Annotated in this window: 55 protein-coding genes (2 of these 55 running past the window's edge); 42 read left to right on the forward strand and 13 right to left on the reverse strand. The window is 40.4% G+C overall.

Annotated features, from left to right (window positions below):
• From K7887_RS05385 to K7887_RS05395, 3 genes are all read left to right on the forward strand, one after another.
• Positions 1–1,835 carry the 3' portion of a cyanophycinase gene (locus K7887_RS05385; protein WP_223492528.1) on the forward strand. It extends 547 nt beyond the left edge of the window, so the window shows 1,835 of its 2,382 coding nt (coding positions 548–2,382); its start codon lies beyond the left edge, outside the window; its stop codon occupies positions 1,833–1,835.
• A 27-nt stretch (positions 1,836–1,862) separates the two neighbouring features.
• A complete protein-coding gene (gene iadA / locus K7887_RS05390) occupies positions 1,863–3,032 on the forward strand; it encodes a beta-aspartyl-peptidase (protein WP_223492529.1) in 1,170 nt (389 codons plus the stop codon).
• A gap of 72 nt (positions 3,033–3,104) precedes the next feature.
• Positions 3,105–5,168 (forward strand): sigma-54 interaction domain-containing protein, encoded by a 2,064-nt coding sequence (locus tag K7887_RS05395; RefSeq protein ID WP_223492530.1) that lies wholly within the window; start codon positions 3,105–3,107, stop codon positions 5,166–5,168.
• A gap of 207 nt (positions 5,169–5,375) precedes the next feature.
• Here the strand turns inward: K7887_RS05395 and K7887_RS05400 are convergent, their stop codons facing one another.
• On the reverse strand, positions 5,376–5,558 hold the full coding sequence (locus K7887_RS05400) for a hypothetical protein (protein WP_010198405.1): 183 nt from the start codon (positions 5,556–5,558) through the stop codon (positions 5,376–5,378).
• A 355-nt stretch (positions 5,559–5,913) separates the two neighbouring features.
• Between K7887_RS05400 and K7887_RS05405 the strand changes: the two genes are divergently transcribed.
• The 6 genes from K7887_RS05405 to K7887_RS05430 all read left to right on the forward strand — a co-directional run bounded on the left by K7887_RS05405 (position 5,914) and on the right by K7887_RS05430 (position 11,795).
• Positions 5,914–7,335: an alanine/glycine:cation symporter family protein gene (locus K7887_RS05405; RefSeq protein WP_223492531.1), complete on the forward strand. Its 1,422-nt coding sequence runs from the start codon at positions 5,914–5,916 to the stop codon at positions 7,333–7,335.
• Between the two features lie 553 nt (positions 7,336–7,888).
• On the forward strand, positions 7,889–8,686 hold the full coding sequence (locus tag K7887_RS05410; protein ID WP_223492532.1) for an AraC family transcriptional regulator: 798 nt from the start codon (positions 7,889–7,891) through the stop codon (positions 8,684–8,686).
• Between the two features lie 74 nt (positions 8,687–8,760).
• Positions 8,761–9,165 carry a DUF1761 domain-containing protein gene (locus tag K7887_RS05415; RefSeq protein WP_223493584.1) on the forward strand — a complete coding sequence of 135 codons (405 nt, stop codon included), beginning with the start codon at positions 8,761–8,763 and terminating at the stop codon, positions 9,163–9,165.
• Between the two features lie 26 nt (positions 9,166–9,191).
• Complete coding sequence (locus K7887_RS05420) at positions 9,192–9,701, forward strand: DinB family protein (RefSeq protein WP_223492533.1); 510 nt, start codon at positions 9,192–9,194, stop codon at positions 9,699–9,701.
• A gap of 144 nt (positions 9,702–9,845) precedes the next feature.
• Positions 9,846–10,697 (forward strand): VOC family protein, encoded by an 852-nt coding sequence (locus tag K7887_RS05425; RefSeq protein WP_223492534.1) that lies wholly within the window; start codon positions 9,846–9,848, stop codon positions 10,695–10,697.
• A gap of 96 nt (positions 10,698–10,793) precedes the next feature.
• A complete protein-coding gene (locus K7887_RS05430) occupies positions 10,794–11,795 on the forward strand; it encodes a DUF3231 family protein (RefSeq protein ID WP_223492535.1) in 1,002 nt (333 codons plus the stop codon).
• A 12-nt stretch (positions 11,796–11,807) separates the two neighbouring features.
• Here K7887_RS05430 and K7887_RS05435 read toward each other — a convergent pair whose 3' ends face one another.
• On the reverse strand, positions 11,808–12,701 hold the full coding sequence (locus K7887_RS05435; RefSeq protein ID WP_223492536.1) for a GNAT family N-acetyltransferase: 894 nt from the start codon (positions 12,699–12,701) through the stop codon (positions 11,808–11,810).
• Between the two features lie 81 nt (positions 12,702–12,782).
• Positions 12,783–12,962: a hypothetical protein gene (locus tag K7887_RS05440; RefSeq protein WP_010198417.1), complete on the reverse strand. Its 180-nt coding sequence runs from the start codon at positions 12,960–12,962 to the stop codon at positions 12,783–12,785.
• Positions 12,963–13,119: 157 nt separating this feature from the next.
• Here K7887_RS05440 and K7887_RS05445 point away from each other — a divergent pair, with 157 nt between their 5' ends.
• Together K7887_RS05445 and K7887_RS05450 are read left to right on the forward strand one after the other, a co-directional pair.
• Positions 13,120–13,812: a DUF1538 domain-containing protein gene (locus K7887_RS05445; RefSeq protein WP_223492537.1), complete on the forward strand. Its 693-nt coding sequence runs from the start codon at positions 13,120–13,122 to the stop codon at positions 13,810–13,812.
• Positions 13,809–14,537 carry a DUF1538 domain-containing protein gene (locus K7887_RS05450; protein WP_223492538.1) on the forward strand — a complete coding sequence of 243 codons (729 nt, stop codon included), beginning with the start codon at positions 13,809–13,811 and terminating at the stop codon, positions 14,535–14,537. The genes K7887_RS05445 and K7887_RS05450 overlap by 4 nt, the downstream gene beginning before the upstream one ends.
• Positions 14,538–14,601: 64 nt before the next feature.
• Here the strand turns inward: K7887_RS05450 and K7887_RS05455 are convergent, their stop codons facing one another.
• Positions 14,602–15,570: a ring-cleaving dioxygenase gene (locus tag K7887_RS05455; RefSeq protein ID WP_223492539.1), complete on the reverse strand. Its 969-nt coding sequence runs from the start codon at positions 15,568–15,570 to the stop codon at positions 14,602–14,604.
• Positions 15,571–15,772: 202 nt separating this feature from the next.
• On the opposite strand from K7887_RS05455, the gene K7887_RS05460 reads away from it, so the two are divergent.
• The 3 genes from K7887_RS05460 (at position 15,773) to proC (ending at position 19,100) form a co-directional block, all read left to right on the forward strand.
• On the forward strand, positions 15,773–17,038 hold the full coding sequence (locus K7887_RS05460; RefSeq protein WP_223492540.1) for a hemolysin family protein: 1,266 nt from the start codon (positions 15,773–15,775) through the stop codon (positions 17,036–17,038).
• Between the two features lie 161 nt (positions 17,039–17,199).
• Positions 17,200–18,201, forward strand: a complete 1,002-nt coding sequence (locus tag K7887_RS05465) for a sodium:calcium antiporter (protein ID WP_223492541.1) — start codon at positions 17,200–17,202, stop codon at positions 18,199–18,201.
• Positions 18,202–18,284: 83 nt separating this feature from the next.
• Entirely contained in the window at positions 18,285–19,100 is an 816-nt protein-coding gene (gene proC / locus K7887_RS05470) for a pyrroline-5-carboxylate reductase (RefSeq protein WP_223492542.1), read from the forward strand.
• A gap of 454 nt (positions 19,101–19,554) precedes the next feature.
• Here the strand turns inward: proC and msrA are convergent, their stop codons facing one another.
• The gene (msrA, locus tag K7887_RS05475) at positions 19,555–20,682 is read right to left on the reverse strand and encodes a peptide-methionine (S)-S-oxide reductase MsrA (protein ID WP_223492543.1); all 1,128 of its coding nucleotides are present in this window, start codon (positions 20,680–20,682) and stop codon (positions 19,555–19,557) included.
• A 168-nt stretch (positions 20,683–20,850) separates the two neighbouring features.
• Here msrA and K7887_RS05480 point away from each other — a divergent pair, with 168 nt between their 5' ends.
• The 3 genes from K7887_RS05480 to K7887_RS05490 all read left to right on the forward strand — a co-directional run bounded on the left by K7887_RS05480 (position 20,851) and on the right by K7887_RS05490 (position 22,809).
• Positions 20,851–21,915, forward strand: a complete 1,065-nt coding sequence (locus K7887_RS05480) for an SDR family oxidoreductase (protein ID WP_223492544.1) — start codon at positions 20,851–20,853, stop codon at positions 21,913–21,915.
• Positions 21,916–22,031: 116 nt separating this feature from the next.
• Positions 22,032–22,433, forward strand: coding sequence for a FluC/FEX family fluoride channel (locus K7887_RS05485; RefSeq protein WP_223492545.1), 402 nt, complete (start codon positions 22,032–22,034; stop codon positions 22,431–22,433).
• A gap of 10 nt (positions 22,434–22,443) precedes the next feature.
• Complete coding sequence (locus K7887_RS05490) at positions 22,444–22,809, forward strand: CrcB family protein (RefSeq protein WP_223492546.1); 366 nt, start codon at positions 22,444–22,446, stop codon at positions 22,807–22,809.
• Positions 22,810–22,848: 39 nt separating this feature from the next.
• Here the strand turns inward: K7887_RS05490 and K7887_RS05495 are convergent, their stop codons facing one another.
• Positions 22,849–24,126 carry a histidine kinase dimerization/phospho-acceptor domain-containing protein gene (locus tag K7887_RS05495; protein ID WP_223492547.1) on the reverse strand — a complete coding sequence of 426 codons (1,278 nt, stop codon included), beginning with the start codon at positions 24,124–24,126 and terminating at the stop codon, positions 22,849–22,851.
• A gap of 113 nt (positions 24,127–24,239) precedes the next feature.
• Here K7887_RS05495 and K7887_RS05500 point away from each other — a divergent pair, with 113 nt between their 5' ends.
• Positions 24,240–24,518 (forward strand): hypothetical protein, encoded by a 279-nt coding sequence (locus tag K7887_RS05500; RefSeq protein ID WP_223492548.1) that lies wholly within the window; start codon positions 24,240–24,242, stop codon positions 24,516–24,518.
• A 26-nt stretch (positions 24,519–24,544) separates the two neighbouring features.
• Here K7887_RS05500 and K7887_RS05505 read toward each other — a convergent pair whose 3' ends face one another.
• Entirely contained in the window at positions 24,545–25,063 is a 519-nt protein-coding gene (locus tag K7887_RS05505; RefSeq protein ID WP_223492549.1) for a MerR family transcriptional regulator, read from the reverse strand.
• Between the two features lie 296 nt (positions 25,064–25,359).
• On the opposite strand from K7887_RS05505, the gene K7887_RS05510 reads away from it, so the two are divergent.
• The 3 genes from K7887_RS05510 (at position 25,360) to wrbA (ending at position 27,603) form a co-directional block, all read left to right on the forward strand.
• The gene (locus tag K7887_RS05510) at positions 25,360–26,658 is read left to right on the forward strand and encodes a helix-turn-helix domain-containing protein (RefSeq protein ID WP_223492550.1); all 1,299 of its coding nucleotides are present in this window, start codon (positions 25,360–25,362) and stop codon (positions 26,656–26,658) included.
• A 16-nt stretch (positions 26,659–26,674) separates the two neighbouring features.
• The gene (locus K7887_RS05515; protein ID WP_223492551.1) at positions 26,675–26,821 is read left to right on the forward strand and encodes a hypothetical protein; all 147 of its coding nucleotides are present in this window, start codon (positions 26,675–26,677) and stop codon (positions 26,819–26,821) included.
• A 167-nt stretch (positions 26,822–26,988) separates the two neighbouring features.
• On the forward strand, positions 26,989–27,603 hold the full coding sequence (wrbA, locus tag K7887_RS05520; RefSeq protein ID WP_223492552.1) for an NAD(P)H:quinone oxidoreductase: 615 nt from the start codon (positions 26,989–26,991) through the stop codon (positions 27,601–27,603).
• Between the two features lie 446 nt (positions 27,604–28,049).
• On the opposite strand, the gene K7887_RS05525 is transcribed toward wrbA, so the two are convergent.
• The gene (locus K7887_RS05525) at positions 28,050–28,382 is read right to left on the reverse strand and encodes a hypothetical protein (RefSeq protein ID WP_223492553.1); all 333 of its coding nucleotides are present in this window, start codon (positions 28,380–28,382) and stop codon (positions 28,050–28,052) included.
• Between the two features lie 132 nt (positions 28,383–28,514).
• On the opposite strand from K7887_RS05525, the gene K7887_RS05530 reads away from it, so the two are divergent.
• Positions 28,515–29,342 carry an aldo/keto reductase gene (locus K7887_RS05530; protein WP_223492554.1) on the forward strand — a complete coding sequence of 276 codons (828 nt, stop codon included), beginning with the start codon at positions 28,515–28,517 and terminating at the stop codon, positions 29,340–29,342.
• 503 nt (positions 29,343–29,845) lie between these two features.
• Here the strand turns inward: K7887_RS05530 and K7887_RS05535 are convergent.
• Positions 29,846–30,649, reverse strand: coding sequence for a FixH family protein (locus K7887_RS05535; RefSeq protein ID WP_223492555.1), 804 nt, complete (start codon positions 30,647–30,649; stop codon positions 29,846–29,848).
• 147 nt (positions 30,650–30,796) lie between these two features.
• Between K7887_RS05535 and K7887_RS05540 the strand changes: the two genes are divergently transcribed.
• Positions 30,797–31,222 (forward strand): GNAT family N-acetyltransferase, encoded by a 426-nt coding sequence (locus K7887_RS05540; protein WP_317849237.1) that lies wholly within the window; start codon positions 30,797–30,799, stop codon positions 31,220–31,222.
• Positions 31,223–31,224: 2 nt separating this feature from the next.
• Here the strand turns inward: K7887_RS05540 and K7887_RS05545 are convergent, their stop codons facing one another.
• On the reverse strand, positions 31,225–32,121 hold the full coding sequence (locus K7887_RS05545) for an RluA family pseudouridine synthase (protein WP_223492557.1): 897 nt from the start codon (positions 32,119–32,121) through the stop codon (positions 31,225–31,227).
• A 123-nt stretch (positions 32,122–32,244) separates the two neighbouring features.
• Between K7887_RS05545 and K7887_RS05550 the strand changes: the two genes are divergently transcribed.
• Positions 32,245–32,658 carry a DUF5365 family protein gene (locus tag K7887_RS05550; protein ID WP_223492558.1) on the forward strand — a complete coding sequence of 138 codons (414 nt, stop codon included), beginning with the start codon at positions 32,245–32,247 and terminating at the stop codon, positions 32,656–32,658.
• Positions 32,659–32,843: 185 nt separating this feature from the next.
• On the opposite strand, the gene K7887_RS05555 is transcribed toward K7887_RS05550, so the two are convergent.
• Complete coding sequence (locus K7887_RS05555; RefSeq protein WP_223492559.1) at positions 32,844–33,326, reverse strand: thioredoxin family protein; 483 nt, start codon at positions 33,324–33,326, stop codon at positions 32,844–32,846.
• A 2-nt stretch (positions 33,327–33,328) separates the two neighbouring features.
• Positions 33,329–33,763: a disulfide oxidoreductase gene (locus K7887_RS05560; RefSeq protein WP_223492560.1), complete on the reverse strand. Its 435-nt coding sequence runs from the start codon at positions 33,761–33,763 to the stop codon at positions 33,329–33,331.
• A gap of 228 nt (positions 33,764–33,991) precedes the next feature.
• Between K7887_RS05560 and K7887_RS05565 the strand changes: the two genes are divergently transcribed.
• A complete protein-coding gene (locus K7887_RS05565; RefSeq protein WP_223492561.1) occupies positions 33,992–35,668 on the forward strand; it encodes a glycoside hydrolase family 13 protein in 1,677 nt (558 codons plus the stop codon).
• 168 nt (positions 35,669–35,836) lie between these two features.
• Complete coding sequence (locus K7887_RS05570; protein WP_223493585.1) at positions 35,837–37,378, forward strand: bifunctional GNAT family N-acetyltransferase/carbon-nitrogen hydrolase family protein; 1,542 nt, start codon at positions 35,837–35,839, stop codon at positions 37,376–37,378.
• A 45-nt stretch (positions 37,379–37,423) separates the two neighbouring features.
• Here K7887_RS05570 and K7887_RS05575 read toward each other — a convergent pair whose 3' ends face one another.
• Positions 37,424–37,843 (reverse strand): DUF4395 domain-containing protein, encoded by a 420-nt coding sequence (locus K7887_RS05575; RefSeq protein ID WP_223492562.1) that lies wholly within the window; start codon positions 37,841–37,843, stop codon positions 37,424–37,426.
• A 244-nt stretch (positions 37,844–38,087) separates the two neighbouring features.
• Between K7887_RS05575 and K7887_RS05580 the strand changes: the two genes are divergently transcribed.
• The 16 genes from K7887_RS05580 to K7887_RS05655 all read left to right on the forward strand — a co-directional run.
• Positions 38,088–38,768, forward strand: a complete 681-nt coding sequence (locus K7887_RS05580) for a transaldolase family protein (protein WP_223492563.1) — start codon at positions 38,088–38,090, stop codon at positions 38,766–38,768.
• Positions 38,769–38,841: 73 nt separating this feature from the next.
• Complete coding sequence (locus K7887_RS05585; RefSeq protein WP_223492564.1) at positions 38,842–39,531, forward strand: DUF4867 family protein; 690 nt, start codon at positions 38,842–38,844, stop codon at positions 39,529–39,531.
• 26 nt (positions 39,532–39,557) lie between these two features.
• Positions 39,558–41,336, forward strand: coding sequence for a solute:sodium symporter family transporter (locus K7887_RS05590; RefSeq protein WP_223492565.1), 1,779 nt, complete (start codon positions 39,558–39,560; stop codon positions 41,334–41,336).
• 12 nt (positions 41,337–41,348) lie between these two features.
• A complete protein-coding gene (locus K7887_RS05595; protein ID WP_223492566.1) occupies positions 41,349–43,388 on the forward strand; it encodes an alpha-glucosidase in 2,040 nt (679 codons plus the stop codon).
• 127 nt (positions 43,389–43,515) lie between these two features.
• Positions 43,516–44,859 (forward strand): sulfoquinovose isomerase, encoded by a 1,344-nt coding sequence (sftI, locus tag K7887_RS05600; RefSeq protein WP_223493586.1) that lies wholly within the window; start codon positions 43,516–43,518, stop codon positions 44,857–44,859.
• A gap of 44 nt (positions 44,860–44,903) precedes the next feature.
• Positions 44,904–45,626 carry a GntR family transcriptional regulator gene (locus K7887_RS05605; RefSeq protein ID WP_223492567.1) on the forward strand — a complete coding sequence of 241 codons (723 nt, stop codon included), beginning with the start codon at positions 44,904–44,906 and terminating at the stop codon, positions 45,624–45,626.
• 16 nt (positions 45,627–45,642) lie between these two features.
• Positions 45,643–47,073: an aldehyde dehydrogenase family protein gene (locus K7887_RS05610; RefSeq protein ID WP_223492568.1), complete on the forward strand. Its 1,431-nt coding sequence runs from the start codon at positions 45,643–45,645 to the stop codon at positions 47,071–47,073.
• Positions 47,074–47,377: 304 nt separating this feature from the next.
• The gene (locus tag K7887_RS05615; protein WP_223492569.1) at positions 47,378–48,280 is read left to right on the forward strand and encodes an AEC family transporter; all 903 of its coding nucleotides are present in this window, start codon (positions 47,378–47,380) and stop codon (positions 48,278–48,280) included.
• 676 nt (positions 48,281–48,956) lie between these two features.
• Positions 48,957–50,204, forward strand: coding sequence for an ABC transporter substrate-binding protein (locus tag K7887_RS05620; protein ID WP_223492570.1), 1,248 nt, complete (start codon positions 48,957–48,959; stop codon positions 50,202–50,204).
• 60 nt (positions 50,205–50,264) lie between these two features.
• Positions 50,265–51,140, forward strand: coding sequence for a carbohydrate ABC transporter permease (locus K7887_RS05625; RefSeq protein WP_223492571.1), 876 nt, complete (start codon positions 50,265–50,267; stop codon positions 51,138–51,140).
• A gap of 15 nt (positions 51,141–51,155) precedes the next feature.
• Positions 51,156–51,965 carry a carbohydrate ABC transporter permease gene (locus K7887_RS05630; protein WP_223492572.1) on the forward strand — a complete coding sequence of 270 codons (810 nt, stop codon included), beginning with the start codon at positions 51,156–51,158 and terminating at the stop codon, positions 51,963–51,965.
• Between the two features lie 93 nt (positions 51,966–52,058).
• Positions 52,059–52,784: a GntR family transcriptional regulator gene (locus K7887_RS05635; protein ID WP_223492573.1), complete on the forward strand. Its 726-nt coding sequence runs from the start codon at positions 52,059–52,061 to the stop codon at positions 52,782–52,784.
• A 552-nt stretch (positions 52,785–53,336) separates the two neighbouring features.
• The gene (locus K7887_RS05640; RefSeq protein ID WP_223492574.1) at positions 53,337–53,894 is read left to right on the forward strand and encodes a glycerol-3-phosphate responsive antiterminator; all 558 of its coding nucleotides are present in this window, start codon (positions 53,337–53,339) and stop codon (positions 53,892–53,894) included.
• Positions 53,895–53,917: 23 nt separating this feature from the next.
• Positions 53,918–55,408: a glycerol kinase GlpK gene (gene glpK / locus K7887_RS05645; RefSeq protein WP_223492575.1), complete on the forward strand. Its 1,491-nt coding sequence runs from the start codon at positions 53,918–53,920 to the stop codon at positions 55,406–55,408.
• Between the two features lie 148 nt (positions 55,409–55,556).
• Positions 55,557–57,263, forward strand: a complete 1,707-nt coding sequence (locus K7887_RS05650; RefSeq protein WP_223492576.1) for a glycerol-3-phosphate dehydrogenase/oxidase — start codon at positions 55,557–55,559, stop codon at positions 57,261–57,263.
• A gap of 178 nt (positions 57,264–57,441) precedes the next feature.
• Positions 57,442–57,671, forward strand: the 5' end (the start) of a protein-coding gene (locus K7887_RS05655; protein ID WP_223492577.1) for a phospho-sugar mutase. 1,534 nt of this gene lie beyond the right edge of the window; 230 of the gene's 1,764 nt are visible here — the first part of the coding sequence; the start codon lies at positions 57,442–57,444; its stop codon lies beyond the right edge, outside the window.

Genomic DNA, 57,671 nt, shown 5'->3' on the forward strand with positions numbered 1-57,671 from the left:
CAGGATTGACAACAGAACAAATAGAACAGCATCTGACCTCCCAGGAAGAGGGAGAGAATAAGGATAAACTCTATAAAATTTCCAATCTGAGCTACGCGGATGGAGTGGGAAATACCTTTCGATCAGGGCAGATAGATGTGATCACTGGAAAGCCTTTAAATGTAGGCGATTATCATGCATATGCAGCAACACTTGGAGAGAATGGAGTCTTGGGGATGACAGAGGCAGACCGAACCATCAGCATTAATCCTTACCCTACCAATCTAGAGTTGCTTGGCAGTGGGAAGGATATTGAGAATTATTCAGTGACTTTTGAACAAGCAGATGACGAAAAAGTCACTCACTATTTCTTGTTTTACTCTTCCAAAGGACTGACAAAACTCGTGGAGCCTCTTATTAGTGGTGGGGATTTAGAGTTCCTAGAAGAGTTGCAACGCGAAAATAGAGGGAAATTACTATCACTAAATGAGATTGGAAATGAACCGGTGTCCTTTGCTCCTAATCAAAAAACGATTGAGGGGAACGCATTAGGGAATGAACTGTATTATGCTTATGTAACAGCAGTCAGTGAAGAAAAAGTACTTGGATCCAGTAAATCTCTTAAAATGATCAATACCAACACGATGCCTGTACCTTTGGAAACTATTGGGGACGGTGTCGGAACCTTGCTACCGGCTGGAGGTGCCACCGGGGATACGGATGAATATTTCAATGCAATTCGAGAAGCGGCGGGTGTCGAGCGCCCGAGAATCGCTATTTTTAATAGTTCCAGAGATTCTGTAGACGTAGCGTACGACTATTATCACCTTGATGACGGACCTTATCTGGCTCTTGAAACAGAGTTTAGGGACAGAGGCTTTGAACCGGTTTATATACCGCTTGCAATAGACACCTTCGACTTTGTCGCTTATGACGAGTATTTCGTTAATCTTGTGAAAAGCAGTCATGCGGTAATGCTTCAGGGTGGGGATCAAATGAAGCATGCAAGGTCATTGCTTGAAGATGATGGAACACTGACTCCTCTATTGGAAGCGGTCCAATATGTCCACGATAATGGCGGAGTGGTAGCTGGTACAAGTGCAGGTGCACATGTAATGAGTAACCCGATGTTTGGCGTGGGGAGGAGTTTTGAAGCGTTAGTCATCAATGATACGGAAGTGAAAACCGTCGCTGATGTACCACTGACAGGCTTTCTTGATCCAACCCTTAAAGACAATAATTTTCAGATTCCAGGACTTGGCCTTGTTGAAAACATCCTAACCGATACGCACTTTGATATGCGTGGAAGGCTTGGCCGCTTGCTTGTCGCTATGCGAGATACAGGTCATGAAGTAGGAGTGGGCTTGGATGAGGGGACTGCTCTTGAAATAAAAGGAGATATAGGGGAAGTAGTAGGAGAAAACGGTGTGTGGATTCTCGATGCGAGTGGCGCAACCTTCAATGAAAAAGGTGCAGCTCCAGGGTTTGAAGTAGATGATGTTATGGTGCATTACTTGACGGAAGGAGATACCTTCAATCTAGTCACAAAAGAAGTCATCCCTGCTGCAAATAAACAAGAAGTGGATCGAAGTGAAGACCCACTTTACGAAAGCTCTAATCTATTCGGCGGAGAATATGAATCTACCAAATCCCTGCTTTCTTTTGCTAAGAGTTCAGAAACGGAACAGGTGACCACTGTAAAAGGTAATGCATCTGACCCGGTTTTTGCGATACAATGGGCAAAGGATGATGTTTCAAAATACTACCAAAGTGATGAGGATTATATTCCGGATTCTTTAGCATCTTATAAAAAAGGGACGGTCACAAATATTAGATTATCACTTTGGGTGGAATAGGATGAAAAACTGAAGGAGACTTCTTACATGATTAAGTTATTGAAAAACGGGACCGTATACAGTCCTGAATATTTAGGAAAAAAAGACATACTGATTGTCGATAAAAGAATTGCGGCAATAGAGGATAGCATACATTTTGAAGACTCGGCGCATATAGAAGTGCTCGATGTAACAGGTCAACTTATCGTGCCAGGATTCATTGATAATCATGTCCACATCATGGGCGGCGGAGGAGAAGGAAGCTATCGGACCCGCACCCCTGAGCTTGTGTTATCAGATGCCGTAAAAGGTGGAATCACGACCCTGGTTGGTGTCATTGGAACAGACGGCACTACTCGTACAATGACAAGTCTTGTAGCAAAAGCTAAAGCGTTAAAAGAAGAAGGCATCAGTTGTTATGTTCACACAGGTTCCTACCAGGTTCCAGTAAAAACACTAACGGGAATGATTGAAGATGACTTAATATTAATAGAAGAAATTATCGGGGTCGGGGAGATAGCGATTGCCGACCACCGCTCTTCCCAACCAAATTATGAAGAGATTGCCAAAATCGCTGCTGCTGCACGGGTCGGTGGGATGCTTTCTGGAAAAGCAGGAATTGTGAACATACATTTAGGCGACAGTGTTAGCAAACTATCGATTTTAGAAGAAGTCATCGAAAAAACAGATATTCCAATCCGTCAATTTTTACCGACACATATCAATCGAAACAGGGAGTTGTTTGCGGCTGGAATAGAACATGCAAAAAAAGGCGGCTATGTGGACTTTACCACTTCAAGTATTGCCAAGTTTCTTGAACAGGGCGAAACGAAATGCAGTGTTGGCTTAAAGGAAATGCTCGATCAAGGGGTACCAATCGAACAGATTACATTCTCTTCAGACGGCCAGGCAAGCTTGCCGGAGTTTGATGAAAATGGGGAGTTCATCGGTTTGCAATTAGGAAGGGTCACGTCCTTATTCAAAGAAGTGAAAGATGCCATCTTGGAAGAAGGGGTACTGCCCGCGGATGCATTGAAGGTGATTACAGAAAACCCTGCTAAAGTATTGCGCTTAGCTTCCAAAGGAACGCTTGAAGCAGGAAAGGACGCTGATCTAGTTATACTGAATGCCACGTCCTATGAAATTGATTCTGTCATCGCGCTTGGTCAAAAAATGATGTGGAATAAAAAACTGCTTGTAAAAGGAACATTCGAGTAAGTTATAATAGTAGAAAAACACTGTTGCTGAAAAGGACAGTGTTTTTCTATAGATGGAGGTGTGAGTTCGGAAATGAAAACAAAGGAACTGACGCTGTTGGCCGGGTCTGAGGAAACGAGAAAAACGCTTGATAACCAATTGAACGAAATTATCGGTGATTTTATCCGAATTCGCAGTTATTCCGTTGATGCTCATAAAGTAACAAAAGTACACAATCAACTGATCATTCTATCCTCCCATTTAATAGAGGACGAAGCCAAAGATTACATCGGGGACAATTGTACTGTATTAGTAGCGAGGCGTATTGTTAACTTTCTTAATATTGACAAAATATACAGTGTCGCAAGAGGCGAGAAAGTCCTTTATGTGAATGATTTTCCTGAAACGGTCCAGGAAGCGATCTCCTCCTTCGAAATTTTGGGAATTAATCATCTTCAATTAATTCCGTATTTTCCAGGAAAAAAGGAAGAAGAACAAATTAAGATAGCGATCACGCCAGGCGAACTGGACCTTGTCCCTCCTTATGTAGAAGAAGTTATCAATATAGGTCCGAGGCTCATCGATATAACTACCATCATTACGATATTAAATAGATTAGGTCTTCTAGAGGAAAAGCAGGATCAGGTATCTAGTAAGTACATAAGTACGATTACAAGATTGAGCAAAAGACTAGGAGACGCTAACCAGGAAGCAAATAAAATCAGTGATCACCTGAAAAAGGTGGTAAACGGGGTGAATGATGGAATTTTGGCCATTAATCAGTTGGGCAGAATTACAGTCTTTAATGAAATAATGGAGCGTTTCCTGCGAATTCCAATGAAAAAAGCAATCGACCGACATGTTCGCGATGTAGTTTCTGATCGTGATTTGTATGATTTCATTATGAACAAACGAGAGGAAGAAGCGGACGGATATTTTACCATCAGTTCTATGAACTTTATGGTCCACCGTTTCATGATAGATCCTCAAGGGACTGTAGTCGTCACTTTTAAAGATGCAAGTGAAACAATCGAAATGGAAAAACAACTGAAAAGAGAATTAGTGAAAAAAGGGTTCTACGGAAAGTATCATTTTGAAGATATAGTAGGCAGCCATCCAGAATTATTGAGTACGAAGGAAATTGCCCGCAAGCTTGCCAAAACAGAACTTACTATCCTCATACAAGGGGAGAGCGGTACAGGGAAGGAATTGTTTGCCAGCTCCATCCACAATGCTTCTCCTCGTAGCAATGGACCATTTCTGGCTGTCAATTTCAGTGCCCTTCCAGAAGATCTTGTGGAAAGCGAACTTTTTGGATATGAAGAAGGTGCATTTTCTGGAGCGAAAAAAGGCGGAAGAAAGGGTCTTTTTGAACAGGCAAATGGCGGCACCATTTTTTTAGATGAAATAGGAGATATCAGCTTGAAGGTCCAAGCAAGATTGCTTCGTGTTCTTCAGGAAAAAGAGCTGCTCCGCATAGGCGGAAACAAAATCATTCCTATAGATGTTCGAGTCGTAGCGGCCACAAACAAGGATTTGCTTTCCTTAATGGAAGAGGGGAAATTCAGGGAAGACTTATACCATCGTCTAAAAGTCTTGTTCTTACAGCTTCCTGCTCTACGGAAACGAAAGGAAGACATTGCGCACCTCATTCATCACTTCATTCAACAAAGCGATCAACCATCAATTAATTTGGAAGTTGAAGTATTGGAGAGACTAAAAGAATATGACTGGTACGGAAATATCCGTGAACTAAAGAATACCCTCGATTATATGCTCGCGGTGTGTGAAGAGAATACGATCAAGGTAGAAGATATACCGAATGAAGGTTTTTTCCAGCAGGCAAGAAAGAGCATGAAGGAAGTAGCCACTACTGTGGAGTCTGCTGAACTTCCACACATTCAACAAGATTTGAATGAAGAATTGAGCAACATTGTAGAAATCATCTATCAGTTGCAAAGGACTGGAGAAACGGTGAGCCGGGTGAAAATATCGGAAGCAACAAGAAGTGGTGGGAGATTTTTAACTGAACAGCAAGTACGGTCTAGACTTGAAACATTAGAAAAGATGGGGTTGATTGAGAAAAAGAGGGGGAGACAAGGGACGAAGCTGACTGTATTCGGGGAAAAAACCTTCCATATGAAAAAGAGACAGTAAGTGGAATCATTTATCCACTTACTGCCTTTTTATTCAAGATAAGAAAGCATATAAAACGGTTGATCTCCGTTCCAGGCGCTTCGCTTGCCTGCGGGCGGTCCGTGAGCCTCCTCACTTCGTTGCGGGGTCTCACCTGTCCCTTCCTCCCGCGGGCGTCTACGCGCCTTCCACTCCAATCAACTGAGGGTTCATAGTACTCAATCTGCTTTAGACGCCCATCTTTCTTCTGGTGTTGCTTGGTTTTTTCGTTTGCTGGCTTTTCATTTTTTGTGTTCCTTGTGCTCCGTTGAAGTTGCCTTTACCGCCTGCTGCCTGCTTCTTTTTGTTTTCCAATTGCTTTTTCATCGCTTCTTGCAGACTGATCTTCTTTGGTTCATTGCTTTCTGTCATATAGCTTCCTCCTAATGGTCCATATTAGTAAATTTAGTATAAACCATTTCTGCATAGAAAGGTAATAAGAATTTACTGGGTTTCTATAGAAAGAATTATATTTTGAAAATAGAGAATGTATTTAATTCAATAATTATTGTTGAAACTATCTTAGTATAGTGATAAAGTTATAAAAGTATTATATAACACTTGTGGATTTAACTAACTGGTCTGTAATAACAACAGTATCAGTAATAAAAGTATTTAATAGGAAAACTTTAAAGCTTTTCTATTAAATATTTTTATTGGAAACAAATATTGGAAGCGTTACCAATATTACGAGTGTATCGACTACTACAGAAAAGGTGTGAACAGCATGATAGACACAATTATTGAATGGAGTAATGAAATTCTTTGGTCATATGTTTTAATTGCACTATTGGTTGGCCTTGGAATCTATTTTTCTTTGAAATCAAAATTTGTTCAGTTTACACAGTTGGGTGAGATGCTTCGGTTATTAAAAGAGAGCCCAACTTCAAATGAAGCCAAAAAGAGAGTTTCATCTTTTGGAGCATTCTGTATCAGTGCGGCAACTAGAATAGGAACAGGTAACCTTGCTGGTGTGGCGATTGCCATCTCGCTTGGGGGACCTGGTGCAGTATTTTGGATGTGGGTGGTTGCCCTATTTGGTGCATCCCTAAGCTTTATTGAGAGTACACTTGCACAGGTTTATAAAGTTAAGGACAAGAGCGGCTTTAAAGGTGGTCCTGCCTATTATATGCAAAAGGCAATGGGAGCACGTTGGATGGGAGTTCTATTCGCTGTCTTGATCACTTTTTGCTTCGGGTTGGCATTTACATCTGTCCAAGCGAACACTATTACCGTTGCATTTAACGAAGCCTTTGGAGTGAATCGATTAGTGCTCGGATTAGTTCTAACAGCAATTGTAGCGATGGTTATCTTTGGAGGAGTAAAAAGAATTGCCAAGGTATCACAAGTCGTTGTACCGGTTATGGCTGTTTCTTATTTATTGCTGGCGCTATATGTCATCGCAATTAACATTGGAGAAATTCCAGGACTGATTGGTGTCATCGTTTCAAGTGCCTTTGGACTGAACGAAGCGGTAGCCGGTGGGATCGGTGCTGCCATCATGAATGGTGTAAAACGCGGCCTGTTCTCCAATGAAGCAGGTATGGGTAGTGCTCCGGTTGCAGCGGCAACTGCTGACGTAAGTCATCCTGCCAAACAAGGTTTCATCCAAACCCTTGGGGTATTTGTTGATACTATCTTAATTTGTAGTGCAACAGCCTTCATCATTCTGCTTGCAGGGATTCCTGGCGGGGAAGAGATGGAAGGTATTCAATTGACTCAAGTGGCACTAGCTGAACATGTTGGACCTTGGGCAAGTATTTTTATCGCTATCGCCATTTTGTTATTCTGCTTTAGTTCGATTATTGGAAACTATTATTATGGAGAATCCAATATTGAATTTATCAAAGAAAGCAAAACAGCCATCATGATTTTCCGCTTTGCGGTCCTTGGAATGACGGTCTTTGGTTCTGTTGCAAGCTTGAGCATGGTTTGGAACATGGCGGATTTATTCATGGCATTGATGGCTATCACCAACCTTGTAGCATTGGCGTTTATCGGGAAAATTGCTCTTGCTGTTTTGAAGGATTATTTGAAGCAGCGTAAAGAAGGCAAAGATCCTGTATTCTATGCGAGTAATATTAAGGGGTTAGAGAATACAGAGTGCTGGGAAGATGAGCCCGGAAATGTTGAAGAAAAAGGTGCGTAAAAGGAATATGTTACATGTAGCTGCGGGATCTAGGTGATCCTGTGGCTTTTTTCTTGTTTAGGAAATTATTAATTGTGGAAAAGTCTTCATGCTAATTCTTCATCGCCGTGATGAAGACCTCTGCGACGAGGAAAAGGAGAAGAGAAGTCCTCATCGCCGTGATGAAGACCTCCGTGACAAGGAAAAAGGAGGAAGGAGGTCCTCATCGCCGGTATGAAGACCTCAGTGACAAGGAAAAAGGAGGAGGGAGGTCCTCATGGTCAGTATGAAGACCTCAGTGACGAGGAAAAAGGAGTAGAGAAGTCCTCATCCCTGTTATGAAGACCTCAGTGACGAGGAAAAAGGAGAAGAGAAGTCCTCATCCCTGTTATGAAGACCTCATTGACAAGGAAAAAGGAGTAGAGAAGTCGTCATCCCCATGATGAAGACCTCAGTGACAAGGAAATAAAACAAGAGAAGCCTTCATCTATACGAACAAGCGACCTTAAAACTCATGATATACTTATATTAATTTAAAGTTATCAGATTTATTTCAATAAGAAGGTGAACGTAAATGCTCTATCAATCTAGGAAACCTAACCCTGTTTTAGCTCCATGGGTGGAGTCTTATTGGCAGGTTCAATTGGATGCAGGACCAACTCCTAAGAGTGAAACCATTCTCCCCAATGGAAAAATAGAAATGATATTTGCCTTAGATGGAAACTACACCGTGGTAAACCGCCAAACCAATAAAGTCCACCAGGCATGGTTATCTGGTATACAGCATGAACCTTTACATATTTCATATAAGGGAAAGTCGAACCTATTCGGGATAAGGTTTCATACATACGGTCTTTTTCCTTTTTTACGCATTCCTGTTAACGAGACGGTAAACGTGGTGGAGCCATTAATAGATGTTACAGGAAAATTGTATGAACAGCTGTATGAAAGTATCTCTCAAGCCAACTCTACGGGAGAGGTATTCTCTATTCTAGACCTGTTTTTAGTAAGGAATTTGGATAATGATAAAGTAAAACAGTTTAAACTGATGAGTGAGATAACGCGACAGCTTAATGTCCTGCCAGAACAACCGATCTCTCAACTTGCGGACAGGATGGGTATTTCGCAACGCCATTTGGGGAGGATCTGCCATGATCATATGGGAGTCACTCCTAAATTGCTGGCAAGGATATTCCGATTTGAAAAGTCGTTCAGCTATCTCTATTCACAAAAAGATGAGGAGGATTTCAAGGCGCTAATTGACCTGGGATTCTATGATCAATCACATTTTATTAAAGAATTTAAAAGGTTTTCGGGAATGACTCCAGAAGAATATAAGAAGAGAGCAGTAGAGTCTAACAATTTTTTATAGAATGTCCGTTTTTTACAATCCTTAAATACTCCATTCTTCTATCATAAGTGGGTAGGGAGGTGAGTGATGTGGAGATGCAAAGTATTTTGGAGGGCATCAACTACTGGGCTGTGCTGATTTCGGCTCTATCAGCTTTTCTTATTGGCGGGCTTTGGTATTCCGTTCTTTTCGGAAAGGCTTGGATGGAGATACATAAGTTTACAGAAGACGAATTAAAAAAGTCAGCAGGTAGAGTGTTTGGCGGTGCGTTTGTTTTGGCAATTATCATTTCTTTTTCATTAGCCATGTTTATCGGCCCAGAAAGCACCGGTAGTTTTGGATTGTTTGCTGGTTTTATGGCAGGTGCTTTTTACGTTTCGGCAGCTTTGGGTATCACGTATCTTTTTGAGCGCAAACCGTTGAAACTGTTTTTAATTGATGCAGGATATCATATCGTAACTTTTACATTGATGGGATGGATTCTTGGAACATGGTCATGAATAATTATTGAAATGGGGATGAAAAGATGGAAGAAGTGTTATTTAAGCAAATGCAGTTTGTCCGAAAGAGAACCATTGCGGCTCTTGATGCCACTACGGAAAAACTTGCAGATGAGATGCCGGGAAATGTGAAAAACTCAATCAGATGGAATTTGGGACATATTTTCGTTTCACAAGATACTTTGCTCTATCCATTCATTGGAGAGGAACACAATGCACCAAAGGATTATGTTGACATGTTTGCAATAGGGTCAAGCCCTCATCAATGGAAGGTAGAGCCTCCTACCTTGAAAGAAATTAGGAACTATTTAGTGGAACAGCCTATTCGTATTCAAAGAGACTTTGCAGGAAAGCTGGAAGAAAGAATACAAAAGCCATTCAAATTGGGAGATTATGAGCTTACAACACTTGGTGAGCTGCTGAGCTTTGCCATATGGCATGAGGGGTTGCATCAAGGTACAATTAATACAATCAAGCGGGCAGTCGGGACAAAGGACCTTTGGAGTAAAGTGACAGAAGAAAATCAGCTTGTATAAAAGAATGTTAAAATTGGTGTGGCTAATATAGTCACACCTTATTCTAATTTTTTCTCAGTAATGGTATCAATCTAGAAATAAGTGTGATAAAATATCTTTAATTCAAGATATTTTAATTTAAAGTAATTAAGGAGGCACCTATATATGAACCACTTCCATCGAAGTCCTACCACTTATGTGCAGGATGTCATGATAAAGGTAGAAAATCTTCAACGTTCCATTGAGTTTTATACAACAATAATTGGTTTTCAACTATTAAAGCAAACAGAATCCCAAGCGGTATTCTCGGCAACTGGCCAGTCGCCATTGTTGACTATAGTTCAACCAAAGGATATTAAACCGAAACAGCAACGCACGACCGGTCTTTATCATTTTGCTCTTCTCTTGCCATCACGAGCAGATCTTGGTAGCATCATGCATCATTTTATCGCCAAGGGTGTCCGTCTCCAAGGGGCTTCAGATCACCTTGTAAGTGAGGCATTGTATTTGGCGGATCCAGATGGAAACGGGATTGAAATTTATAGGGACCGTCCGGCTGAGGAATGGAATTGGAATGGATCAGAAGTGGAGATGGCATCGATAGCACTTGATGTGGAAGGCTTGTTAAAAGAGGGTCAAGATACCAAATGGGATGGTCTACCTCATGAAACAGTCATGGGACATATACACCTTCACGTTTCTGAACTAAAAGATACCGAGCAGTTTTATACAGAAGGGCTCGGGTTTGAAGTTGTCACTCGCTATGGGGCCCAAGTTTTGTTCATTTCAACGGAACGTTATCATCATCATATCGGGCTGAATACATGGAATGGAGTTGGAGCACCTGCACCTGAAGGGAATTCCGTAGGTCTTGTATGGTTCTCATTGGTGTATTCAAGTGAAGAAAAGAAGCTGGCTGCAGTTGATAGGCTAAAGTCATTAGGCTATAAAGTTGAGGTATCTGATAGCGAATATTTAGCAAAGGATCCTTCAGGCAATAAGATAAAACTCGTTTAAACAGACTTCTAAAAGAGTCTGTTTTTTTCTATGTCGTATAAATTTTGGAAGCAGAACACATCTTATGATTAACTACGCGTATAATGGGAGTTTTCTATGAAGGAACATAACATACAGCTGACAACGCCGGAGATTGCGGCATTATGGACAACATACATACAGAACAGTGCAACGATTTGCTTTTATAAGCACTTTCTTCAACAGTTGGAAGACTCGGAGATTGAGCGGATTGTTAAGGAGTCATTGTACTTAGAAGAAAGATACAATGAAGAAATTGAAAAGATTTTTTTGAAGGAAGGCTTTCCGGTGCCAGATGGATTTTCCGATAAAGATGTCAATCTGGAAGCTCCTCCCTTATATACAGATCTCTTTGCACTAAGTTTTGCCTATAGGGTCGGGCAGATGACAGTACCCTATTATGCTTCGGTTTTGACAAAGATAGCAAGAGGCGATGTGGTTGCCTTTTTCAGCGAATGTTTAAAAACTTCAACCAAACATTACAGGAATGCACTTGATTTGATGCTTGCGAAAGGGATATATGACAGACCACCCAAAGTCCCCTATCCGAAAAATGTTACATACATTAAAGAGCAGCAGACAATCCTTGGTTCTTGGTTTGGTGACAAAAGGCCCCTGAATGTGATGGAACTTGGAGAAATATTTTATGTGATTGAGCGTAACTATATTGGGATGGTCATGTTATTGGGACTAATTCAAGTCATGAGGGACCGGGAGATCAAGGAATATTTAAAAGAAGGGAAGAAACTTGCGCAAAAACAGGTGGAAGTCTTCAATAAAGTTCTGAAAGATGAGGATCATTTAGGAAATGTTCCTGTTAGTCTTGAGGTAACAGATTCTACCGTGTCTCCGTTCTCTGATAGGTTGATCTTGTTTTTGATCACGACCACAAGTTCAGCTGGATTATACTTGCTTGCATATGCCATGTCCACTGCGATGAGGAAAGACCTTGCCATGCACTATTCCACCATTATGTTGGATGTAGCCAAATATGGGGAGGACGGACTGGAGATGCTGATAAGACGCGGCTGGATGGAACAGCCTCCGCAATCAGTGGACCGAGAAAAGCTGCAAGAATAAAGAGGCTGAAGGTCATACTGGGACCTTCAGCTCCTTCTGGAAAAAATATAGCTCATCAGCAAGCTTAAAACCAGCCTTCTGATATAGCCGTATTGCTTGGTTATTGGTTGAATTTACACATAGCCTGAGTTCGTCGATTTCTTTGAATGAAAAGATCCAAGAAACCGCCCCTTTTAAAAGTTCTGTACCGATGCTTTGTCCCCGAAAACGCACATCCACTGCAAAAAACTCGATGCTGGCTTCCGAAAATTCAGGTTCTACTTCTACATAAATGTACCCTGCAAATTTGTTTTCTCTCATATAATAAAATACTTTCCGGTGTTCATTAATCCGGTTTATAATTTGTTCTCCATTATAGTATGTATCAGGAAAGGCCAGGTTGTGCAGGCGGATCATCTCACTGTTGGATTGCTCTGTGAGGAAGGGTAGCTTAGATGCTTGTGAGGCAGAAAAGTCGTTTCGTCTCATAATCAAAATAGCTTGTTCGCTTTGTTTTGAGAAGTTGAAATTAGCTGCGGTTATGACTGCTGTTTCATTCTCCTTGTTAGGGAACATGCAAAGTTTTTCCACCTCTGAAGGGAGAAGTTGCAGCATTTCCTTGACTAAACATATTGCTTGATCTTGGTGATTAGCTTCTATAAACGGCCCCCATACTTCTGCAGACTTTTGCTCAAAATCAGCATCAAATCCAGCTACCCCAACCAATGTATCTTCCTTATAGGCTAAAACGAAGGCTTTTTCAAACGGTACATCTGTAAGTTCATTTTGCAAGTAGCTTAAGATTTCCTGTTGTTGTTTGCCACAATATCCGATATGACTACTTGGCTGACCATTGAGTTTTGCGATAAAAGTTGCCACTTCTTCCATTAAATCACTGGAAGGACAAGAGATTACAGGTTCTTTCATTCCACCACTCCCAATTAAAAAATCCCAGAGTGTGCACTCCTCTGGGACTTGTTTGATTATTTAAAATTATAACACAAAAAATTAACGATTTATGAGGTTTCGTACCCCTCTATAGATTAAGGCAAGTGAGAATACTAGAACAGTCACGACGCCAAGAATAGTAGTAATCGGCTCAAGAGCAGCAAACGTTCCAGTCATTGGTACTCTAAGAAGCGCAAAACCTGCTAGCATGGCAGCGAAAAACAGAATAATTCTTTCCATATAACACCCTCCTTTCCCTTTGCTAACACTATATGTGTATAGGCTTAAACTTGTCAGCGCTTTCAATAATTTTTCTTCTCATTGAACATTGTTCAGTTATGTAATAGGAATAATAGGGTAAAAAGATAAAAAGAGACAGATGAGTGGGAGTGAGGAAATGGAGGATATTAAAGATTCAGTCAAGGAATCTTTTCTGGCAATTTTACCAGTATCAGCGGTAATCATTTTACTTCAGATTTTTTTAATAGGACTTCCTCTTGAGAAGTTCCTTTTATTCTTAATAGGACTATTAATGGTGACCTTTGGATTGATGTTCTTCCTCATGGGTGTGAACATAGGACTTTTACCTGTTGGGGACATGATTGGAAAGGCCCTTCCAAAACCAAAAAAGAAGTGGTTAATCATCGTTGTCGGGCTATTGTTGGGTACCGCCGTCACTGTGGCAGAACCTGATGTAAGGGTGCTGGCAACGCAGGTGGATGAAGTATCGGAGGGGAAAATCACCTCGACTGTATTGATTCTTTCCGTAGCTCTTGGAGTTGGGATATTCGTGGCGCTGGCGATGGTAAGAACTATCTATAAGATTAAACTGCCTTACCTTATAATGCCTGCGTATTTGCTTGTTTTTCTTCTAGCATTCTTTACTCCTGAGACATTTGTTCCGATTTCATTTGATGCTGGAGGTGTGACGACAGGTCCGCTTACTGTCCCGTTTATCCTTGCTTTGGGAGTCGGTGTTGCGTCTGTGATGAGAAAGGATGAATCATCGAGTGAAGGCTTTGGATTGGTTGCACTGGCGTCCATTGGACCAATACTTGCAGTACTGCTATTGGGGGTGATTTATCAATGATTCACGATATTTTTAAGGGATTTGGAGGACTGCTTCTTGAGGTAACCTTCGCGTTAGTGCCGTTATTAGTCTTTTTCCTCGTTTTTCAATTCATTTTCTTGAAACTCAACTGGGATAAACTCAAGAAAATATTGCTTGGTTTCGGATTTTCCTACATAGGACTGGTCTTATTCCTTCAAGGCGTGCACATCGGTTTTATGCCAGTTGGAGAAAAAATGGGGGAGAGTCTTGGCGAAATGACTCATTCGTGGATATTAATACCGATTGGCTTTGTTCTTGGCTTTGTCGCTACGATAGCAGAGCCTGCTGTAAGAGTACTGAATAAAGAGGTCTCCGATGTCACGGAAGGATATATCTCCAAGAAGGCGATGCTTCTGACACTGTCTGTTGGAGTAGGGGTAGCGATAGCTTTGTCCATGCTCCGTATTCAGTTCAATTTTTCCATCTGGTATTACCTCATACCAGGCTACCTTATCGCATTTATCCTTCTGTTTTTTACCAAAAAAATATTCGTCAGTATTGCCTTTGATTCCGGAGGAGTTGCTACAGGACCTATGACGGTTACCTTTATTCTTTCCATGGCGGTAGGGGTTGCATCTGTAACAGAGGGAAGTGATCCCCTGACTGATGGCTTTGGAATGATTGCACTTGTAGCACTTGCTCCCATCATTTCAGTTCTTGTGTTAGGTATTATTTATAAAAAAGAAGTGGAAGAGAACGGATAGAAGAGGCATGTGGATAAATAAATGGAGCTGAAATCGACTAGTTGATTTCAGCTCCATTTTCTATTTAGTTTATTTCAAGTGGTCGTAAACTTGCTTCGATTTCTTCTCTTTTTGGTTCTAAAAAAGGTGGGAGAGCAAGCTTTTCTCCCATTGTTTCTAGCGGCTCGTCTGCACTGAATCCAGGAGTATCAGTGGATAGTTCAAAAAGAATACCATTAGGCTCTCTGAAGTAGAGTGCCTTAAAATAATATCTTTCTACTTCTCCTGAGTTCGGGAGGCGGGTTTCTCTCACTCGTTGTACCCACTTTTGAAACTCTTCTTGGTTTGGAACCCGGAATGCTACATGATGTACGCCGCCTCGACCTATTTTTTCAGCTGGAAGATCTAGCCTTGTTTCAATATGCACTTCTGCTCCCGCACCGCCTTCTCCAGTTGAGTATACTTCGATGGCAGGGAATTCCCCTTTAAGGGAAGGATAGGACCCTTTAAATTGAAACCCAAGCACATTGGTTAAGATGCTTGTGGTCGGCAGGGCAGATTTAACTGTCAACGTTACAGGTCCAAGTCCAATAATGGCATGCTCCTTTGGGATGTCATTCTTTTCCCAAGGAACCCCAGCTAAAACACCTCTTTCTCCGTTGTCAGCCACTAATAATAACTTTGTTCCATCGTAATCTTCAAATGCCAAAGTGTCTCTGTCTGCCCGCTTTTTTATTTCTTCTTGTTTTATGTTAAATGTCCGGAATCTCTGCTGCCAAAAACGTAGTGACTCGGTGGTGGCCACACGTAAAGAAGTAGAAGAAATGCTTGAAACTCCTTCATGGGTCCTGCCTAAGCCGGGAATATCGAAAAAGGTAATCTCGGTTCCTGGATTTCCTTCTGCGTCACCATAAAATAAATGATAGGAGGAGGTATTATCTTGATTTACGGTCTTTTTAACAAGTCGCATCCCAAGAACCTCTGTGAAAAATTGATAATTTTTTTCTGCTTTAGCTGTTAATATAGAAACGTGGTGTAAACCTAATAATTCCATAGGTATCACTCCTACTAAGAATTTAACTCAAATTAAAATATCTCGAATTCAAGATAATTATATCATGCCTTTTTAACTTCCGCAATACCAATAAATTATTAGAAAAATACAAAATTTTTATGTGATTTTCTGCTTTTTTATTGCTAAATTCTCCATTTCAAAATATATTTATAATATATATATGTAGGAGAGTGATGAGAACTTGGATAGTATACCCTATGACTCGATAATTTTATTAGGGGCATTGTTAATATTATCAGGATATTTTTCGGCATCTGAAACGGCTATTACGAGCGTCAACAAAGTGCGGCTTCGTAATCAGGCAGACAACAATGCAAGAGCAAAACGCTCATTAAACATGGCAGAAAACTTTGATCAAAGTGTTTCTACAATCCTAATAGGTAATAATATTGTCAACATTGCAATGGCAGCAATAGCAACTAATATTGCCACTCAGTTATATGGGAGCAATGGCAGCACACTTGCGATCACGACAGCAATTATTACGATAGTAGTCCTTGTTTTTGGGGAGATTTTGCCGAAATCTTTAGCTAAACAATATGCAGAAAAATATTTACTTTTAATATCTGCTTCTTTAATGACAGTCATGAAACTCTTTTATCCGATTACATGGTTGTTCGTCCAGCTGAAAGTAGGGATCAAAAAACTCCTTGGAGCAGATAAGGAGGAACCTACCGTTACAGAAGAAGATGTAATTGCGATGGTTGAGATCGGAGAAGAAGAAGGGACTTTTCTCACACAAGAACGAGAATTGCTGCATAATGCCATAGCGTTTGATGATATCGTCGTGAAAGATATCCTTACGCCAAGGCCAGATGTAGTGGCCATCTCAGAGGATACGTCTATTGAAGAAATTAAAGACATTTTTATAAAAGAACAATATTCACGCTTACCTTTATATGAAGGATCCATCGACAACATTACTGGAGTTATTTCACATAGAGATTTCTTTGCCCAATATGTTCAGAATCCTAACTTTTCATTAAAAGAAATTGCACGCAGTCCGTTTTTTGTCATCGGATCTGCCAAAATATCTAATCTCCTTAAAGAGCTGCAGACTTCACAAAATCATTTGGCCATTGTGCTTGATGAATACGGTGGAACCGCGGGTATTATCTCGATTGAAGATATTATTGAAGAGATTGTCGGGGAAATATGGGATGAGCATGATGAAAACGAAAACTTGGTGGAAGTACTCGATGAATTGAAGTTTCGTATGGATGGGCGTCTCCCTGTAGAAGAATTTACGGAGTTGCTACAACTTGAAGTAGCCGAATCCACCGCTAACACGCTAGGTGGCTGGATTTCAGATATGCTTGGCTATCTTCCGAAAAAGGGAGAAAGAGTGGAATGCGAAAGCTTCGTCATTCACATAGAAGAAGTGAAAAAGCATCGAATTCAAAAAGTAGTTGTGGAAAAAAATGTTGATTTCGTTTTTTCTGCATAACGTATTAAAGTCCTGGCATATTGCCAGGGCTTTTTATGTTTTTAAATCCTATCAAAAAGGGAATACCCAAATGGAAACAATACCATTATCTGTCGCTTTAAAACCAACACTTTTGAGGGAAATTAAGGCATGCTCAATATTAAGGAAAGAGGAATGTAAACTTGGTCTATTTATTATTTATCATCAGTGTAATTGTAACGGTTGGGGTTGCTGTTAAGCTTTCTCAATATGCGGATATCATCAGCAAAAAATCAATGAAAGGTGGAGCATTCCTGGGAGCTGCACTGCTTGGAGGAGCTACATCCCTGCCGGAAATCACGACAAGTTATACCGCAGCCATTATCAACAACCCAGATCTTATCCTAGGTAACATTCTCGGAAGCAACCTTTTTAATATGCTGACTTTGGCTTTCATTAATATCTACTTTATCAAGAAGAGAATCTTCCAACATAAAACGAAGGAGCATGTTTTTACAGCGCTAGTAGGTTTGATTCTTTCCATTTATCTTTTGGTAGGTCTTCATATAAAATCAGGATTTCAAGTGTTCGGGATTGGATTGGATTCGATTCTGTTGTTAGCTGGATATGTGCTTGGAATGATCTTTCTTTCTAAACTAGAGGTCCCGGAAGTCCAAGAAGCTCCACTAAATACGACCAAGGCAAAAAAGGAAATCGATTACTCATCCATCTCGATGAAACGGACTGTCTCATTCTTTATACTTAGCTGCTTTCTTATCATGGTGTTTGGTACAATCTTAACTGTGACTGGAGACAGGATCGGGGAACTCACAGGTTTGGGTTCAAGCTTTGTTGGGATGTTTATGATAGCCATCACAACCTCGTTGCCAGAAGTGGTAAGTTGTATCGTTGCAGTCCGTCTTGGGAATCCAGGGCTAGCGATTGGAAGTGTGTTGGGAAGTAACCTTTTCAACTTATTTGTACTTGGCAGTTCAGATATTTTTTACAGAGGTGGGCTGTTACTCTCATCGGTAGAGTTGTTCCATTATATATCCACGATTACCCTGATTATCATGAACCTGATCGTCTTATATACCATGCTGCATCGAACGAAAGTGAAGCAAGCACCGAGCTATCTCATCATATCGTTAGCAATCATTGCGCTATATGTGGCAAACAGCATCTATTTGTTTGTTAGTCCTTAACCTAAGCTATCCATGAATATGGGTAGCTTTCTGTGTATGGTTTTTATATAATTCAAAGCAGAACGTTTAGGAAGTGATACATAATGTTAAAAAAGAAAATTGGTTTTATCGGTAGTGGAAAGATGGCTGAGGCCATAATTGGTGGACTTGTAAAATCAGAGCTAGTACCTGCAAACCAGATATTCGCCAGTGCAAAAACAAATGAAACGGTAGAGAAAATTGCAAATAAGTACGCGATTGAAACTACTATCCAAAACAGGGAAGTAGCTGCTAGAGCAGACATGCTGATCTTGGCTGTAAAACCAGATCTGCATAAAGAGGTAATTGAAGAAATTGTGGACGTTGTTAAAAGCGATACGGTCGTGATTACCATTGCGGCTGGTATAACGTTGGAGTTTCTTGAGTCGGCTTTCGGGAAAAAATTAAAAGCAGTGCGTGTGATGCCGAACACACCATCTTTAGTAGGGGAAGGCATGAGTGCGATTTGTGCAAATGAGGCAGTGAATGGTGAGGAACTACAAGATGTGATCCGTCTTTTTGAAAGCTTTGGTAAAGCGGAGGTGCTGCCTGAAAAGCTGATGGATGCTGTACCTGCTGTTAGTGGTTCTTCTCCAGCCTATGTGTATATGTTCATTGAGGCTTTAGCTGATGGAGCGGTGCAACAAGGGATTTCTCGTGATCAGGCATATACAATGGCAGCCCAGGCTGTTCTAGGGGCAGCGAAGATGGTGCTGGAAACGGGTAAGCATCCGGGGGAATTAAAGGATAATGTGTGTACACCTGGTGGTGCTACGATTGAGGCTGTAACGACATTGGAAAAGCATGGATTCCGGTCTGCAGTGGTGTCTGCAATGGAAGCATGTACGGAGAAGTCTAAAAAACTGAAAGATAGCAAATGAGAAAAACTGTTTATAACATAAAACAATAGTTAGTTGTAGAACGCCGCTGTTCCTTTCCGCAAATGGCTGCGCTTTCCACGGGGCGACCTTGAGCCTCCTCGGCAAGCCTGCGGGGTCTCAACATTGCCGCTACTCCCCCGTAGGAGTCTTCGCCATTTGCTCCAATCCACAGCTAGGAATTACGTGAAAGAAATGTTAGTGCTTTTACAGTTAACTAAGTTAAATGCCTCTTCACAAACTTTTAGGTGAACACAGTAACCTTGTTGATTGGAGTGGAAGGCGCGCAGAGGACAGCGGGAGGAAGGGACAGGTGAGACCCCGGAGGCGCAAGCCGAGGAGGCTCACGGACCGCCCTCAGGCAAGCGAAGCGCCTGGAACGGAAATCAACAGTATACTATACTTTCTTATCTCTAAAAACAACCCCACTCAAAACAAGGTGTAGTGGGGTTGTTGCTTATTCAAATAACTCGAGAAACTCTCCATAACCTTCTGCTTCGAGTTGTTCTTTTGGAACAAAGCGGAGGGCGGCGGAGTTCATGCAATATCTTAGGCCTGTTGGTTCAGGGCCGTCATCAAAAACATGCCCCAGGTGTGCGTTGCCTAATTTGCTGCGAATTTCAGTCCGTACTGAGAAAAAACTTCGGTCTTCAAGCTCCACTATATTTTCTGGAACTAAAGGCTTTGTGAAACTTGGCCATCCAGTGCCAGAATCATATTTATCGGTAGAGCTGAACAACGCCTCCCCAGAAATTAAATCCACATAAATGCCTTCTCCTTCAAAATCCCAATACTCATTATTAAACGGTTCTTCTGTGCCATCTTCCTGTGTGACATAATATTGTTCAGCAGTTAAAACGGAACGTAATTCATCTTTGGATAAATGGAGAAGGGTTGTGCCATCATCCTCTACTTGTGGAGTTATATTGCGGTCATCTCCCCAAGCCTTATCGAGAAAATCGTCACGTCCTGAGTTGTCTCGGTAAAAGTCGTAGCGGACCGGATTTTTAAGATAATAGTCCTGATGATAGTCTTCTGCAATATAGAAGGTTTCTGCTGCCTTAATTTCTGTCACGATTGGCTGATCAAAACGCCCAGACGCATCAAGCTCTTCTTTTGATTTTTCGGCGAGTTGCTTTTGATCTTCGCTATGATAGAAGATTCCCGATTGATAAGGTGTTCCTCTATCGACAAATTGTCCTTTGTCATCAGTTGGATCGACTTGTCTCCAGAAAACGTCCAATAAGGTTTCATAATTTATGACATCGGGATTATAACTAACAATGACAGCCTCCACATGACCTGTCTCTCCAGTTGTTACCTCATTGTAGGCTGGGTTTTCCACGTTTCCACCGGTATAGCCTGAAACAACCTCGTACACACCAGGAAGCTTTTCAAATGGCGGTTCCATACACCAGAAGCAGCCGCCTGCGAATGTGGCATAGGCAATATTTTCATTTTCCTCAAACTCATAAGGCATACTGCCGACTGATTTTTGTGTTACAGTTGCATACATTTTGGGTATAAAAAAGTAGGCGGCAAGGCAAGCGATTACAAGAAGTAAACCCCAGAATTTTTTACTCATCACAGACTCCTTTAATTTGTCGTTATTCCAATTATAACGTAAGCCTTTCACAGACCTCTACAAATGATATGCTTCTTCAAATTTTTCCATGTTTTGATTTCGTGTACAATCTATATTACTATTATAATAGATTTGATTGAAAATCATCTTCAACAATGGAGGACTTCAATGAATATATTCTTAACTGGTGCTACTGGATTTTTAGGGGGAAGGCTGATTCGCAACCTCTTGGAAGGAGAGCATACAGTCTATATATTAGCTAGAAACACCAAAAAAGCGATCGCATTAAAGGAAGACTTGCCACTTTCCCTGCAAGATAGGGTTACCATCCTAAACGGGGATATTGTTAAACCGAAATTCGGTTTTTCTTCCGAGCAATTAGCTGCTCTTACTAATAAAATTGATATTTTCTATCATCTTGCAGCTTTAGTGAAATTTGATCATCATCTACGAGATACACTTATGGAAATGAATTATCAAGGAACGAAACACGCCTTAGAAGTTGCTGCATCAATTGGAGTCAAAAAATTTATCCATGTGAGCACTGCTTATACGGTGGGAGTATCCAATTCAGGTAAGGAAGAACTTTATAATCTTCAACAGGACTTCAACAATCCATACGAGGAAAGCAAGTCTCTTGCAGAACATGAAGTAATGAAATACAAGGGTGAAATGGATGTTTCCATTTTTAGACCTGCCATCATTGTTGGAGATTCTAAGACTGGTGAAGCGGACTCAAACTTTACTCTTTATGGATTTATGAGAGGCCTCGAGCTTTTTAAACGTAAACTGGAACGCAAGAGTTATGAGGAAAAAGTTCACCTGGTCGGTTCCAAAGACGGTACATCCAATCTGGTACCTGTTGATTATGTAGCCGATATTTTAACAATTGCAGCTCAAAAAGCGGAAAAGAACACAATCTACAATGTTACAAATCCTGCACCGCCGACCAATAGGGAAATACTTGAAACGATAAAAGCACACCTGAATTTCCGATCACTTGGCATCTATGAGAAAGGTGCAAGCTTTTCCTTAACGCCAGTGGAGCTACAGTTAAATAGTTTGATAGATGTTTTTGGTCCATATCTAGATCGCAGTATTTCATTTGCGGATCGTAATACACAAAGACTTTTAAAAGATAGCCCTATCGCTCATTTGAATATGACGAAGGAGATATTGGAAATTATCATCCGTGCCTATTTTGAACCAGAAAAGGAAAAGGTGGAAATATAATAAAGTTGCAAGGAAGGAGTGGTGGCCGTTGTATAGGCTTTCACTCTTTTTTTGTTTATAATAAGTGGGACACACCTTCCTTCTTATTTGGGAGGGGGAATTAAGCAGGTGAGAGTATGGTGGTAAAAAATATTTTAGCAGTTATATTAGGAGGAGCAATTGGTACTATTCTGAGGTATGCGGTTACTTTAGCCACTGATGACTTTGCTTTTCCAGTCGGAACACTTTTGGTAAATCTCGTAGGAAGTTTTGTTTTGGGGGCTTTTACAGGGTGGATCATGCGTAGAAAAGTAAAGGAATATATGAAGGTTGGATTTGGAACTGGCTTGTGTGGCGGTTTTACGACGATGTCTACCTTGGCAGCTGATGTCTTTATGTTAGAGGCACAGTCTACCATTTTCATTACTACTATCTATTTATTCTCGTCCATTGTTGGTGGACTTTTATTAGCTTTCCTTGGGCTTATATTTGGACATTCATTATCTAAAAAACATTTAGCTTCTGGTTTAAGAAGTTAGGGAGGTTAGTATGAGTCAAGCTGGCATGATTTTTTTACTTGCAGTTGGTGGAGGGGGCGGGGCCTTGTGCAGATATTCGCTTGGATTGGCTGTTATGAAAAAGTTTCCCACCCCTCGCATCCCAGTAGCAATGATTATAGTTAATATCATAGGATCTTTTGGGTTAGGGTCACTATATGGGACCATTAATGATAACGACGCACTGTTTGCTCTTCTTGGATTTGGTTTCTTTGGTGCATTTACGACTTTTTCAACATTTAGTGTGGAAGCTGTACAGTTGGTCATAGATAAAAAATATCAACACGTCATAGTCTATCTAAGCTTAAGCATTTGCGGCTCCATTATGGGATTTCTACTAGGTTATTATATAATTTAAAAAAGGAAAACTCGTTAAGATGCAACGGGTTTTCCCTTTTTAGTTTGTACGGATAACATTTCTGGTGACGAGGTTACTTTTTTTTACTTGTGCAGGTAATGTGAGAACAAGGCACTTTTTAAACAACTGATTCTTAAAATGAAGATCCCCGCCATGAGCCAGCAAAATCGTATAAGCGGAATAGAGAGGGGTATGTTCTTCATTTGTACGGATTTCTTGTAACTGAAGTAATGTTTTTATAGGGTCTTTCTCAGCTTTCCCATCTTTCATCACTAGCTCGAATATTACTTCTGTTCGCTGCAGGTAGTGATTAAGCTGGAGACTTTTCATTGAACCGTCGTCTGATTGGATGCAAAATTTAATTATGGTTGAGATAGCTTCTGCAAGTAGATTCAAGTTTCCATTTATCCTTAAGTTACGTTCGCTGTTGATCTGAAAATCCAGGTGATGACTATTCGCATACATTTGGATGTCTGCTGAAACCAGGTCAAGTAATTCCTTCGAGGATAGTGCCTTGGAAGTGAAAGTTTCTGTCTTTGCGAGTTTAATATAGGAATCAATGATCTTTTCAGCGCGATTTAGCTCCGTCAAAATGATGGGGACATATTCCTTATTGGCCCTGTTGTGTTCTGCTCCAAGCAATTGTGTAAATCCTTTCACCATGGTTAACGGTTGTTGAAACTCTCTTGCAACTTCATCAGCAATGGTGTTGATATGGTAGAGTTTTTTCATTTTTTTATATTGATTTTGTAACTGATCTAATCCACAAAAATACTCAACTAAGCAGAATAGTAGCAGGGTAGTGCCAACAAACACGATACTTGTGCTAATTGTACTCATTATCTCCATGCCTAAAATTACAAAAGTAATGGAATGTAATAAGGCTCCAATCACGGCAATTGTTGATATTAATAAGTATTTTATAGAGTTTGGATACAACCTCCATTTCGTCTGTACGAATAAAGGCAAGACAGAGAGAAATGGGATAAGAAAATAAGCATGCAAATAGTTAATGGAAGACGGGAAAATCAAGGGATAAATAAATAAAGCAATGACCGTCAATATTCCAGCCAAATATCCACCATACAATATGGACATGATAACCGGAATGCCACTTAAGTAAAAAGGGGTGTCATTTGCTGTAAGTATAGGAAATGTCGAACACATAAGTGCTGAAATGGTACAATAAAAAAAGGCTGCAAGTTGACGGATAAACTCCGAAGGCTTACCAGTTCGTTTATGTACCAAAGTGTAGTATAGAAGAAGAGGGACGACCAAAAAGAACAGTTGTAATAAAATATCTTTCAAAAAGTTCATTACGAGACCCCTTACCTAGATGCATTATGTACTATATTCATTTACAAAGTACCATAAATTGAAAGAAAATTCTATAAAATTTAAGAAAAATGTAGAAACATGGAGGAAAAACAATGCAAGAAGAAAGCAGGCTGCTAGAACTGTATAAGCTCCTATGGAACAACCGCTCTTTGGAGTACATAGATGGTTGTGATCAAAAAGAAGTATTACAACAGGCAATAAGAAGGGAATTAAAGGACGAACTGACACACCCAAGAACGAGAAAACAACCGATGCAAAAATACTATTTAGCTGTTAAACGAATAGTTGAGTCGAAATTAGACGCAACGGAGCAAGTATTACTAATAAGAGAGTTTACTTTTGTATTGGAAGAAATAAAAAAAGAAAGCTGACCATCCAAGCATCATGGCAGCTTCATCTATAATCCAAATATGGATCGAAATACATTGCGGCGCTTTTGTTGTGGAGGTTGGTCAAAGATAAGTGGGGGTTCTATTTTTTTGACTGGGGTTTGCATTTGATCTAACATCTTTTCTAGTCTGTCCACTGTCTTTGTAAGCTCTTCTATTTCTTTTCTTTGTTGCAGCAGTTGATAGGATACCACCTCATCAGCCTTTTGCTGGACCATTCGTTCTGTTCTGGACACTCTCTCAGTCAAGTTCTCCAGCCGATGTTCCAATGCTTTACTCTCTTCATTTCCCGTACTCATGTTTTCAAATTGTACTTCTTTGATGTCTGTGTCAAAGGCAATGTCCAAGGCTCCTGCTACCTCCCCGCTTGCTTTAAGTGTTTCTAGACGCGCCAATGCCTCTTCATCGTAAACATAATGGCCATAATCATTTTTGCGACAAGGGATTTCGTATTTTTGGACCCACTTACGTACCGTTCTAGGTGCCATTCCTAGTTCTTTTGCCACTTCATGTGTCTTTAATTCCATTCAAACTCCCTCCCTTTATTAATGTATTTCCACATTGATAAGCAACTTCCTCCATGGTAGACAAAAGTAGTGGTTGTTCGGCAAAAATAGTTAAAATCTATCAACAGCTTATCTTTTGTCTGCAAATAAAGGAAAAATTTCCTATTGAAATATGCCTAGATAACTATAAAAAGAGGTTACGAAAACAATAATATCCTTTTATAATAGAAAGACAGGGTTCAGACGCTTTGACGAAGTCGTTTACTTATAGTAATCTGAATATTTAAAATAGAAAACAAAGCGAAGGAATGATCCATATGATAAATCTCGAACAACCAACTGTCAAGACAACAAAAATGGATATCGGAAGTAAGATTAAATTTTTTCGCATACAAAAAGGATTAAAACAGGATGACCTTGCAAGAGGAATTATTTCAGTATCCTACCTATCAAAAATTGAAAATAACCTTACCTCACCCAGTGAGGAAGTCTTAAGGCTTTTATGTGAGCGTCTTGAAGTCAGCCTGATTGAACAGCAGGATGATACGATCTTTCAAGAACTTATGTCTTGGTACAAGTTAATGACTACAAGTGAAAGTCAAGAAATTAAGCGCAGGTATGAGAGTCTCTCTAAAAAAATTCAATCCATTAATACGAAGACATATATGTATTTTGTACTATTCGAATTACGTTATCACCTTTATCTTAAAAACATAGATCAATCCCGAATGCTCATTGAAAAGTTGCAACAATTCATGGATATTTTTGATATCCATATGCATTACTATTTTCAAAAATTCTATTCTATTTACGAATATAGACTAAACAACTTTGTTCAGGCACTTGAACACTTGAAGGTAGCAGAACAGCTACTGCAAAGGAATTCCAATCTTGAAAAATCAGAAGAGGCCGACCTCTACTATCTCTTCGGTCTTACATACAGTCAAACGATGAAGGAACCACTGAGCATCACCTATACCACCAAAGCACTCCAAGAATTCCAAGCCATCTATGATTTCAAAAGAAGCGCAGAGTGCCAAGTGTTATTAGGCATCTGTTATCGTAGAATTGGAGAATATGACCGCTCGGAAAAAAGTTATTTACTCGCTCAAAAACTCTCAGAATCTCTTAATAATATGTATCTTCAGTCCCTGATCTATCATAATCTTGGGAAACTTTATTCCATCCAGGGCCATCATGAAGAAGCCATTAAGGAATATGAAAAAAGTTACTTTCTAAAACAACAAGATAGACCACTGAGTAAGCTGACTTCTATTTATTGTATATTACTTGAGTATGATCAAATTCAAAATTACGAGGAATGCCGAAAATGGCTGAAACTTGGTCAAGAGTTATTAACGAACCCAGAGGACGCGATAGAGTATCATTATTATTTTTCCATTCATGAAAGCATTCTTGAAGGGAATTATGAAAAATTCGATCAGATTTTTCAGGAACAAGCATTGCCATATTTCCAACAGAAGGACCTTAAAGAGCCCCTTATCATTTATGCGGAACGCCTGGCTCAATATTTTGAAGCCAGTTATAAATATAAAAAAGCAAGTTATTACTATTCTCTTGGATACAAGGAACTAAAGAAACAAACTTTTCTTTAAGGAGGAGATGGGCCATATGAAAAAACAATTGGTTCTATTGGTGATGGCGGTTTTCTTAGTATGCGGCGGTGCTGTGGGTTTTCAGGACGCAGGGGTGGATTCAAAGCAGGAAATTTTATTAACTTCAAAGGATCAACATCCGGACCCTATTCCGGAAGGATGATTTTACTTGATTGACCTTGCTCAATAGAGTGGGGTCCTTTTTTATTAAAACACATTTAAAAGTTTTAATTCGAGATATATGGGTACAAGATAAGTTAGAAGGTAATAGTATCAACGAACTGCAAACATGAAGAAACCTTTCAAAACTTGTAAAAGGAGTGTTTGACAATGACTACGAATGTAAAGTTGGCGATTATCTATTACAGTTCAACAGGTACGAACTATAAGTTGGCAAAAACAGCAGAAGAGGAAGCAAAGGCAAGTGGAGCAGAAGTGAAGTTGGTAAAGGTACCAGAGCTTGCCCCACAAGAAGCAATTAATTCTAATCCAGCTTGGAAGCAACATCTAGAGGAGACCAAAGACGTACCGGAAGTAAGTTTAGATGACCTTACATGGGCCGATGCTTATATATTCAGTGTTCCAACAAGATATGGAACTGCTCCTGCACAAATGAAGCAATTCCTCGATACAACAGGTGGACTGTGGGCAGAAGGAAAACTTGCAAACAAGGTTGCAAGTGCCATGACTTCTGCAAGCAATCCTCACGGAGGCCAAGAACAAACCATCCTGAATCTTTACACCACCTTATACCATTGGGGAGTGATTATCGCGGCACCTGGATATACGGACAGCTCCATTTTTGAAACAGGCGGAAATCCTTATGGAACAAGTGTGACAGCTGATCAGGACGGTAATTGGAAAGAGGACGTAGCTGCAGCGGTTAAACATCAGACAAAACGGACCCTCCAAGTTGCCAGTGCCATCAAAAACGGCATGCAATAGAATTAAACAATGACTACCCATCACTTTTGTGGTGGGTATTTCCTATTAGAATAAGAAAGTATATAATTCGGTTGATTTCCGTACCAGGCGCTTCGCTTGCCTGCGGGCGGTCCGTGAGCCTCCTCGGCTTGCAGCCTGTGGGGTCTCACCTGTCCCTTCCTCCCGCGGGCGTCTGCGCGCCTTCCAACTCCAATCAACAAGTTACTTCATTCAACTTAAGGATAAAAAAGATTCCTAACGAGTTACTGATAGACCAATAACATTTCCTTTTACGCAATTTCAAGCTGTGGATTGGAGCAAATGGCGTAGACTCCAGCGGGGGAGTAGCGGCAATGTTGAGACCCCGCAGCGAATGCGAGGAGGCTCAATGCCGCCCCGCGGAAAGCGCAGCCATTTGCGGAAAGGAACAGCGGCAGTTAACCCCAAAAACAAAGTTTTTTAAAACGTTAATCCTTTTGAATGGTCTGTTTTCTTTTATATTTTCTGATGAAATAGGCCCGTTGAACGAACAAGTAAGCAAGGAATACGGTGGAACAAAATATCGCTACCATCATATTAAAAAGCATTCCCCCGATATAAAGGAGTCCATCAACCTTAAGGGTAAGGAAGTACCAAATGGTCGTAGTGATAAACCATGTGAGGATGATAAAGGAAAGACTAATGGCAGTATGGAAAAAAAATGCCCCTTTACGCATCACCATTTGAGAGACATACATATAACTGACAAGTGTCGTGGAAACAATCGCCAATAAATTCAAGAGCATAATATAGTCATACATCTCCATCACCAAACTTCTTTTTTCTATTGTATAGCGGGACAAATTGATGGGTGAGTACCTAAGCAAAATATTTGCATAATTGGTGTAATGGGACATAATAAAAGTATGCTTGAAAATAGGAAGGTGAAAAAAATGAAAAGTTTAGCATCCACAACAACCTTACATAATGGCGTAGAAATGCCTTGGTTTGGTCTTGGTGTATTTAAAGTGGAAGAAGGTCAGGAAGTAGAATCTTCTGTAAAGATGGCCATCCATGCAGGCTATAAAAGCATCGATACGGCAGCCATTTATAAGAATGAAGAAGGTGTAGGTAAAGGGATTAGAGAGTCCGATGTACCTCGGGAAGAGCTTTTCATTACGACTAAAGTATGGAATGCAGATCAAGGATATGAATCTACATTAAAAGCTTTTGATGAGAGCATGGAAAAGCTAGGACTAGAATATCTTGACTTATACCTCGTACACTGGCCTGTTAAAGGAAAGTATGTAGATACGTGGAAAGCATTAGAAAAGCTATATAGGGATGGAAGAGTCCGTGCCATTGGGGTGAGCAACTTCCAAATCCATCACCTTCAAGATATTCTGGATGTGGCTGAGGTAAAACCAATGGTTAATCAGGTAGAGTACCATCCAAAGCTTTCCCAGGTGGAGCTATTAAATTTCTGTAAAGAAAACGGCATCCAAATGGAAGCGTGGTCCCCACTGATGCAAGGACAGCTTTTGGATAATGAAGTTTTAAAAGAAATTGCAGATGCTCATAATAAGTCCGTTGCGCAGGTTATTCTTCGCTGGGATCTTCAAAATGGTGTCGTGACTATTCCGAAATCCGTGAAAGAGCATCGTATTAAAGAAAATGCGGATATTTTCGACTTTGAGTTGTCAGCAGATGAGATGCAGAAGATTCATGCATTGAATGAAGACAAGCGTGTAGGTCCAGATCCGGATAATTTTGATTTTTAATAACTACTCTAAAACAATAAAAAGGTGCTGGGCTTCGTCGCCCTGCACCTTTTCTAATGAGAAAGTATGAGAATCTGTTGATTTCCGTTCCAGGCGCTTCGCTTGCCTGCGGGCGGTCCGTGAGCCTCCTCGGCTTGCAGCCTGTGGGGTCTCACCTGTCCCTTCCTCCCGCGGGCGTCTGCGCGCCTTCCACTCCAATCAACAAGGTTGCTTCATTCACCTTAGTCAAAAAAGCTATCTAACCAACATTACTGATGTACCAATAACGTTTCTTTAACGTAGTTTCGAGCTGTGGATTGGAGCAATTGGCGAAGACTCCTCGAAAATGCTACGCATTTTCTTCGTGCGAAGTATCGCTGTCGAAGCCTTCCTTGTCCTACGGGGGGGGTAGCGGCAATGTTGAGACCCCGCAGGCTTGCTGAGGAGGCTCAAGGTCGCCCCGTGGAAAGCGCAGCTATTTGCGGAAAGGAACAGCGGCGACTACCACTAACTCAGGTTTTATATTATTCCACTTCTAACTCTTCTTGCTGATGTTCGTGTAATTCATCTTTTTCTACGTGTATTTGAACATAATGCAGACCAGTTTCTTTCATGGTCGCTTTTGCTTCATAGACACCATCACTGACTTCTTTTGCATCTACGAATTCATGTTTCTCTGAATCTTCATGCCAAATTTCAAAACGGACAGTCGCATCTGTTAAAGGAGCTTCTTCTTGCTTGATTTCTGTTGATAATGTAGTTTCTTGATTCGCTTTTACAGCATCTGTTGATTCTAATGTCATATTCAAGCTGCTCTCATGGCTGTGGTGGTCATCATGATCTGTTTTTTCATGTGTCTCATGATCGTGATTGTGACCTTCTTCTTCATGTTTGTGCTCTTCTTCTTTCTCTGCAGGTTCAGGATTTCCAACTGTTAATTCAACACGTGGCATTACGTGCATATCTCTGGCAGTTGTGTGAGCGACTATATAGTAAAAGCCTTCCTCTTCGAAGGTTTTCATGATGGAATAGATTCCGGAACCGTCATTCGTTGCTTCGACCATTTCATGATCCGCTTCCTGACCTTGCTTCCATACTTCAAATTTTACTTCATGGGCATCATCCACATTTTCTTCACCTTGAGTGACAAGGGCTTCTACTTTTACCTCTTCATTCGGTTCCACTGCTTCAGGGAGTTTGATTTCTACTTCCACCATGCTAGGTACTTCATCATTGTTTCCGTTTGTATTTTCATTGTTATTAGTTGATCCGCAAGCTGCCAACATCATTAATGAAAGCAAGCTGATAAATAAGGTTAATTTTTTCAAAAAGAACACTCCTCTCGTTCAATGATTTTATTATAACTAGTATCCTAACGGAAAATTTCATCAAAAAGATCAATCTTGTGAACAAAAATAGTATGATATAGGTAATGACCATAAATGCATGGAACTATACATAGGGAGTGGTTGAAGTTGATTAAGCATTTACAAACAAAAGAACAATTACTTGAAGGTTTTCAAGTATTAAAGGAATTAAGACCACACCTGACAGGAGATACATTTCTAGAAATATATGAAACCATGCACAAAGAAGGCTACGAATTATATGCTTATGTTGAAGAAGATGAGATAGTCGCTGTTACGGGAATAATCATGTTAACCAACTTTTATGATGGGCGTCATATTTATGTGTATGATCTAGTGACAAAAAGCACAATCAGATCAAAAGGCTACGGGGAGAAATTGCTCACGTACATAGAAGGATTAGGGAAAGAAAGAGGTTGTGAGAAGGTTACTTTGTCATCAGGCTTGCCAAGGGTAGATGCTCATAGATTTTATGAAAAGAAAATGGATTACGATAAAACTAGTTATGTATTTAGAAAAGAGCTGTTGCTTTGATGCTACAGCTCTTCTAGTTTCAAAAAGGAAGGTCCAAAGCTTGTTGGGACTGGAGCATGGACTGTTGCGCTTTTTTCTTTAAACGGGTGTGGAACAGTTAACTTCCATGCATGCAGGCTATGGCGATGATGTTTGTTTTTTGAACCATAAAGCTTATCACCATAGATGGGATGACCAATGCTGCTCATATGTACCCTGATCTGATGCGTCCTACCGGTATCTAGTGTTAATTCTACAAGTGTTAGTTGTTCTTTTTGAAAAGTCTTAACAACTTTAAAGTGTGTTATAGCCTTTTGTCCATTAGGAGAGACTCTTCTTCTTGAAGCATGGTGGCGGTCTTTTCCAATAGGTTTATCCAGAGTTCCTTTGGACATGCTCATTATGCCTTCAACAAGTGCCAAATATGTTCGTTTAACTTTCCGTTCCTCGAGCATCCTGTCCAAGATTGCGCCGCTAATGGCATGTTTTGCAAACAGAATGGCTCCGCTGGTGTCTTGATCTAAACGATGTACATGACGGACTTTAGAAGAGATTCCGTTATTTTTGAAATAATATGCCACTCCGTTGGATAGAGAGCGGAAGTCTTGATCTGAAGAGGGATGTGTGTCCATTCCTGCTTCCTTATTGACTACCAAAAGATGTTCGGTCTCGTATATGATTTCGATATCCATTTCGGTAGCAATGGGAGATATCTCTTCTGGTAAAATAGGAACAAAAACTTGGTCGCCTTCCTTAAGTGGGTTTGTCCAATTAGGGTTCTCACCATTCACCAATACTTGCTTGGACATCCTCAGTTCATGAAGATGACCTTTAGGAATACCAATTACATCTTTTAGATAACTTTGTAAGGGGAGGGACCTATTGTTCGTTACGCAGAATGTTAGCATTTGGTTATTCATTATTAGCTCCTTCTTATAATATTGTCGTAATGAGTCTATGGATTCCATTAACTACCTACCCAAATAAAGATGCATTTATGTTACTCTTTTGTTATAGAGAAGTTACAAGGGTGGTTTTAATTCGTGAAAGTAGTATACGCTTCAACTCCAGAGCAAGAGAACCATATTGGGGAATTGGTTCAACACCTCTTAACGAACATTCTTCCTTATTATTTCACAGATAAAGAGATAGAAAACCTTGCAAAGCAATTATCCCTTCACACTGGAGAAGTCCATGATACTTTTTCCGATTATAATGGAACTTTGAAAGAAGCATTTCATATCATATCATGCCTTCAAGCAATTATTGCAGTTATTGAAACAATCCAAGAAGAGGACGTACTTACAAAGCATCGTGAAATATTTAAGAGGAATGTCAATATGTTAGGAGAGTACGGGTTTTCCTTCCCGTTTTCGATTGACCAGTTTGTGCAAAAACCTAGCAAGCCGAATATTTTCAGTAAGTTTATTCGACCTTCCAATCATTTTTTGATTTAAAAAGTTTGTAAAACACCGCTGTTTCATTCCGCAAATGGCTTCGCTTTCCGCGGGGCGACCTTGAGCCTCCTCGGCAAGCCTGCGGGGTCTCAACATTGTCGCTGCTCCCCCGCAGGAGTCTACGCCATTTGCTCCAATCAACAGCTAGAAACTCATTTTGCAATACATAAGAAAACTCCTGGCGATTATTCGCTAGGAGTTTCTTTTACTTTTTCGAACCATTCGTTGTAGACGCTGCTATCTTGGTGATAGTTCTCTAAGCGTTCTACTTCTTGTCCATCTACAAAATGGATGAAGGTAGGAGTGGAATTAATACGGTAATCGTCCCAGCCTTGTTCGAATTCCTGTAGATTGTAAAGTTCCATATCTATTCCCATCTCTTCAGCCATTGGTACTACAACAGGGCTTGTCTGTTTACATGCTGGGCAAGTGGAGCTGTAGAAGTAAATCGTTTTAGTTTCCCCAGCATCCAGATCTTCTTTCAATTCATCAGGGGTGATAATGTTTTGGTACAATGGATCATCCAGTTGCTTTTGTGTTTCTGTATGAAGCTTATCCTTACCGAAAGGATTACCCTCCACGTTTTGCTTTTGCTGAATATTAGTTACAACTACCAGTGCAATAAAGATGGCCATAATGACCGCCATTATAATGATAAGTTTTTTCAAGGTCAGTTACCTGCTTTCTTTGAAAGTTTTTTTACATAAAACAATATAACCGTGATGGATGTAAAACCGATGAGTGCTAAAAATGGAATGGTGATAAAGCCTAGCCAATTAATATATTGACCAGTACACGGTACAACTCCACAGGAAACGGAGTTCTCGCCCAAAAACGCAATTTTTTGAATCAAGTAATGATAAATCGAAATACTTCCCCCAATAATTGATAGAGGAAGGACGTAAGTTGCAATACCAGCATCTTTCTTAACGGCAGCAATTCCAAGCAAAATTACTAAAGGATACATTAATATCCGCTGATACCAGCACAACTCACAAGGTATGTACAATAATACTTCTGAAAAATATAAGCTACCTAGTGAAGCAACAAGGGCAATGATTGCTGCTGCAAGCAATAGGTTCTCTATTTTTTTGGAATGGTCCACGGAAACTCTCCTCTTTTGAATTCAAGATACTTTTCCTAAAATTATAGTCGTTACTTTTCATTATTGCAAAACTAATCCTATCCTTTGAATGTGAACTTTTTTTGACTTTACGAAAGAAAGCGGTTTCCAACAAAGGGTTCTATCTTGTACAATGATTATGGAATCGATTTCATTTACATGAACATGGAATATACGTTAAATAAACAATAGATAGGGAGAGGAACTGTTATGACAACAAAAAAGTGGTGGAAAGAAGCAGTTGTTTATCAAATCTACCCACGAAGCTTCAATGATTCAAATGGAGATGGAGTAGGCGATATTCAAGGAATCATTGAAAAACTTGATTACTTAAAAGAGCTAGGTGTGGATGTTGTCTGGCTTTCTCCTGTTTATAAATCACCTAATGATGATAATGGCTATGACATAAGTGACTATCGCAACATTATGGATGAGTTCGGTACAATGGCAGATTGGGAAGAAATGCTTGCGGAGATGCATAAGAGGGACATCAAATTGATTATGGATCTTGTGGTAAATCATAGTTCCGATGAACATGAATGGTTTAAAGAGTCTCGTAAATCAAAGGATAACCCATATCGTGATTATTATATTTGGAGACCAGGGAAGGATGGGTCTGAGCCAAACAACTGGGAAGCTACTTTTGGCGGATCTGTGTGGGAGTATGATGAGCAATCGGATGAGTACTTCCTTCATTTATTTTCTAAAAAGCAACCAGATTTGAATTGGGAGAACCCTAAACTGCGACAAGAAGTATATGACATGATGAAGTTCTGGTTGGATAAGGGCATTGACGGATTCAGAATGGATGTCATTAACTTCATATCCAAAGTGGATGGGTTGCCGGATGGAGAAAAGGTGGAAGGAAAGAAGTATGTTTCCGGTCATCAGTATTTCATGAATGGGCCTCGTATTCATGAATTCCTACAAGAAATGCATAAAGAAGTGTTGGAAGATTATAATGTCATGACGGTTGGAGAAATGCCAGGCGTATCTCCGGAAGAGGGAAAACTTTATACAGGAGAAGAGCGCAAGGAATTAAACATGGTCTTCCAATTTGAACATATGGACCTTGATACACAGCCTGGCAAGAATAAGTGGCACTTGAAATCATTGGATTTGCGTGATTTAAAGAGATCACTTGGCAAATGGCAGTCCGAGCTTGAAGATGGCGGATGGAACAGCTTATATTGGAACAACCATGATCAACCTCGTATTGTATCAAGGTGGGGAAATGACAAGGAGTACCGTGTCACATCTGCTAAAATGTTGGCAACATGTCTGCATATGATGAAAGGGACGCCATATATCTACCAAGGGGAAGAGCTTGGGATGACCAATATTAAGTTCGAATCGATCGAGGATTATAAGGATATTGAAACACTAAATATGTACAATGAACGGGTAGTTGAAAATGGAGAAGACCCACAGGAAATCATGCAATCCATTTACACTAAAGGACGTGATAACGCAAGAACACCAGTTCAGTGGAATAACGCTGAACATGCAGGGTTCACAACGGGGACTCCGTGGATCAAGGTGAATGAAAATTATCACGAAATCAATGCCGAAAAAGCGATGCTAGATAAAGATTCTATCTTCCATTACTACCGTAAATTGATACAACTTCGTAAACAAAATGAGGTTATTGTGTACGGTTCATTTGAGATGTTGTATGAGGAGCATGCAGAAATATTTGCTTATACCCGTACGCTTAGAGACGAAACTCTACTTGTTGTGACAAATTTCTCGGGAAATAACCACCAGTTCGACAGTACCATAGACCTAAAAGAGGCAGAACTAATTATTAGTAACTATGAAACAGCCGAAAAGGAAGCAAATTCTTTTGAGTTGCGTCCTTGGGAAGCTAGAGTTTATCAGATTTGATGATGTAGGGACAGGTCCCTTGACCCGCTTTTGGTGGGCGGGGAGCCTGTCCTTTATTGTTTTGTGTTTCATTATGATAAAATTGGGGAATAAGTAATATTGGGCAATTCTCCGTTTTACATTAGAAAGGGCCCATTTTTATTTGTTTGTACATAAGGATAGGAGATGATGGCATTGTCAAAAATCGATTTATCTAAATTTGAGAAAAAAATGATTATCAGAAACATAGAAATGAAAGACATAGATGATATTATCGCACTTCAGCACTTGTGCTTTCCAGGCATGCAGCCATGGAAACCCGAACATCTTGAAAGTCATTTAAATATGTTCCCAGAAGGACAGCTTTGCGCGGAATATGATGGGGAAATAATTGGTTCGTGCTCAAGCTTGTTGATTAACTTTGATGAATATGATGATCGTCATACTTGGGACGATATAACAGATGAAGGGTACATCACCAACCACAATCCAGATGGTTATAACTTATATGGCATTGAAGTAATGGTGCATCCAGGTTTCCGACGTATGAAGGTGGGGCACAGGCTGTACGAAGCTAGGAAAGATCTTGCACGCAGGCTTAATTTGAAAAGTATCATCATTGGCGGCCGCATCCCTAACTACCATAAATATGCAGAAGAGATGACTCCACGGGAGTACGTTAGACAAGTAATGCGTCATAAAATTTATGATCCTGTGCTTTCCTTCCAATTGTTGAATGAGTTTACGTTGATGCGTATCAATCCAGGGTATCTTCCTGACGATGTGGCTTCCAATAAATACGCAACATTAATGGAGTGGAACAATGTAGAGTACATCCCGCAGACAAAGCGCCATTTCAAAACTTCATTCCCTGTTAGGATCTGCGTGGTTCAGTACATGATGAAACCCATTAGTTCATTTGAGGAGTTCGCCACACAGGTGGAGTATTACACAGATGTTGCTTCAGATGCTGGAGCTGATTTTGCGGTATTCCCAGAGATATTTACAACTCAGTTGATGAGCTTCCTTCATGAAAAGGTACCTAGTAAAGCGGTTCAGCGTCTAACTGAGTATACAGAACAGTATATCCAGCTGTTTACAGACCTTGCGGTAAAATATAACGTGAATATTATTGGAGGTTCCCATTTCGTGGAGGAGGATGAAAAGGTATTTAACATTGCCTATCTATTTCGACGTGATGGAACGATTGAAAAGCAGTACAAGTTGCATATCACACCAAATGAGCGCAAATGGTGGGGAATAAGCCGTGGAGAAAGTGTTCGTGTCTTTGATACGGATTGCGGTAAAATCGCGATCCAAATTTGCTATGATATCGAGTTCCCGGAATTAGCCCGTATTGCTACTGAAAAAGGCGCAAATATTATTTTCTGTCCATTTAATACAGAAGACCGCCAAGGCTACTTGCGTGTTCGTTACTGTGCGCAGGCACGTGCTGTGGAAAACCAAATTTACACGGTTATCGCAGGAACATGTGGAAATCTTCCTCAGGTGGAAAACATGGATATCCAGTACTCACAGTCCGCTATTTTTGCTCCTTCCGACTTTGAATTTGCAAGGGACGGAATTGTAGGAGAATGTAATCCAAATATTGAAATGGTAATCATCGGAGATGTAGACTTAGAGATTCTCCGTCGACAACGCCAGTCTGGTACGGTTCGTCAATTGAAGGACCGACGAAGAGATGTTTATGAAATTAAGTATAAAAAATAACATTAAAAAAGCGACCCTGCTGTGGGTCGCTTTTTTAATGTGCTATTAATTAGAAGTCCGACGATATCGATACTGCTGCCATTGAAACCTAATAAAACATCCTACGCAAAACCCCATCAATGCAACTCCTGAGGCAACACCTACCATAATGGCAAACGCATAACCAATTACAACAAATCCGGAATAAAAACCGAAAAGCGCTAATGCCAAGCAGGCTACCGCAATGCTCTGGTTAAATTGCAACTGTGCAACGTCTTCCTGAGGATAAGATCCTGCAGGTTGAGATAGAAATTTCCGAGCAACAATAAGAACTGGATTCCATTTAAAGAACAATCCCATCAGCCCAGCAAGCAATGGAAATGCCATCAGAAAGTATAATCCTGTAGCAAGAGAAAGAAGGACAGTCGTCAATATGAACCATTGATTAAAAGTGACCAAAGGTTTAGGTATCGTACTATTTTTCATATACAATTAATCCCACCTGTATTATCGGATATTTGTTATGATCATCATACTCGAAATGAGGTGAGAAGTGCAATGAATAAAAACTGGATATTGTTGTTATTAGAAAATTAATAAAAAATATGAAAAAACACTTGCAAATTTGTATGCGTTTTCTTATTATGTAGTTAAAGGTAATAACCTTTTATGAAAGGTAACAATATTATTATCATTTTAGAAACATCCAGACATTTAGGAGGGAATTAGAATGAAATATTTTTTAGATAGTGCAAAAATTGAAGAGATTCGTTATGCGTATAAGAACTGGGGAATTGATGGGGTTACAACTAACCCAAGACATATCATGAACAGCGGCAAGCCTTTCTTGACAGTATTAAAAGAATTAGGGGAAGAATTTAAAAACGTGGAAAACTTTCCTATCTCTGTTGAAATCAACCCACATTTGGAAGATCCTGAAGAAATGGTACGTGAAGGAAAAGAGATTGCTAGTTTATCAAGCAACTTCATTATCAAGATCCCTTGCACGGAGCCAGGACTGATTGCTGCGAAAAGACTTGAGGAAGAAGGCATTCGTACAAACGTTACATTGGTATTCTCTCCTTCTCAAGCATTGCAACCAGCTAGAATCGGAGCGAAATTTGTTTCTCCTTTCGTAGGTTGGAAAGAAAACAGTGGAGAAGATACAGCTCCATACATTCAAGACATTGTAGATATCTACAAAATGTACAATGCGAAAACAGAAATTATTGTTGCAGCTCTTCGCAACGGTAAACAAATTGCAGACGCAGCCAAAGCTGGAGCAGATATTGTGACATGCGGATTTGATGTGTATAAAACAAGCTTTGCACATCCATTCACGGATTACGGTCTAGGTGTTTTCCGAGATGCATGGGATAACACTGCCAAGGAATTAGAAGAAGTGAAGTAATGCTATTAGCTGGGCTCTCCATAAACGGAGAGCCTGCCTAATATAACACTGCTACTATATAGGAGAGTTGTAAATGTCTAAGCTTGAATTGTTAAGATCACTTAATACAAATCTATCCATTTACGATATAGATGATGAAGAATTCTTACCTTTTGGTAGAATAGTAGAAGAATACGATTTCACAAGTTATCTTAACTATATGAATGAAACGGATATTCCAAAGGAAGGCAATGTCTATATGGCATCGATTCCGGAAATGGAACAACAAGCACCTTCCGAATTAATCAAAGAGAACTTCTATGGCGGAATGGATATTCAAGTTGGTTATTGTAACGGGGTAAACTCCACTTTAAATGGCTTGGAGTTTCATAAATCCAGTGAGATCAACGTGGCATGTACCGATATGGTTCTCCTGCTCGGACAGGTCCAAGATATCGTAGAGAACACTTTTAGAAGTAATAATGTAACCGGTTTCTTTGTGCCAAAGGGCAAAGCAGTTGAACTTTATGCGACAACGCTTCATTTTGCTCCTTGCAAAGTGCAGGATAAAGGTTTTAAAACGATTGTTATTCTACCAAAAGGTACGAATGAACCATTAAAAGAAGGTCTTGAAAGAAAGTCCAAGGAAGACCAACTGTTATTTATGAAAAACAAGTGGCTTCTAGCTCACCCGGACAGAGAGGTGCTCATGGAAAAAGGAGCACATCCAGGGATTAGTGGAGTAAACATCGAACTTTTCTATAAATTGAAAACGCTTAAATAGTTTCTGGAATTGAAGGGGTGACAGATATGGGGATGTCTAATGTCCTTTTTACATTATTATCATGTATGTTTTTTATGGGCCTTGTGGCTTGGTTTTCTTATCTGAAGACAAGAGGAGAAGTAAATGATTCTACAGGTTACTTCCTGGCAGGTCGAGGATTAACGGGGATGTTTATCGCAGGTTCCTTGTTGCTGACAAATCTTTCGGCTGAACAATTGGTCGGTCTTAATGGGGCATCTTACGGGAAGAACATGACCAATATGGCGTGGGAAGTGACAGCGGCATTTGCAATAACAATCATGGCTTTGTACTTGCTTCCTAAATATTTGGGAGGGGCTTTTACAACGTTACCAGAGTTTTTAAGCACCCGTTATGATGAGGGAGTACGTCGATATACTGTTATCTTATTCATGTTAGGGTATATCCTTGTAACCATTCCATCTACCCTTTATTCGGGGGCTTTAGCGATCTTAAAGCTTTTTGATGTGCCGGAACTTTTAGGCATTTCATACGGCCAGTCTGTTTGGTTGATTATATGGGTAGTTGGGATTATTGGAGCGATATATGCGATTTTTGGAGGATTAAAAGCAGTTGCGGTTTCTGATACAATCAATGGAATTGGATTGCTAGTCATTGGTTTGTTGATTCCCGTTCTTGGCTTTATTGCACTAGGAAACGGCAGTATGGTAGAAGGAATGAAGACCATCGCCCTTACACATCCTGAAAAGTTGAATGCCATTGGCGGAAGTGATGATTCTGTACCGTTTGGAACCATCTTTACAGGTATGATTTTTGCTAACCTCTTTTATTGGGGGACGAACCAATACGTTATTCAACGTACGTTAGGAGCAAAAAGTTTATCAGAAGGACAAAAAGGGGTTCTTTACTCCGGATTTTTCAAATTAGCCATTCCATTATTCATGATGATACCTGGAGTCATTGCGTTTCATCTATATGGAGGGAATTTTGAATCAGTAGATTTGGCATATCCGGCACTTGTTGCTGACTTGTTGCCAACTTATATGTCCGGCTTTTTCTTAGCGGTTTTACTTGGTGCAGTATTCAGTTCATTTAACTCTTTATTGAATTCAGCTGCAACGATGTTTGCACTGGATATTTATAAACCGACAATGAATCCTAATGCAACAGATGCACAATTAATCAAGATCAGTAAAATCTTTGGGGTGTTAATTGCCCTTGTATCGTTCTGTGTATCGCCGCTATTAATGGAAGCGTCTACAGGACTATGGGATCTGATTCGTCGATTTACAGGATTCTTTAACATCCCGATTATTACAATTGTAATGGTAGGGCTGCTTTCCAAACGCGTACCTGCATTAGCTGCAAAAGTGGTAGTCATCTTCCACGTTATTACGTATTACATGCTTGTATGGGGAACTAATCATCTGTTTGGATTCACAATCGATTTAAACTTTATTCATATTTATGCGATTCTATTCTTTGTGGAAGTTGGAATCATGTTGTTAATTGGTAACGTTAAACCTCTGAAAACACCATATGTATACAAAAAGAATGCACAAGTGGAGCTTGCTCCATGGAAGTACTCTTTATTAACCACAGTTATTCTATTAACTCTAGTGGTGATGACATATGTTGTCTTTTCACCTATCGGTTTAGCATATGAAACAGCAATTGTTTCACCGTATTTCTGGCCTTTAATGGGCGGTGTGCTCTTGGTATCGATCATAATGAGTTATTTATCCATGAAAGTTTGGAATAAGAAGTATGAAAACTATCTTGATAAGAAACAAGAAGAGCTTATCAATAATAAAAAATCAGCGTAAGGGGGATATCCCATGGCAGTTTTCACTGAAAATGAAATGATGCAAGTTGTGACGGATAATAATAGTTTTACTGTGACGTGGAAAGGAGAAGAGATTCTTCACCACTCCCCTGAGTCTCCCTTCCTTTATGTAGGAAAAGGACAAGAGAACGTTAAAATGTTTCGCGGAAACTTTGACATTAAAGACTATGTAACGGAGCGTCTAGCTCTTCCATTTATCCAAGTAAGAAACGAAAGCGATTCTATTGAAATAGATTTTGCAAGTTACCCTAATGGACCTTCTGTTGTTACCGTTCAGTTGGTGCAAAAAGAAAATGAAGTGAAAATTGTTTTTGTAAAAGCGACGGAGAATATCAACCGCTTTTGGCTTCGCCTTCAGGCAAATAAAGAGGAAAAAGTATACGGTTGTGGAGAACAGCTGACTCACTTCAATATGAGAGGGAAGCACTTCCCTCTTTGGACATCAGAACCTGGAGTTGGAAGAAATAAAAGCACCTATGTAACGTGGCAATCAGATGTTACTGGAATGGCCGGGGGAGATTATTATCATACAAATTATCCTCAACCGACTTTCGTATCTAGCAGAAAATATTATTGCCATGTGGAAACGACAGCCTACGCTGATTTTGACTTTAGAAGTGATGACTTCCATGAGCTTCAAATTTGGGAAATGCCAAAAGAGGTTATTCTCGAGGGCGCAAATGACTTTTTAGGGTTGCTTGAAAAAATCACGGATCGATTTGGGCGTCAGCCAGAATTACCAGAGTGGACTTATAACGGAATCTGGTTAGGAATTCAGGGTGGTACGGATGTAGTCGAAGAAAAACTTGAGAAGGCCCTTGCTAAAGGTGTTAAAGTTGGCGGAGTCTGGTGTCAGGATTGGCAAGGTATCCGCATGACTTCCTTTGGAAAGCGTCTAATGTGGAATTGGCAGTGGAACCCTGAAGTGTATCCAAACCTGGACACAAAGATTCACGAATGGAAAGAAAAAGGAATACGTTTCCTAGGGTATATCAATCCTTATGTAGCAGAGGAAGGAAATTTATTTGCAACAGCCAAAGAAAAAGGATATCTGGCATTGAATAACGAGAATGAAGTTTATCTAGTAGACTTTGGTGAGTTCTTTTGCGGAGTGGTTGACTTTACAAACCCGGAAGCGACGGAATGGTATAAAACGGTCATTCAAGATAATCTGATTGGCTTTGGCTTAGACGGATGGATGGCTGATTTCGGCGAGTATCTCCCTACAGATGTGAAGTTGCACAGTGGAGAAGATCCAATGAAAATGCATAATGCATGGCCGACCATGTGGGCAAAAGTCAACTATGAAGCCGTTGAAGAAGCAGGCAAATTAGGTGAAGTTGTCTACTTCATGAGAGCAGGCTATACAGGTATACAAAAATACAATACATTACTATGGGGCGGAGACCAGAGTGTTGATTTTACCTTGGACGATGGTTTAGCATCCGTCATCCCGGCAGCCCTTTCAGCAGGGATGCTTGGTAATGGATTGCATCATAGTGATATCGGCGGATACACCAGCTTGTTTGGCAACAAGCGAAACGAAGAGCTGTTGCTGCGTTGGACAGAACTTGGTGCGTTCACACCTGTTATGCGTTCGCATGAAGGTAATAGACCGTACGACTGCTTCCAATTTGACGATACAGATCGTTCTTTAGAACAGTTGGCAAAAATGACTACCGTTTATACAACATTGGCTCCATATACAAAAAGTTTGGTGAAACAAAATGCAGAAAAAGGTACACCTGTTCAACGACCTCTGTTCTTGCATTATGAAAATGATGAAGCAACTTATGACATACAATATCAGTACTTGTATGGAAAAGACCTTCTTGTAGCACCTGTTTATAATGAAGGCGCTACAACATGGGATGTATACCTTCCTGAGGATGAATGGATTCATGTTTGGAGTGGAAAAGAGTATGCGGGCGGGGATATTACTGTGGAAGCCCTAATTGGTGAACCACCTGTTTTCTACCGCAAGAACTCTGAGTGGGCAGATCTATTCGGTAAATTAAAAGAAATAAACTAATAGAAATAGGGACTGATTTTTCAAGAGAACAGTCCCTTTCTATTAAAAACAAAGGTTATGATATTTACAAAAAGGTAGTAACCTATGTTATACTCAATGTAAGCCTATTCATAAAGGGGATCTAATGATGCTAAATAACAATATTTTATATGTACCTATCGGAAGAAAAACATTTGATTTAGAAGCAGGAGAAGCATATCGTCTTCAAAGCTCTGAATGGTTGAATGCTACCTGTGCAAAGGTAATCGAGCCTAATGGCATTTTAACCTCTGTAGAAGAATTGGAAGCTTTCTTGATAGGAGCTAAACATGAAAAAATTGATACCATCCTTTATCAAAGTGTCACATTTGCTGATGGCGAATTCATGGTTGAGATCTTAAAGCATAGAACAGAGCCTGTTATTGTGTGGTCTGTTAGAGAACCAAGTGTAGGTGGACGCTTACGTTTAAACTCCTTAACGGGAGGTAACAGCACAAGTAATGTGTTACGAAACCATAACCACACATTCGCCTTTGTTTTCGGAAATCCAGATGAACAAAAGCTTCAAGATAAACTGACAAAACAATTAAAGGTAAGTAGAGTCCTTGCTCAATTAAATGAATTAACCATCGGGGTAGTGGGAGAGCATCCACCAGGATTTTTCTTCTCAGATACAAACGAACAAGAACTTAAAGAAGCACTCGGCGTGAACTTATATAAAATGGATCTACAAAAAGCATTCAAAGAATGTGTAGAGCTTCCAAAAGAGGAATGGTTGCCTGCCATTGAAAGGGCAGAACAGCAAGTAATCGGCTTAAATCGATCAGATGAAACAGTGACGAAATTCGCGCAATTCTCGACTTATGTCAAAAAGCATATCGAAGCACACGACATACAGGCAATAGCGGTTAGATGCTGGCCAGACTTTTTCAACGATTTAGGGGCTGCCGCTTGTTCCACCCTATCTCAATTTACAGAAGATGGTGTCGTTTCATCCTGTGAGTCAGACATCCATGGCTCTGTATCCATGTTTGTATTACAACAATTGAGCGGTGGAAAAGCACCGTATCTTGGTGACCTTGTCCATGTAAATGAAGAGAATAATTCTGTTGTATTCTGGCATTGTGGTGCGGGAGCTTACTCCTTAGCAAGAGAAGAGACTGGTGCAACCGCAGGTGTTCATCCGAACAGAAAACTTGGATTCACCATGGACTTTGGACTAAAAGCAGGTGGCGTCACCATCTTCCGAGTGAGTCATACACCAGAAGGGTATCGCTTACTGATCATGAAAGGAGAAGCGCTTGACTCTCCGCAGCACTTCCAAGGTACCTCTGTTGAAGTTGCCTTACAAAAAGATGTGACAGAAACACTATATGAGGTTATGAATGAAGGATTTGAGCCGCATTTTGCCTTAGTATACGATGACGTAGTGGAAGAACTAGTTGAACTTGGTAGAATGTTAGGAATTAAAACAGAGATCTATGGCTCTTAAAAAGAGTTTGCTTGTCTAAGGGGACAACAAAGGGGTTTTTTTATATGCACCAACAAAGCAACAAACAAATAGCGCTCTATCTTCAAATAAAGGAAACACTTATCCAGCGGATACAGGAGAAGATATGGCTGCCCAATATATTAATACCAACCGAACAAGAGTTGATGAAAGAGTTTGAGGTTAGTAGAACGACCATCAGACAGGCAATAAGCATGATGGTTCAAGATGGATTATTAGAGCGGCAGCAAGGACGGGGTACCATTGTTAAATCCCAACAGCTTGTAGGAAGTTTGGGAAGATTAAAAGGATTTGCAGAAGAAGTATTAGAGCGGGGATTAACACCATATTCCCAACTGATAAGAGCAGAATTTTCCAGCGACTTGTATCACGAAAAAGCAATGCTCCAAACGGACGATGTGTCCATCTTGGTGATTGAAAGAATTCGTTTTGCAGATAACTTGCCCATTGCCTATGAAAGAAGCTGCTGGCCTAAATCGATTGGCGAGCAGCTTATGAAAGAAGAGCTCAATCAAGCGAACTTTTACCAAATTCTTGAGCAAAACGGTATTGCCTTAAGAAAAGCCAATGAAAAAATCTCTGCCATGAATGCTACGATGCATGAAGCAGATTTGCTCGGAATCAGGGCAGGGGAAGCGTTAATTGAGATGACAAGACTAAGTTATGGGATTGACGACAAACCAATCGAGTATACCAGAACAAAATTCCGAAGTGATCAATACCACTACAATGTGGAATTAACAAGATGATAAAGGGGCTGTAACTATGACAACAACAACTATCTCTACACACGGACTATATATCAATGGACAAACAGTAGAAACGAAAGAAAACATGGCAGTAACAAACAAATACACACAAGAAGCGGCGTACCATGTTGCTGTTGCGGAACAAGCACATGTGAAAGAAGCAGTACAAGTAGCAAAAGATTCACTAAAAGAAGATTTTACTCCGTATCAACGCTATCAAGTATTACTTAAAGCTGCACAGTTATTAGTAGCCAAAAAAGAAGAGTTTGCTAAAGTATTGGCAACAGAGGTTGGAAAGCCAATCAGAGAATCCAGAGGAGAAGTAGAACGCGCAGCTCAGACACTTGAAATTTCTGCAGAAGAAGCAAAAAGAATTCATGGAGAAGGTGTACCGGTAGAAGCTGCACCAGGATCTGAAAACCGCATGGCATTTACATTGAAAGTACCAGTTGGAGTTATTGCAGCCATCACACCTTTCAACGTGCCTCTAAATCTTGTTTGCCATAAAATCGGTCCAGCTTTAGCGGCAGGAAACAGTGTAGTATTAAAGCCAGCTGAAGTAACACCTGTGTGCGCGTATATGTTAGCTGAAGTACTTACAGAGGCCGGATTGCCTAAAGGACGTTTACACGTAGTTACTGGAGACGGTCCAAGCATTGGTGACTGGTTGTTAGAAAATGAGGATGTTAACATGTTCACCTTTACAGGAAGTCCCCGTGTTGGTGAACTAATCCGTCAAAAAGCGGGTCTTAGAAAAGTAGCATTGGAGCTTGGAAACAATTCCGCTACTGTGGTGCATTCAGATGCTGACTTAGAACTTGCCTCTTCCATGGTCGCCCAAAAGAGCTTCAATAATGCAGGTCAAGTATGTATCTCTGTACAACGTGTATATGTACATGAGGATGTATATGAAACATTTGTCCAACAACTTAAAGAAAAAACAGAAAAGTTTGTGGTTGGTAATCCATTAGAGGAAACAACGGATATCGGCCCTATGATCCGCTTAAGCGAGGCAGAGCGTGTGGAGGCTTGGGTCAATGAAGCGGTGGAACAAGGCGCAACGGTTGTAACAGGGGCTAAACGTGATGGAGCTTTCTATTATCCTACGATTCTTACAGATGTGCATGATGATATGAAGGTTTGCCGTCAGGAGTTGTTTGGACCAGTCGTTTCTGTTGCACCTTATAAAGAAAAAGAGGAAGTTATTGCGAAAGTGAATGATTCTGATTATGGATTGCAGGCTGGGTTGTTTACGAAAGATTTAGGGTTTGCGATGAAGGCTGCCAAAGAGATTGAAGTGGGTGGCTTGATTGTAAATGATGCGTCTGCTTATAGAGTGGATAGTATGCCGTATGGTGGCGTGAAGAGAAGCGGTACTGGAAAAGAAGGCCCTAGATATGCGATTGAGGAAATGACAGAAGAAAGAATCGTTGTATTTAACTTATAAATCTGGTTAACTCCGCTGTTGATTTCCGCACTGGGCTTCGCTTTCCTAGGGGCGGTGCTTGAGCCTCCTCACTTCGTTGCGGGGTCTCAACCTACCGCTATCTCCCTCAGGACAAGGAAAGCTTCGGCAGCGATACATCGCACGAAGAAAATGCGTAGCATTTTCGAGGAGTCTTCGCCCTGTGCTCCAATCAACAGCTTATGTTTTCCAATCAACACTAGTATGGTAAAGTAATAGGATGGCCTGGCTCGGTTTGGTGGAGCCGGGGCTTTTCCATTTTTTTAGAGGATTGAGGCGAAAAGGTTTGGCTTTTTTACAAGTACTGCTACCTGTATTTATGATATTTGCCATAGGGTTCATCGGACAGAAGACATTGGGGTTTGATACCAAAACCTTATCAAAGATGGCCTTGTACTTGCTTTCTCCCGTACTGGTATTTCGAACTTTTTATACAAATGCATTTAGTAGTAATCATTTATATATCATTTTATATACGTTTCTTCTTTGTTTTGCACTGATCGCTTTTGTGTATGTGCTATCTTGGATTAAAAAATTTACGAGGGCAGAAACCTGTGGGATGATTCTCGCGGCTAGCTTCATGAACAATGGAAATTACGGTACTCCTGTTGCGTTATTGCTGTTTGGAGCGGCAGGGTTTGAGTATGCAGTTGTGTTGATGGTCGTACAATCATTGTTGATGGGCACAGTTGGGGTGTATTATGCTGCGAAAGGCAGTCCGGAAAATGCTGGTGTTAAAACGGCTTTAAGGGCAGTTGTTAAAATGCCTATCCTATACGGGGCTATTATTGGTTTGTCCTTTCAGTTTCTTTCCATCCCAGTTTCCTCTTCTATAATGGAAGCCGTCGATCTTGTAGCAAATGCAACTGTTCCTGTGATCATGGTCATTTTGGGGATGCAGTTGGCTAAGATATCTATTAAACATGCACCGAAGGAAAAGCTAGCTTATGCTATTGGTATTAAATTATTTCTTTCTCCTTTAATTGCTTTTGGTTTAACGTTGTTGCTTCCTGTAGATCCGATGGTCAAGCAGTTGATGATTATTATGGCTGCGATGCCGACTGCTGCGAATACGACGATGTATGCGTTGGAGTTTAATACGGAGCCGGATTTTGTTTCAAGTAGTACGTTGATTAGTACGTTGTTGACTATTGTTAGTTTACCGGTTATGTTTTGGATTGTTTTATAGGGTCAGTTCCTTTTACGGGAGCTGGCTTTTTTTGTTGTTTAGGAAATTTTAAAATAATCGAATTGTGGAATAGTCCTCATCGTCGTGATGAAAACCTGAGTGACATGGAAAACAGAGTAGGGAGGTCCTCATTGGCGTGATGAAGACCTGTATGGCGTGGAAAACAGAGTAGGGAGGTCCTCATTGGCGTGATGAAGACCTGTATGGCGTGGAAAACAGAGTAGGGAGGTCCTCATTGGCGTGATGAAGACCTGTAATGCGTGGAAAACAGAGTAGAGAGGTCCTCATCAGCGTTATGAAGACCTCAGTGCCTAGGAAAAAGGTGGAGAGAGGTCCTCATTGCCGTTATGAAGACCTGAATGACGAGGGAAAAGGAGTAGAGAGGTCCTCATCTGTCCTTTCCTCTTCCTCCCGCGGGCGTCTGCGCGCCTTCCACTCCAATCAACAGCTAGAGATCACTTCAAATCAACAAGTCTTATAAAATATGAAAAATAAATTATGGCAATTTTGAAAAATATTTATTGAATTTACTGAAAAAAGAAAGTATTATTTTAAATAGGAGTTATGAAAACGCTGCCATTTGACTTTTGCTTGTGTTAGAGGGGTTACTTTGTTTTTAAAGGTAGTAACGTAAGTAGGTTAAGGTAGTAACGTTATAATAAAAGGGGGAAATGTTATGAAAAAGTTTAAATTGCTTTCGATCATTTTGGCATTAATGACGTCTCTTGCTTTAGCAGGGTGTTCTTCAGAAGGATCATCTGGTGAAAAGGATGGAAAAACAACCATCAGTTTTATTCACTGGCGTGGGGAAGATGTTGAGGTATTCAACGAACTGATAGCTAAGTTTGAAGAGGAAAATCCAGATATTAAAGTCGATATGACGGCATACCCGTCCGAACAATACCAATCCACTGCACAAACTTTACTTCGTGATGGTACAACAGGTGATGTTTTTGTTTCCATGCCTGGTTCACAATTTGAAATCATTCAAAAAGCTGGGTTCTTTGAAGATCTGTCTGGCGAAGAGTTTGTCTCTAATTTTAATGAAAGTCTCTTAGAAGTTGGACAAAGCGAAGGAAAACAATATGCATTACCGTATCAGCTTGTTTTCAACCAACCTATCTATAATGCTGGAATTTTTGAAGAGTTAGGATTAGAACCACCAACTGATTGGGAAGGATTCTTGGCTCTATGTGAAACGCTTAAAGAAAATGGATACACACCTATTGCATTCCCGGGTGCTGATATTGGGCCTGGTCAGTTCATGAACGCTATGATGATGAACAATGCGACAGATGAAGAAGTATTTACAAAACTCGTAAACGGAGAAGTTAAATTGACGGACGAGTGGTGGGTAAAAACGTTATCTCAATTCAAGGAATTAAATGATAAAGAATATTTCCAAGCTAATGCTTTAGGAACAAAGCATGATGGAGCAATTGCTTTAGTGGGCCAAGAGAAAGCGGCGATGCTTGCTACAGGCTCATATGCGATGGCAAATATTAAGAGCCATAAAGAAGACGTTAAATTGAATCTGTTGGCACCAATTACAGTTTCGGAGTCTGAGGCAACATATGAAGGTATTCACACTACGACTTTCATGATGGCAGTTAACAGTAAATCCGAAAAACAGGAGCAAGCGAAAGCATTTATTGAATTCTTGAGTAAACCGGAGAATGCATCTGTCTATGCGAACAAGACTGGACAGCATTTAACGGTGAACGATGTAAACTATGAATCTGAAGTTCTAAAAGATACGGTACACTGGATGGATAAAAACACAAGGTTCCAACCACGTTATTTAATTCCAAACGCTGATGTGGAAAAAGCCGTTGTTGGTTCTATCCAAGATGTATTAAGCGGTACCGACCCGGCCGAAGCGGCGAAAAAAGCACAACAAATTGTGGATCAAAATTTGAATTAACAGGATCTAAGGGGAGGAGGATGATGTTCTCCTCTTCCTTTAATATGAAAGGGGGATACGATGAAACAGAGTAAGTGGCTTTACTTATTTTTTGTACCCGGTCTTATTTTCTATAGTATTTTCTTTATCCTCCCAACGATTAGTGCCGTATTTTATTCGTTCACAGACTGGGATGGACTTACTACTAACTTTAATTTTGTAGGATTCGAGAATTATACCAATCTAGTTACCAATGATTCTATTTTTATAAAGGCAATGACAAACAACTTGAAATTCATGCTGTTTGTAGTCGTTTTTCAAACTTTGTTTTCATTGGTGTTTGCGGTTTTACTTGTTAAAAATACTAAAACAAATATCTTCCTTAGAGCTTTGTATTTCTTTCCGACCATTCTTTCCTCTGTTTCGGTAGCATTTATTTGGTCCTATATGTACGACCCTAACTTAGGAATCATCAACAATCTCTTTACTAGTGTAGGACTTGAAATTCTTGCGAACAATTGGCTCGGTGATCAAAACATTGCCATATACTCCATTGCCTTTGTACAAGTCTGGTTCCATACAGGGCAGATGCTCATCATATTTGTTGCCGGTCTGCAAGCAATACCTGAAGATCTATACGAAGTGGCAAAAATTGAAGGGGCAAGCCGCTGGCAAACTTTCAGCAAGGTAACATGGCCGCTGATTGCTCCGGCTGCGACCATAGTAGTTGCTTATACTACGATTCAGTCTTTTAAAGCATTTGATCTGATATATGCCATGACAAGGGGTGGCCCGAACTATGCCACAGAGATTTTGGCAACCCACATTTACACAACAGCATTCAGAAGCTTTAAGTTTGGATATGCATCAGCAGAGTCCGTAATATTTATGCTGGTCATAGCACTTATTACATTCCTGCAATTCCGTGTACTACGGGCAAACAGAGTAGAAAATTAGAAGGGGGGAACGACGATGAAATGGACAAAAAAATTATTACTGTTCATCTATGCAACTCTTATTCTAGTGCCAGTGATATCCATCGTACTAGCAACTTTTAAAACAACATCTGAAATCTATGAGAACATATTAAGTCTGCCATCCAGCTTCAACTTTAGTAATTACTTTGGAATATTCCAAGAGCAGGCAATGGGCACCTATTTTTTAAACAGCGTACTCGTGACACTAGTATCGGTTGTTTTTACTTTGTTTTTTGCCAGTCTTGTAGCATTCGGCATTACACGGCTTGGGGGTTGGATCGGTGGCGGAATATTCGTGTTCTTTACCATTGGAATGATGGTGCCGGCACAAGTAAACATGATACCTTTGTATCAATTAGTCTACAGTTTAGGTTTGACCAATTCATTAGTAGGTTTAATGATAGTCAATCTTTCCGTTACCCTGCCTGTAGCAGTTTTCATTCTTTCCGGTTTCATGAGGTCCCTGCCTAAATCCTTGTTTGAAGCATGTACCATTGACGGAGGGAACAACTGGCAGATGTACTATCGCATTGCATTGCCGCTATCCTTGCCATCTTTGTCGGCAACCGCTATTTTTCTATTTGTAATGCATTGGAACGACCTTCTCTATCCACTTTTATTTATCACAAAAGCGGAATACAAAACTCTTCCTCTAGCACTATTAGAGTTCCAGGGTGAATATATGACAAACTATCCAATGTTATTTACAGGTGTTATTATAGCTTCTGCTCCAATGGTTCTTGCGTATCTTTTCCTACAACGTTACTTTGTTGCCGGGATGACTGCGGGTTCTGTTAAGGGATAAGATGTTTTGCAATAAATGGTAGTGACGATACTATCTTTTACAGGTGAAACATATTAGAATAGAAGTAGATAGGTAAAAGGAGTGTCGGCAACAGTGAAAATAAATCATAGCAGTCCTGTGCCACTATATCATCAAATCAAAGATATATTGGTAAAAAGGATTGTGGATAAAGTGTGGGGACCAGGTGACTTGATTCCCACAGAACAAGAACTGATGAAAGAATTCGATGTAAGCAGAACAACCATAAGACAAGCGATTACATCAATGGTCCATGATGGACTTTTGGAGAAAAAGCAAGGAAAAGGAACGACAGTCAAGTATCAGAAGTTAGTGGGATCCCTTGGCCGTCTCACAGGTTTTGCAGAAGAAGTGATGGAAAAAGGCTTGATGCCTCATTCCAAATTATTAAGAACCGAATTCAGGGACGACCTTTTTATTGAGAAAGCTAAACTCAACTTAAATGATGAGGATAAGATACTAGTAATCGACCGGATTCGCTTCGTGAATGATTTACCGATTGCGCTTGAACGTACGTGTTGGCCGGAGGAAATCGGTGAAATTTTATTAAAACATGATCTCAATAACGCTAAGTTTTATCAGATCTTAGAAGAGAACGGTGTTATGTTGAAAAAAGCAAACGAAAAAATATCAGCAGTCAATGCCACGCTTCATGACGCAGATCTTCTCGGAATAAGCGGCGGTCAAGCGTTACTGGAAATGACTCGTTTGAGCTACGGCATTAATGATAAGCCAATTGAATATGCCAAAACAAAATACCGATCCGACCAATATCAATACCAAGTAGAACTAACCAGATAACCTAAAAAAAAAACTGCCCCAGCGCGCAAACCTAGCCTGTGGCAGTTTTTTTAATATGATAAGTTTGGTAAAACGGTCGATTTCCGTTCCAAGCGCTTCGCTTGCCTGCGGGCGGTCCGGAAGCCTCCTCGGGCATTCGCCCTGTAGGGTCTTCCCTGTCCCTTCCTCCCGCGGGCGTCTGCGCGCCTTCCACTCCAATCAACAAGATGATTCCATTCAATGAAAGATTTATAAAAATCGCTCTCACGGAGTTAACTGTAATAACATAAACATTAAGATTTCATATTTTCTAGCTGGTGATTGGAGCACGGGGCGAAGACTCCTGAGGGAGATAGTGGTAGCTTGAGACCCCGCAGCGAAGCGAGGAGGCTCAAGCACCGCCCCTAGGAAAGCGAAGCCCAGGGCGGAAATCACCAGCGGTGTTCAACAAACTCCCTAATTATTTTCACACAAAAAGGTTGTAACCTTAATACAAAACGTATTAGAATGTAGGTATGAAAAATGTAAGCGTTACAACTAAACTCGATTACCATATGAATTGAGGTAAACTATATGACATTCCAAAACCAAACCATACTACCAGCAGTGAAAAACGGAAAAACTCTTGAAAGGTTTTTACAAAGCAACTACGAATATGGTGTGATACTAGACAGTCAACTCTCACAAATACCGAATTATATAAAAGCAGCAAATAAAGAAAAGAAAAAACTGTTCGTCCACGTAGACCTTATTCAAGGCATAAAAAATGACGAGCACGCAGCAGAATTCCTATGTCAAACCTTAAAGCCGGCAGGACTCGTCTCCACGAGGGCTGCGGTGATTGCAAAAGCCAAACAAAGGGGTATTTACGCTATACAACGCCTCTTTTTATTGGATTCCAATGCAGTCGAAAAAAGTTATCAAGTAATTGAAAAGGTGCAGCCCGACTTTATTGAAGTATTACCTGGGGTTGTCCCACATATGATTAGGGAAGTAAAAGAAAAAACAGGCATTCCTGTATTTGCAGGAGGTTTGATCCGTTCAGTGGAAGATGTGGACCGTGCAATTGAAGCAGGGGCGACAGCAGTTACCACATCCAAACAGGATCTTTGGGAGCATTATTCAAAATAAGTGTTTTAGGGAGAGTGCTAGAAATGGAAAAATACATTTTATCATTAGACCAGGGAACGACAAGTTCACGAGCGATTTTATTTAATAAAAATGGGGAAGCGGTGTACAATGCGCAAAAAGAATTTCAACAATATTTTCCAAAGTCAGGTTGGGTCGAACATAGCGCAAATGAAATATGGAGCTCCATTTTATCTGTTATTGCGTCTTGTTTATCAGAGTCCGGGGTTAAACCTAATCAGATTGCTGGTATTGGTATCACCAATCAACGTGAAACGACTGTTGTGTGGGATAAAGAGACGGGGCAACCAATACATAATGCAATTGTCTGGCAGTCCAGGCAGACGTCCGCTATTTGTGACCAACTAAAAGAAGGTGGCCATGAACAGACCTTCCGAGAAAAAACAGGGTTATTAATTGATGCTTATTTCTCCGGGACAAAAGTGAAGTGGCTGCTAGATCATGTCGACGGGGCACGAGAGCGTGCGGAAAAGGGAGAGTTGCTTTTTGGTACCATTGATACGTGGTTGATTTGGAAGCTTTCAGGCGGGAAGGCACATGTGACCGATTATTCAAATGCTTCAAGAACGCTACTATACAATATCCATGAACTAAAATGGGATCAAGAATTACTTGATATACTGAATGTGCCAGCAAGTATGCTTCCGGAAGTGAAGCCTTCTTCAGAAGTTTATGCACATACCGTGGACTATCATTTCTTTGGACAAGAAATTCCTATTGCAGGTGCGGCAGGCGATCAGCAAGCAGCACTATTCGGACAGGCATGCTATGAAGAAGGAATGGCGAAGAACACTTATGGAACAGGTTGCTTTATGCTTATGAATACAGGCGAAAAGCCGATCAAATCCGAGAGCGGGCTTCTAACTACCATTGCATGGGGAATTGATGGAAAAGTAACTTACGCATTGGAAGGCAGTATTTTTGTAGCAGGTTCAGCAATTCAGTGGCTTCGTGATGGACTCCGCATGTTCAAGGATGCTAGTCAAAGTGAAGAGTATGCCACAAAAGTAGACTCTACTGAAGGAGTGTATGTAGTTCCGGCTTTTGTTGGTTTGGGCACTCCGTATTGGGATAGTGACGTCCGGGGAGCGGCATTTGGTTTGACGAGGGGGACCTCTAAAGAACATTTTATTCGTGCCACGTTGGAATCATTGGCTTATCAGACGAAAGATGTGTTGACGGCGATGGAGCATGACTCCGGGATTTCTTTAAAAACTTTACGCGTAGATGGTGGAGCAGTGAAGAATAATTTCTTAATGCAATTCCAAAGTGATATGCTCCGGGTCGGGGTGGAGAGACCGTCTGTCAATGAAACGACGGCACTTGGCACAGCTTATTTAGCTGGTCTTGCTGTTGGCTATTGGAAAAATAAAGAGGAAATCGCTTCACAGTGGAAAGTTGAATCAACCTTTGAGGTAGAGATGGATAAAGAAGAACAAGAGAAATTATATAGTGGTTGGAAAAAAGCAGTAAATGCAACTATTGCTTTCAAGTAAGCGTTGCATATGATATACTAAAAATAAGTTAATATTTCGGTTGGAGATTAGGAGAGACCACAGAACATATTCAGAGCAAAAGCTTTGTCTATGTTTTCTGTGGTCTCTTTTTGTATATATACCTACTAAGAGGATGGAGGCAAATAAAATGAATAAATTAAACTTTGCGAGCTTTAACAGAAGCCTTATTTTAGAAAAAATGACAGAAGAGACTTATGACGTATTAGTAATTGGTGGTGGTATTACAGGAAGTGGTATCGCCCTGGATGCTGCAACCCGTGGATTAAAAACGGCTGTTGTGGAAATGCAGGACTTTGCTGCCGGTACATCCAGCCGCTCCACTAAGCTTGTTCACGGCGGACTTCGATACTTAAAACAATTAGAAGTGAAGATGGTGGCAGAAGTAGGGAAGGAACGTGCGGTCGTTTATGAAAATGGTCCACATGTTACAACACCTGAATGGATGCTGTTACCGATTCAACAAGGAGGAACATTTGGGAAATTCTCGACTTCCTTAGGATTAAGGGTGTATGACTTTCTAGCAAATGTTAAAAGATCGGAACGCCGCAAAATGTTGAACGCACAAGAAACGTTAATACGTGAGCCGCTACTAAACAGCAAAGGCCTAAAAGGTGGAGGCGTTTATGTAGAGTACCGTACAGATGATGCACGTCTCACCATTGAAGTCATGAAAGAAGCGGTCAAGCGAGGTGCAGAGGCAGTCAACTATGCAAAAGTTGAAGAACTTCTTTATGAAGATGGAAAAGTAGTAGGGGCAAAAGTGGTTGATCAATTATCTAATAAGGTATATACGATCCGTGCTAAAAAAATCGTAAATGCTGCAGGTCCTTGGGTAGATACACTGCGTGAAATGGACGGCTCCAAGAAAGGAAAGCATTTGCAACTTACAAAAGGGATTCATTTAGTATTTGATCAAAAGAAATTCCCGTTAAAACAGGCTATCTATTTTGATACACAAGACAAAAGAATGATTTTTGCCATTCCGAGAGACGGCAAAACGTATGTTGGAACAACGGATACTGTTTATAAGGAAGACATGGCCCATCCAAGAATGACTAAAAAGGATAAGACCTATGTACTTGAAGCTATTTCCTATATGTTCCCTTCCTTAAAGTTGCAGGAATCTGACATTGAATCCAGTTGGACTGGACTGCGGCCGTTAATCCATGAAGAAGGAAAATCCGCCTCTGAAATTTCCAGAAAAGACGAAGTGTGGATCTCAGACTCTGGGTTGATTACCATTGCAGGAGGAAAGCTGACGGGCTATCGTAAAATGGCAGAAATGGTTGTTGATTTAATTAATAAGCAGTATGTAAAAGAAACCGGTAAAAATTACGGAGGATCCAAAACAAAGCATATGCCGATTTCAGGTGGAGATGTCGGAGGTTCTAATAACTACGCTTCCTATATGAAAGCGAAAGTAAAAGAAGGTATGAAGCTAGGGTTCACAGAAGAAGAAGCAACAAAGCTTTCTTCAATGTATGGTTCAAATGTGGATAAACTTTATGACATTGCCAAAACAGATGCAGATCAAGCCAAAAGAGCCGGGTTGCCAATAGATGTTTTTGTTAGGGTGTTGTATGCAATTAGAGAAGAAATGACGGCAACTCCTGCTGACTTTTTCATTCGCAGAACGGGAGCATTATTTTTCGACATTGCCTGGGTAGAAAAGTGGAAAACAAAAGTATTGGACCTAATGGCCAAGGAATTAGTTTGGAGCAGAGAGCAAAAAGAGCAAAACCGAATCATTTTAGAGCGCCATTTACATGATGCAGTAAGAGCGGTGGACGAAGAACAGGGTTTTGATCAAAAGGTTTCGAATAAAATTAGTTAAGTTTATCTTTAACAAGGAATTGCATAAGGCAATTCCTTTTCTTTTTTAGTATAATAATGAGTGAAAACGTTCACGAACGCGTAATTTGTCATAATTCGACGTATTTTTTTTGCAGGAAGCATTAGTATGGAAGTAGAAGTCTTACTATATCCTGATAAACGCAAGGAGGAAAAGACAGATGAAATGGATGGAAAAATTCGATCTTTGGGAATCTCACACTAATCTTGATGAAGAAATGGTTAAGCTGATTCAAGAAATGAAGCACGATGACAAGGTGAAAGAAGAAAGCTTTTATAAAGAATTGGAATTTGGTACAGGTGGAATGCGCGGGGAGATCGGTGCAGGTACAAACCGAATGAATATATATACTGTTCGAAAAGCTTCTGAAGGATTGGCACGATACATAGA

Source organism: Sutcliffiella horikoshii (assembly GCF_019931755.1).
In the GTDB taxonomy this organism is placed as follows: domain Bacteria; phylum Bacillota; class Bacilli; order Bacillales; family Bacillaceae_I; genus Sutcliffiella_A; species Sutcliffiella_A horikoshii_E.

Bases quoted from the DNA above. Each gene is read 5' to 3' on its own strand.
- iadA (WP_223492529.1), top strand. From the start codon at position 1,863: ATGATTAAGTTATTGAAAAACGGGACCGTATACAGTCCTGAATATTTA.
- K7887_RS05395 (WP_223492530.1), top strand. From the start codon at position 3,105: ATGAAAACAAAGGAACTGACGCTGTTGGCCGGGTCTGAGGAAACGAGA.
- K7887_RS05400 (WP_010198405.1), bottom strand. From the start codon at position 5,558: ATGACAGAAAGCAATGAACCAAAGAAGATCAGTCTGCAAGAAGCGATG.
- K7887_RS05405 (WP_223492531.1), top strand. From the start codon at position 5,914: ATGATAGACACAATTATTGAATGGAGTAATGAAATTCTTTGGTCATAT.
- K7887_RS05410 (WP_223492532.1), top strand. From the start codon at position 7,889: ATGCTCTATCAATCTAGGAAACCTAACCCTGTTTTAGCTCCATGGGTG.
- K7887_RS05415 (WP_223493584.1), top strand. From the start codon at position 8,761: ATGCAAAGTATTTTGGAGGGCATCAACTACTGGGCTGTGCTGATTTCG.
- K7887_RS05420 (WP_223492533.1), top strand. From the start codon at position 9,192: ATGGAAGAAGTGTTATTTAAGCAAATGCAGTTTGTCCGAAAGAGAACC.
- K7887_RS05425 (WP_223492534.1), top strand. From the start codon at position 9,846: ATGAACCACTTCCATCGAAGTCCTACCACTTATGTGCAGGATGTCATG.
- K7887_RS05430 (WP_223492535.1), top strand. From the start codon at position 10,794: ATGAAGGAACATAACATACAGCTGACAACGCCGGAGATTGCGGCATTA.
- K7887_RS05435 (WP_223492536.1), bottom strand. From the start codon at position 12,701: ATGAAAGAACCTGTAATCTCTTGTCCTTCCAGTGATTTAATGGAAGAA.
- K7887_RS05440 (WP_010198417.1), bottom strand. From the start codon at position 12,962: ATGGAAAGAATTATTCTGTTTTTCGCTGCCATGCTAGCAGGTTTTGCG.
- K7887_RS05445 (WP_223492537.1), top strand. From the start codon at position 13,120: ATGGAGGATATTAAAGATTCAGTCAAGGAATCTTTTCTGGCAATTTTA.
- K7887_RS05450 (WP_223492538.1), top strand. From the start codon at position 13,809: ATGATTCACGATATTTTTAAGGGATTTGGAGGACTGCTTCTTGAGGTA.
- K7887_RS05455 (WP_223492539.1), bottom strand. From the start codon at position 15,570: ATGGAATTATTAGGTTTACACCACGTTTCTATATTAACAGCTAAAGCA.
- proC (WP_223492542.1), top strand. From the start codon at position 18,285: ATGTTAAAAAAGAAAATTGGTTTTATCGGTAGTGGAAAGATGGCTGAG.
- msrA (WP_223492543.1), bottom strand. From the start codon at position 20,682: ATGAGTAAAAAATTCTGGGGTTTACTTCTTGTAATCGCTTGCCTTGCC.
- K7887_RS05480 (WP_223492544.1), top strand. From the start codon at position 20,851: ATGAATATATTCTTAACTGGTGCTACTGGATTTTTAGGGGGAAGGCTG.
- K7887_RS05485 (WP_223492545.1), top strand. From the start codon at position 22,032: ATGGTGGTAAAAAATATTTTAGCAGTTATATTAGGAGGAGCAATTGGT.
- K7887_RS05490 (WP_223492546.1), top strand. From the start codon at position 22,444: ATGAGTCAAGCTGGCATGATTTTTTTACTTGCAGTTGGTGGAGGGGGC.
- K7887_RS05495 (WP_223492547.1), bottom strand. From the start codon at position 24,126: ATGAACTTTTTGAAAGATATTTTATTACAACTGTTCTTTTTGGTCGTC.
- K7887_RS05500 (WP_223492548.1), top strand. From the start codon at position 24,240: ATGCAAGAAGAAAGCAGGCTGCTAGAACTGTATAAGCTCCTATGGAAC.
- K7887_RS05505 (WP_223492549.1), bottom strand. From the start codon at position 25,063: ATGGAATTAAAGACACATGAAGTGGCAAAAGAACTAGGAATGGCACCT.
- K7887_RS05510 (WP_223492550.1), top strand. From the start codon at position 25,360: ATGATAAATCTCGAACAACCAACTGTCAAGACAACAAAAATGGATATC.
- K7887_RS05515 (WP_223492551.1), top strand. From the start codon at position 26,675: ATGAAAAAACAATTGGTTCTATTGGTGATGGCGGTTTTCTTAGTATGC.
- wrbA (WP_223492552.1), top strand. From the start codon at position 26,989: ATGACTACGAATGTAAAGTTGGCGATTATCTATTACAGTTCAACAGGT.
- K7887_RS05525 (WP_223492553.1), bottom strand. From the start codon at position 28,382: ATGTATGACTATATTATGCTCTTGAATTTATTGGCGATTGTTTCCACG.
- K7887_RS05530 (WP_223492554.1), top strand. From the start codon at position 28,515: ATGAAAAGTTTAGCATCCACAACAACCTTACATAATGGCGTAGAAATG.
- K7887_RS05545 (WP_223492557.1), bottom strand. From the start codon at position 32,121: ATGAATAACCAAATGCTAACATTCTGCGTAACGAACAATAGGTCCCTC.
- K7887_RS05565 (WP_223492561.1), top strand. From the start codon at position 33,992: ATGACAACAAAAAAGTGGTGGAAAGAAGCAGTTGTTTATCAAATCTAC.
- K7887_RS05570 (WP_223493585.1), top strand. From the start codon at position 35,837: ATGGCATTGTCAAAAATCGATTTATCTAAATTTGAGAAAAAAATGATT.
- K7887_RS05575 (WP_223492562.1), bottom strand. From the start codon at position 37,843: ATGAAAAATAGTACGATACCTAAACCTTTGGTCACTTTTAATCAATGG.
- K7887_RS05580 (WP_223492563.1), top strand. From the start codon at position 38,088: ATGAAATATTTTTTAGATAGTGCAAAAATTGAAGAGATTCGTTATGCG.
- K7887_RS05585 (WP_223492564.1), top strand. From the start codon at position 38,842: ATGTCTAAGCTTGAATTGTTAAGATCACTTAATACAAATCTATCCATT.
- K7887_RS05590 (WP_223492565.1), top strand. From the start codon at position 39,558: ATGGGGATGTCTAATGTCCTTTTTACATTATTATCATGTATGTTTTTT.
- K7887_RS05595 (WP_223492566.1), top strand. From the start codon at position 41,349: ATGGCAGTTTTCACTGAAAATGAAATGATGCAAGTTGTGACGGATAAT.
- sftI (WP_223493586.1), top strand. From the start codon at position 43,516: ATGCTAAATAACAATATTTTATATGTACCTATCGGAAGAAAAACATTT.
- K7887_RS05605 (WP_223492567.1), top strand. From the start codon at position 44,904: ATGCACCAACAAAGCAACAAACAAATAGCGCTCTATCTTCAAATAAAG.
- K7887_RS05610 (WP_223492568.1), top strand. From the start codon at position 45,643: ATGACAACAACAACTATCTCTACACACGGACTATATATCAATGGACAA.
- K7887_RS05620 (WP_223492570.1), top strand. From the start codon at position 48,957: ATGAAAAAGTTTAAATTGCTTTCGATCATTTTGGCATTAATGACGTCT.
- K7887_RS05625 (WP_223492571.1), top strand. From the start codon at position 50,265: ATGAAACAGAGTAAGTGGCTTTACTTATTTTTTGTACCCGGTCTTATT.
- K7887_RS05630 (WP_223492572.1), top strand. From the start codon at position 51,156: ATGAAATGGACAAAAAAATTATTACTGTTCATCTATGCAACTCTTATT.
- K7887_RS05640 (WP_223492574.1), top strand. From the start codon at position 53,337: ATGACATTCCAAAACCAAACCATACTACCAGCAGTGAAAAACGGAAAA.
- glpK (WP_223492575.1), top strand. From the start codon at position 53,918: ATGGAAAAATACATTTTATCATTAGACCAGGGAACGACAAGTTCACGA.
- K7887_RS05650 (WP_223492576.1), top strand. From the start codon at position 55,557: ATGAATAAATTAAACTTTGCGAGCTTTAACAGAAGCCTTATTTTAGAA.